Here is a 57,671-nt window from a genome sequence, read left to right on the forward strand (position 1 = left end):
AGCTTTTGAAAATACCCTTGTACAGATGAGTACCTCTATCGTTAATCTTAGTGTAACTAACCCTATTTATGTTGAAGCTAAAGTGGCGCAACGTTATTTTAGCGATCTGTCATTGGGGCAGATGGTTACCATAAATTTAGATGCTTTTCCTGATAAAACTTATCACGCAGAAATTTTACGTTTGGGTTACGAAGTAGACCAAGTAAGTGACACAGTATCGGTTTATGCCAAACTTGATAATCCCCTCCTTAAACTGCGGCCCGGTATGGGCGGAATTGCCAATATAGAGCTAAATGCTTCAGAAACACAAGGCTTGCGTATTCCTGCTATTTCTTTACTTGGAAGTAATGGTAGAAATGCATTTGTGTTTGTAGTTGATAACAATAATGTAGCCCGTTTAAAGGAAGTGAGCATTGTGGGATATGAACAAGGTTTTGTTGGTATCAAGTCAGGCTTAGAAGCTGGAGATAATGTTGTGGTTGTGGGCCAGCAGGCTTTGATAGATGGAGATACAGTGGAGAGTAAAGATGAAACTTAAACTACTTGCTTTATTTTGTCTAACACACTCCTTTACGGCAGCCTCACAGCCATTAGCTGTTGGGAATTTTGAAAACTTGATGGCACATGTATGTGTCGATCCGAATATAGCTGCTGCAGCAAAAATGCAGGTGAGTGTGGCAAAAGATAGGTTAAGTATCAGTGAATATGATGCTTGGATGCCAGAAGTCACACTTGGAGTTGATGTGTATTCTGCTAAGGGACAACCCACTAGTTTCTTTGCTGTTCAAGACGGTGAAGTGCAAGACCCAGCAGAACCTAACTTTTACCAAAAAGGCAAAGCCTGGCAAGGTAAAGTGGATTTTAGCTGGGGCTTATATAATGAAGGAAAGTGGGTAGGTCAAAATGGGTTAACCCACTCAGAAGCTTTTTCAGGATATGAAATTGCTCAATCTCAATTGTCTAGTGCTCGGAGAGAGGCAATTGAATTGATAGGTCAGTATTATTTTAATGTTTTGGTCTATAGTGCGCAACTTGAAGTACTTCGCCCTCTAGTTGAAAAACGAAAGGCCCAACTAGAGAGTTTTGAAGCTACAGTTGCCGCGGGTGTTAATACTAAGGATGACTATTTTACAGCAAAGTCAGCCTATGCCAGTTTACAAGAGCGCTTGATTCAAGCATCTAGACAACTCGACGTAAACTTAAATTTTTTACAATTAATGACCACTAAAAGTCTAGACGTTTTAAGTAGTAAAAATGAGCGTAGCTTGAGTGAGTTAGCGTCTATAGTTGACCGTGAATTAGCCCTTGGTGATATTAATAAACTTGTTCAAAGTCACCCTGATGTAAGTTTATTAACAGCAAAACTTCAGTTAGAAAATCAAAAACTAACTGCACAAAAAGGTAAATTAAAACCTAATCTTAATTTATATGTAAAGCTTCGTACGGCTGATAACTTTGATAATGGTTTAAGGAAAGACTATGGAGAAGTGGGACTAACTTTAGAGTATCCACTTGGTGAGGTAGTCAGTAATTATGGTGAGTCACAAGCTCTACAGAAATCAATCACAGCTTTGAGTATCGAGTTAACCTATCTTAAAAAAGTTAAAATGTTACAGGCCGCAAATATAGCCGGTGATCTTGAAAGCGCTAAAGGTAATATTGCGGTCGCTAGTATTGATTTAGAGCAAAAGGAACACGCCTTACAAAGTAAAACCGAACAGGTGAAGTCTGGAGTGTTAGGGCTAGATGAGCTTGTTAAATCAGAAGATGACAAAATAAACTCTCAAATAAGCTTATTGAATACCTATAACCAAGCTTGGATGAAATATATACAGTCTGTTATTTTTACAGATTCCGCCTGCCAGATGGTAAGTAGGTAAATTAAATGAGTAATAAAAGGGTTGTTCAAAATATCTTACTGGTATTTTCCAGTGAAGGTATTGGGGGGATCCTCAGCTTTGTTATTGTTTTATTGTCGGCTCGCTTGTTAGGTGTTGATAATTTTGGGGTGTTTTCATACATCTTAGCCATAACCAGTGTTTGTCAGTTGGTTGCAGATTTTGGTTTAACCAACTTAATCGTTAGAGAAATCGCAAAAGATAAAAGTAAGTCAGAATACATAATGAGTAATGTCTTGTCTTTGGCTTGGATGTTGTCTTTGTTAATTTTGGCTGTTGTGGTGACGGTTTCTTATTTCACATTAGAAAACCAGGATGAAATATTAGCAGCTTGTATAATGGGGTTAGCTGTGTTGGCTACCTATCACTCTGTGGTTTATTCTTCAGTTTGTAGAGCCTACGAGAGAATGGGTTACAATGCCTTTAGCTTTGTGGTTCATAAAGTTATTTTGCTGGGCTTTATTCTATTTTTTACTTCTTCATTTTCGCCTGTTGAGTCTCAATTATTAGGTATCGCTATTGCCTACTTAATTGCAAACCTGTGTCAATATCTATTCTTTTTTGTAGTGGTTACCCGTCATTTTATAACCTTTAGTTTTGGGCGAGATGTTAAGTTTTGTATACAGCTTCTACGTGATGCTGTGCCAATTGGCGCATCAATGGTCATTAGAAGGCTTACTCTGCAGGTGGACATCTTAATTCTAACTTTTATTGCGCTACCAAGTGCTGTAGGCGTATTTAGTGCCGCGTATAAAGTTGTGCAAGTAGTTGATATGATCCCATTTGCTATTTGCCTACCTTTATTTCCTGCTTTGTCTAGGCTAGCCAGTACAGACCTAAAGCAATTAAATACGTTCTTTGCTAACTCACTCACAGGCTTTTTGATTGTATCAATTCCCATTTCTGGTCTGTTAATTCTCTCAGCTGAAAATCTAGTGATGATGTTTTACGGTGATGATTATAGTAATGCTGGCCCTGTGCTACAAGTTCTAGCATTTAGCATTGTTGGTTTGTTTGTAAATATGCTGCTGAGCTATTTGTTTATTTCACTTAATAAACAACGGTTTTATTTATATTCAGCAGCCGCCTGCTTAGGTATTAATGCGATTGTAGATTTCACTTTAATTCCGTTTTGGGGAGAATTAGGGGCTGCGTGGGGAACCATAGCAGGCGAACTAAGTTATTTTGCTTTATGTGTATTTTTTCTTAAACAGGTCAATATTCAATATGCTTGGGTTCAACATACTTGGAGGCCAATTCTTCTTGCTGTCATGGATGTTTGGGGGTGTAGTTTTATTTTAGAAGAAGGAATAAAGAGCCAAATATTAGTATCAGTCTTATATGTGGCATTTTATATCCTTGGATTATTTGTATTAAGGGTATTAACCCTTTTACAGGTAAAGCAAGTTGTCGGTTCAATTTTGGCTAAACAAGTACAGAAAGATAAACAACAAAAAAGTACAGAGTCGGGGCTAAATTAAGTGAGATTTTTTAATCAAAAACTACTTTTTCTACCAGGTAAATTTCTAGAAAATTTTCCAATGTTAATTGTGGCTTGTTTGCTGATTTTTATGGGGTTAACAGGAACATGGATTAGTTTTCCTTTATCTGGAGAGATGGGCTTAAAGGAGCTTAATGCGAGTGATATTTATAGCCAAACTAAATGGTTGTTATTAGCTCTATTAGGTTTGTACTGTGTTACGACTGTGGCCAAATATAGCCTAGTGCGAGTATTGGTTTCCTTAGGGGTTTTGTGTTTTATCTTGTACCTTGCCTTGCATTATAGCTTTTTTAGTGGCGAAAATATTGCTCAATATACTCAGGAAAGTAAAGCTTTCAGAGATATCCAACATGTTCTTGCTTTAAATGAGACACCAAACGCCGGTCGCTCTGTTGAAACGGCTCTAGCCTTTGATGCTTTTAAGTTTATTGATCGTGTCGGAGTGACGTTGGGGGTCTTAGGATGGGGGGCTAAACTTGCACTTATCGGTTCTTTTATGTTGTTTTTGTTTGCTGTTGTACGCTCAAATAAAGTCATTTATTCATCTCTAATAAGTGCCACTGTATTTGTACTTTTTTTTGTGGGAAGTGGTATCGGTGATGTTTCGTTAGCCTATTTAAAAGTCAATCAAGGCGTACGGGACTTTACTCAAGGTACTGCGGCGGAAGCGATGACACAGCTTAATGAAGCTGCCTTGCTTGATCCTGTGTTGAATTACTCTAATGGTTTTCCTTTGTTAACCTCTTATGCTTATTTTACTACCTATGGGCCTGAGGACAGGAATGCGTATGCATATAGAATTAATCAGGAGTTTGTCGCTGGTGAGTTTTCTTCGGTTTTTGCGCTTAACTCTTATATTAAAAGCTCCTCAGGCAAATCGGCAACTGGTGCAGAATCTAATGATTTAGGTTTACCTCAGAAATTAGCAATAGAGCGTATTGAAAAGCGTTTGGTTTCAAATGCGTATAATCGCGTTGGGCTATTGTATTTATGGCATCAAGAATGGGCACAAGCAGAACAACATTTTTTGATGGCGTCAAGATTAACGAATTCTTTGGTAGCCCAAATAGCCTTGCTTAGTATCTACAATGCAACCAAACAATATGAATCTTGTAATATTTTGTCTGACCAAATCTTAGGAACAATTCATAATCATTCTATGTCAGCTGATATTTGGACCACCAAGGGTGAGTGTTTGAGTGCAAGTGGCTATCCATCTGAAGCTAGAAGTGCGTTTCAGCATTCCATTAAATTAGATGGCGATAAGAATTATCGAGCAGTAAAGGGGCTTAGTGGTACATGAATGGATGTAAATTATGAAAAGCAATATATTTTGGAAGCTATTGTCCCTTGTTTTATTCGGACTGGTCATAGTCGCTTTTAGCTATATCAAATCTGCCGATGAAGCAAACTCAAGGTTTACACTTTCGTGGGGGCATAGCCAATGGATAACCACCCAAGAACCGAGTCCAGTAGGTTATTTTCGTGCTTCAGTTGAGTTAGATAGCAAAGCAACCCGCGCACAATTACAAATCGCAACTACAGATGAATTTTCCTTATACGTTAATGGGTTTTTAGTGGATGAAAAAGTACAAAAGTCGATGTTAGCGACGGGAGTATTTGATGTCAGTACCTTGTTGAATGTTGGGGAAAATATCATAGCGGTGAAGGTTAAGCGTAGCACCTATCCAGCCATTGTTGGCTTAAGATATGAGTTAACAGCTTTGGATGAAATGGGGAGAAAATCTACTTATTTTTCTACGCAGAAAGATAAAGCAAGCCATTTACTGCCGCAGCAGACCAGTAACCTGTATTGGTATTCAAATGGGGTAGATGACGCTGAGTGGTTAAATACTAAATCTTGGCAAGGTTCAGATGATGTATCAATGATAGGTTTTGACCCAAACTTGTTAATGGGTATTGAAGTACCAGAAACCCTCTTAGTCAGCAGTCCACAAAGCTGGAGAGTGTCTACTCAAACTGAGTTCCAATATGAGGCTACGGAGAATGCCCAAGTTTGGTTTACCATTGCGAGTGATTCTCCCTATGAAGTCGCTGTAAATGGAATTAGTTTGGGGGTCTTCCCTGTTAATGACAGAAAATTAAACTTGAAGTCTATTCAAGCCAAGTTAGCTGACGGAACTAATAACCTGAGGATTGATTTTTTAAACAGTGGAAATTCTGTTCATGTTGCCGGTGGAATCATTATTGATTCAGCCAAAGGTACAGATACTATTTATTTAGATAGAAGCTGGTTGTTTACCGAAGTTACTGGCAGCACTACAGATGTTTTTACTGAGTTACACAAAGCTGACCTAAAAAGTAATGTTAAGGTCGCTAAATCTAGCCTTAGCCCTGATTATTTCTTTGTCGTTGATGAATCATTTGTGGCGCCAAAACTTATTCAAAAAGCCCCATGGTTATTTGTACTGAAGTTTGTCGTGGTCGCTTTGTTTCTTTCATTGATTTTTAAAGCTCTTGGGCTTTCGATAAAAGAGCAATTAGACGCCACAGTTCTAGCCAATTTAGTTGCCTTGTTATGTCTATTATGTGCTTGGTTTATGGCACAAGACGTTCGCTTTGACGCTAGGCAGATATTTTCTGATGGTGCTTTTGATCTGGTGTTAGTTATTTGGGCATTGCTTGTGGCAATTTCCATGACGGACCAATGGAGAGTTAAGGGCCAAGACCACACAGCTAAACTAACCACTGCAGTTACACAGTCTTTAAATTTAAATCACCTTATTTATTGGTTGTTAGTTACCTCCGCTATCGTATTAACCTTTGTGATGCGATTTGAAGGGTTGGATTTAAGAGCATTAACAGTTGATGAAGCTACAATCGCAGGCTTTGCTAGAGGTGTGATAGAAAGAGGGTACCCCTATTTGATGGTGGGGGGGATGGAAGTCGAGCTCGCTACCTATGAGCTAGTTCCTTATTTTCTTGCCGCTTCAATAAAGGTGTTTGGTTATGGCGACTTTGCACTGCGTTTCCCTGCGCTAATGTTTAGTACTATGACTTGTGGCGCTATCATTTACTGTGGTACTAAGTGGTTTGGGCGTTTGTCTGGTTTAATTGCAGGTTTACTCTTTGCTGTTTCTCCTTGGGCTATTTATTGGGGCCAGAATTGTTTTCATCCTGCCCAAACGCAGTTTTTTAACCTAATTGCGCTTATTGTGTTTTACCGCTTATTAAAAAGTGATCAAATATCCATAAAACTTGCGGTTCTTTCTGCATGTATGTTTGCTTTCAGTTATTTAAGTTGGGAAGGTGCTGGCTTAGTTCTGCCAATAATGGCTATTGTTGCTATTATTATTCGCTGGCGTCAGTGGCAGTGGTTTATGCAGATGAATCTTTGGATAGCAGCCCTGCTAATTCTATTCGTCATTGCATTCCAAGGCATTAGGCGTATGTTACTTCAGTCGCCTTTTGTGATGGTCGGGTTTGGTAAAAGTGATTTAGCTACCCCAAAACTTACCTTCACGGACTCTTCATACGAACCTTGGTATTACTTACAAAACTTCTTTTTTACTGAATCACATTTTGCCCTCAGTTTATTCTTTATAGTTGGTTTTATTCTTATTTTTTATGATAAAAAACTAAGTTTTGTGGTGTTGTTTGTATTGATGGCGTACCTATCGCTGACTAACTTATTGGGGTATTACAACGCTCACTATTTCTACTTTGTTCTACCCGCATTTTTAATCGCTGTGGCGGCTATTTTTGTGAAATTGTTGATGTTAATTCAAGCCCATACTTCAGCTAAGGGATTAATCTCGTGGCGTATGCAAGGTGCTGTGGTTGGCATGTTGATGGCCTTTGTATTGTTTATACCCACTAGTTCTGGTGTATTACATATGTATCGCTTAATGGCAGGAAGTATTGATGGCCTAAGAGTGGACTATAGAGAAAGTTTATCGGGTATGGATGGGCGAGAGGTATCTAGTGCCCTGCGCAAATATAAGCGTGAAGGCGACCTAGTGTTAACCTCTATTCCTTTGGTAACCGAACATTACATTGAAGAAAAGGGTGACTACTTTGTGCAAACTATTACAGATAGGAAGGTAGTTTACGATACCGTTAAAAAATCTCCCTATTATGTAGACAAATTTGTAGGTAACCCAGTGTTACGAAGTAAACAAGAACTACAAGATGTACTGCAGCGCAACGATAGAGTTTTTTTTGTTGCCGCGCCAGTTAATGGGCTCACTCGGATAATTGATGAGGAAACTTTAGATTACATTAATCAAAATATGCGAGTGTTAGAAGAAAGTTATGATAGTAGGTTGTATATATGGGAACGCTAAGTTTGATTGATTTACTTAACATTAGATTTTATTTGAAGTTAACGCTTTACCTTGTTAGCTCTTTAAAATCTTTATTTGCTCTGGTATTCCTCACTTTTCTTTTATGTGCCTGTGGAGAAGGAAATTCTTACCTAGATACTGAAGAAAATAGGTGCTCAGCCACAGTTAATCCCAATGCTGGTGACATGGACAGTGATGGTATTATTAATCAATGTGATCTAGACAATGATAATGATCTTGTAGACGACGAGTTTGATAACTGTCCTCTAGTTGTAAATAGTGACCAATTAGACTCAAATAGTGATGGCTTAGGAGATGCCTGTGATGCTGATAATGACGGCATTGAGAGTTTATTGGATAACTGCCCATTACTTGAAAATGAGGACCAACTTGATACTAATGGTGATGGCGTAGGCGATGCCTGTGATGCCGACAGCGATGGCATCAGCATTGATGCTGACAATTGCCCGGCTATTGCTAATACAGATCAACTCGACACTAACGGTGATGGCATTGGGGATCTATGTGATACTGATAATGATGGTATCTCAAGTACCGAAGATAACTGCCCACTTTTAACCAATGCAGATCAACTTGACAGCAATGGCGATGGTGTAGGTGATGCCTGTGATTTTGATGGTGACGGCATCAGTATTGATATTGATAACTGCCCAATAATTCCAAATGAAGATCAGATTGATAGTAACCAGGATGGTATCGGTGACGCCTGCGACTTAGATGATGATGGCATAGGTTTTAGTGTTGATAATTGCCCTCTTGTCGCCAATGAAGATCAATTAGATTCTAATAATGACAATGTGGGTGACGCCTGTGACCAAGATGGTGATTCAATAGCCGATAATCAAGATAATTGCACCATTATTCCAAATGTTGATCAAGCTGATGAAAATGAAAACGGTATAGGGGACCTTTGTGATGTGGGGGAAGGTGCTAACAAGTTTGGTTTTTTTGAGCCCTTAAACCTTTCTGACAACCCTGGATTAACCTTTAGACCCAGTATTGCATTTGATGAACGAGGTTATATACATGTTGTCTGGGATGACAATACTGGTATTGAAGGTGCCTTGGAGGTGTATTACAGTGCAGTCAAGGTACAAGGCCTTGAAGCCAGTGACCCCATTAAATTATCTAATACGGAGTCAAATATTATTGGTCTTGCACAAAGGCCACAGGTAGCAATTGCGCCAGATGGTGATGTACATGTTATATGGCAAGATACCAAGTCAAATTTCTCGGATATTTATCACTTATCCTTAACCTTCAATGAAGAGTTAGAAACATTTGAAATTGTACCTTCTACTGACCCTGCAGAGCCTAATCCAGAAAAGAACATCTCAAATACCGAAGAGTCAAGTGTAGAGCCAACTATTGCCATTGATGATGTTGGCAACATTTTTGTTGCTTGGTCCTCAAACACAAAAGTGTCAGTTGTTCGTTCATTAGATGGTGGTGTTACGTTTTCGCCAATCGATGAACAAGTAACTTTTCCTATATCTGTGATTGTAGAGCCGTCATTGTTCGCCAGCGGTAGCGGTGATGTTAGGTTAGCTTGGACCGAGCAATATAACCTACAATTTACCCAGTCTAATGATTTTGCTGAGAGTTTTGCATCGGTTAACACTTTAAATACCTCTGAGTTTTCCATGCAACGTGCTGATGTAGAGGTGTTTGGGGAAAATGTCTACATATCATGGGATGAAGAGTTAGAGGCTGGCGGAAACCCTGAGTTATACTTTTTAGCATCAAATGATAGTGGTGCCACATTTAATGAAAAAGTGAACATTTCTGATAATAGTGGTACGTCTATCTATGGTTCTTTAAAGGTAGGACCAACGGGGGATATTTTTATATCTTGGTCTGATACCACTACCGGTAACTATGAAACAGAATTTAGCTTTTCAGATGATGGCGGTTTAACTTTTTCTGAATCGCTGGTTATCTCGCCTAGTGACAATGGTTCATTAGTTGTGAGTATGGATGTTGATAGTAACAATAATGTTGCCGTCGCTTGGGATGACAACCGCTTTGACTCATTTGATATTTTAATGTCCTATGGCGCAATTGATCTTCCAGTTATTAGTGATTTATCCGATATCCCTGATTTTTACGACCCTAACTCGGAAGCGCCTATTGTTATTAGTGCTGCTTTATCTGATTTGATGTATTGGCAGGTACTTATAACTAATGATGTAGGTAAAGTGTTCCAAAATTCGAGTGCTATCGCAAACAGTGTGAACCTAATATGGGATGGCTCTGATACCGAGGGAAATATAGTTGAGCCAGATACCTATACTTATTCTATATCTGCTGAAAATGGGGACGGTGTAAACGCGGTAAGTCGCTTTGGAAGCATATTAATCAATGATGCAGATTCTGCCGACCGAGACCCTAAAATTGAATCTTTAATTTCTGACAGGGAGGCATTTTCACCTAATTTTGATGGTCGAACCGATACTGCCATTATTAATGCTACGTTTAATCAAACATTAGATTGGAATATGGAAGTTAAAGATCAAGAAGGAACAGTATTAACAAGTGCTTCGGGTACTGGTCCTTCTGGCTATTTAGAATGGGATGGCCTTCAGGAAAATGGAGAACCAATGCCTGAAGAAATATATACTATTACTGCCTCTATCGTTAATGATGATGGACAAACTGATGAAGCAAGTACGGATATCGTTATAGACTTAACCCCGGTTGTGGTTGAAAATCTAACCATTACTCCGGTTTATTTAAGCGATGGTACGCCTGGTAATATTTCATTTTACATTACCGAAAGTGCTGTTGTTACTATCTATATATTTGATGAGTCGGGATTTACGACCGTTAATGAATTAGTACGAACTCAATTAGGTGGGGGGATTGATGGTGTAGCAGGGGCTCAAGAAGTCTCTTATGACTGGAATGGTGAGTCTGGTAACGGCATTATGCAGCCTCCTGGTAAGTATTCATTAAGAATATGGGTGCGAGACTTTGGCGCTAACTTACCGGTTGAGTATCCATTTATTCGAGAAATTGAAATTATAGAATAACGTTCAATTTTGGCTTTTAGGTTACTGCTGTAGACCAAGATTAAACAGAGTTTTAAGTGCTTACGTCCATTGATATATTTAATTTTAAATATATCAATGGGTCTTTAATATTCCCCTTACTTTTTTATGTGAATTTGCCATTAGTAAGTTAATGGCTTTTTGTTATTTTAAGAGATGATTTATATGCGTATTGTGTCTATTTGTTTACTTTTATTGTCAGTGTCTTTGTACTCATTAGCGGCACAGGGATTTGAAGATATAGCCGATTTTACCGGTGAAATGCAGCATCAAGCCGGTTATTTTGATTTTTATTATGATGATAAAACCGACAAAATTTATCTAGAAGTAGACAAACTTGACAAAGACTTCTTATTTCAAAGCAGTTTGCCTCAAGGAATAGGCTCCAACGATATAGGGCTAGATCGTGGCCAGTTGGGTGAGACTCGGCTAGTTAAATTTGAACGCTACGGCAATAAGGTACTCTTAAAGCAGTTGAACACTGAGTATCGAGCGAGCTCAACTAATAAGGCTGAGAAGGCTAGTATAGATGAAGCCTTTGCAGATTCAGTAATTGCAGGCTTTAAAGTTGTTGCATCATCGAACGACACTGTATTAATTGATTACACGGCGTTTTTGTTATCTGATATTCATCAAATATCTCAACGTTTGTCAGCTAGAAAGCAAGGTAGCTATAAGCCGGATGTTAGTCGTAGTGGAGTTTATTTAAAAAAGAGTAAAGCCTTTCCTAAGAATACTGAGTTAGAGGCCCTTGTTACTTTTGGTGGCAGTAAACCCGGTGAGTATGTTCGGCAAGTCACACCTGCTCCTTTAAGTATTTCTGTGCATTTACACCACTCTTTAATTGAATTGCCAGATGACCAATATCAAGCCCGCAGGTTTGTGCCTTTTTCTGGGTTTTGGTCAATGGAGTACCAAGATTACTCAGTGCCAATTGATAAGAGTATGTCTCAGAAGTTTATTCCTAGGCACAGATTATCTAAACAAAATCCAAGTGCTGAAGTAAGTGTACCTATTAAGCCTATTGTCTATTATCTTGACCCGGGTATTCCAGAGCCAGTGATGAGTGCCTTAAAAGATGGTGCTCTGTGGTGGGATCAGGCGTTCGCTGAGATTGGTTATAAAAATGCGTTTCAAGTGAAAGTGTTACCAGAGGGAGCCGACCCCATGGATGTGCGCTATAACGTTATTCAATGGGTGCATAGAGCTACTAGAGGTTGGTCTTATGGCTCATCTGTAATTGACCCCCGTACAGGAGAAATCATTAAAGGTCATGTTACCTTAGGTTCATTGCGAGTAAGGCAAGATTACTTAATCGCCATTGGGTTAACTAGCCCCTTTAGTGAAGACGGAAAATCAGATATGGATGCTGATACCAGTAAACAGAAAGCAATGGCATTAGCCCGTATTCGACAGTTATCAGCCCATGAGGTTGGTCACACTTTAGGAATAGCCCACAACTTTGCTGCAAGTGAATATGGCCGCGCGTCTGTGATGGATTATCCGCACCCCTATGTGACTATTAAAAAAGGAAAAGTGGATTTAGAAGATGCTTATGATGTAAACATAGGTGAATGGGATAAGTACGTTATTGCTTATGGTTACCAACAATTTGCTAACCAGACTGATGAGCGTCAAGGTCTTAAAGCTTTGGTCGCTGGTGCCCGTGATAAAGGCTTTAAATATCAGTCTGACCCAGATGCTCGACCCTCCCATGCAGCAAACCCATCTGGGCACTTATGGGATGGGGGAAGCTCGTCAATTGCCGAACTTAACCGCTTAATTGAAGTACGAAAAATAGCCCTTCAGAATTTTGGAGTAAAAACCATTGAGTCTGGCAGCACCTTGTCTTCTTTAGAAGAAACGCTAGCGCCTATCTATTTACTGCATCGTTATCAAGTTGATGCAGTCGCTAAGCTTATTGGCGGGGTCCATTATGAGTATGAATCTAAAGGTGATTATCCTAAAGCAAAAGGTATTGAAGTGGTCGCTGCCGATGTGCAGAAAGAAGCGATACAGGCAATGTTAGCCACACTAAACAGTGAGTTTCTGAGTATTCCTGAATACATCACCCAACTCATAACCCCTAAGGCTTATGGCGATAGACGTAACAGAGAAAGCTTTAAGGGCCGCACTGGATTAACTTTTGATCCAATTACAGCCGCTGAATCTTCAGCTGCATATAGTCTGGCTTTGTTGCTAAAAGCTGAACGTTTAAATCGAGTTGCAGCACAAAGTGAATTTGCAAAAGGTACACCGGATATAAAGCAGCTGTTTACAATTATCTTTAAACAAACCATAAAAAATGGAACGGATGAGAAACATGTGCAACTTAGTAAACGCATTAATTATTTGGTGCTTGATCAAACTGTAAAAGCCTTATCTCAAGATAACTTAGCACCAGAGGTAAGAGGCGCTATAGAAGCAGAATTAACAGCTTTACATAAATGGCTTAAAAATCATAACCGTAACCCAGATAATGCAGTAATGGCCAGACAACTCGAGCATTATTGGCATTTAGGGGAGTGGAAATCACAGTTTAGTGTTAAACCTTTACCCCCTGGCTCTCCTATTTAAAGATTATGAATAACGTGACTGAATCATTATATTGTGTGAAATGTGGTAGCGCTAGCTTGGCTAAGGATGGCGAAAAGTCTTTCCGCTGCAGCCATTGTGACTTTACGTATTTTCACAATGTGGCTGCGGCCTCAGGGGCTTTTATAGTTTTTAACAATAAAATACTCTTATTGGAGCGAGCGTTAGACCCTGCTAAAGGTAAGTTGGATATTCCCGGTGGTTTTGTTGATTATGGGGAGTCTAATGAACAAGCTCTATGTCGTGAGTTATTTGAGGAATTACAGCTATCTGTAGCAGATTCTGAGATGTCTTATTTATATTCATTTCCTAACCAGTATTTATATAAAGGCGTGGTTTACCATACTGTAGACTGCTTCTTTGAGTTGATACTAGACTCGGAGCCAAGTTTGGTATTACAGCAAAGTGAGATAAGTAATTATTATTGGGTAGACCCGAAAACGTTTAACTTAGATGAGTTAGCTTTTGATTCATGTAAGCGAGCACTAACTAGCTATTTGTGATAATAAAAAAGGAGCATAAAGCTCCTTGATATAAAAAGAATTCTTCTGAAAAACGGTAGTTAGGCTCTATAGCCAAAGAATTTATTTTTGATGATTTCTTCTGCAACTCCATCAGGAAGGTTCTGTTGCCAGTCGTTATTTCCACCAGATATCTGTTTTAATATTTCTCTTGAATAAATATTAAAGAGCTCTGGATCACTACACTCTATGCCATGTAAAAAACCATTTTCTAATAAGTGACGATACAAAAAGCGTAAGTGCTCTGGCACTTTTACGTCGGTAAACTCACTCAAGTTACCATCTTCGTCCATTTCTGGGTATACAAATAAACGAGTATTATCTGGAAATAACTTACCAAACCCTTCCAAAATTCCACCCTCAACACCACGGTAGAAGTCTTCATTAAAGATTTGTTTGAGATTAACCATGCCAACAACAATACCAATTTGTAGTTTAGTAAATTGCCTAAAGTAAGCTCTGAGTGAAAAATACCGAGTATAATCCGATATCATTACGTTATAACCAAGAGAGTTAAGTAACTGTATTCTTTGTACTATGTCCTTCTCTGGCACTTTTGCGTCATTACCGTGAATATCATTTAACGATATTTCAGCAATGGCTATAGTATTTTCAGGGTTTACACCCGGTAGGTTTGCAAATGATTGCTGGCCTTGTTCAATCATATCAACATTAAGTTTGGTGACCGGTCTAAACGAACCACGAATTGTCATGACGTTTTTCTTATAAAGCATTTCTGCAGGTACGGTTACTGTGCCATCTGGCTTAAACATTACAGCACGGGCTTTCCAGCTACGGATAAGGTGAATGTTTTGAGCGCGATTATCTGAATCTTCAAAATATGGGCCCTCGAAGTCAATGGCATCAATTTCTACTCTATTGGGTTTCATGCCATCGGTTAGAGAGTCTATGATTTTTTTAGTATCTTCAAAGTAATGATAGGCGGCATAAATTAAGTTTACACCAATCACGCCTAAAGCTTGTTGTTGGGCTTCTGCGTTATCATCTAACATTCTGACATGTACAATGATGTTTGAAGGCTCAGCGCCGGGGTACATTTGCACTCTAACACCACACCAAGCATGACACTCATTGTTTCTATTGAAACTTTTTGCAGCAACCGTTGCTGCATAAGCAAAGAAACGAGAAGATTTAGAGCGGATGTCGGCAACCCTGTCGATTACCAAATCAAACTCTTGCTCCATCATAGCTTGAACACGAGCTTTACTGACATATCGTCTATTCTCTTGCACGCCATAAATGGCGTCAGAAAATTTCATATCATAGGCTGACATGGTTTTTGCAATGGTACCCGCTGCAGCACCTGCTAAGAAAAATTGTCTGGCAACTTCTTGCCCTGCACCTATCTCTACTATGGTGCCATATTTCTTTTCGTCCAGATTTAAGCGCAGGGCTTTCTGGCTAGTGCTGCGACTACTAACACTAGCCTTCGATGCTAATTTTTTGTCCATGATATCTCCAGTACGAGGCGTAGATGAAATGTTCATCTCTATTGTAGCCTTTTTTACACCTGTGGATAAATCAAAACTTTGCTTTAAAATAACTTAATTCATTGAATCATATAACTAATTCAGTGGTTATTATTAATATTTAACAACTTAGCGGGGTATGGCTTCTTTGAATTCCTAAAATAATACCACTTTGGTCAAATGCAATTTCAACGACATCCCCTGAGTTGAGCTGCATATCAATTTGTTGGAGGTCAGTTAAGGCGGATATAAGCTGCTCAGATAGTTGCATCACTTCAGCATCACAGGTTTTAAGTCGCCAGATATTATCAGTAACGCTCAAAACTGCGCGTTTTTGATGGTGCTGAGCATAGGTTTTCCGTTGATTTAAATAGTCTTTATAATGCTGGGCATAGCGATTATGAATACCTTCAGAGGACAAGTCTTTGACATTACTCAAAGAGTGAATTTCAACGCTTTGATAGGCTATTTGTGGTTTATTAAATTGCACATTTCGAAACATCATAATACTAATTAATAGCAGAGTACTTGCCGCCACAGCCACATAACTTATTCGGTTAAAAATTGCAGTGGTTGTTTTGTGGCTTGTTTGTTTCTCTAAAAGCTTACGTTTGATAGACACTGGTGCGAGATGTGCTGCTTTACGTTTACTGTAAAGCTTTGCAAGTGCTTCTTCAGACGGTTCGTTATCTTTAGTCATGATCTGTCTCTGCATATTTTTCAAGTTGTTTGCTAAGGTGCTGTTTGGCGTATCTAAGTCTGCTTTTGACCGTTTCAATTCCGCAATGGGTAATATTCGCTATGTCTTGTAAGCTAAATCCTTCTTGTTGCAAACAGAAGGCTTCTCGCTGTTCAAAGGATAGTGACAATAGTGTCTGCTCAAAAACACTGTGTATATCTGATTGCTGGTGCTTTGTATCTAAGGCCTTCGCGTTATCATGTATTGAATTAATATCACCCGTCATGGGTTTCCCTTGTCTTAATTCATCAATCAGCAGGTTACGAGCTAAGGTAAATAACCAAGCTTTAAATTGCCCTGAATCTCGAAAAAGGTGTTTTTTTTCCATAACCTTAAGCCAGGTTTTTTGGCATATATCTTGGGCTAAAATAGGTTCAGAGAGTGTTAGTACAAAATGGTACAAGTCGTCGCCACAGGCTGTATACAGCTTAGTTAGTAGGGCTTTGTTGCCAGACTCGGCATAACGGAGCATAACGCTCTCGTTACTATGCCTATCAACTAAAAAAGATTTTAAGGTTAACGCAAAGCTCATAGACGCTCCTTAATGTATTGTAAATGGCCGCACCATACAAAGCGGCGGCCTATATTAGATAGTGCCATTTAACTACCTAATTTAAAGTCTAACATAACTACCATACCATCTTGTGGTTGTGGGGTTCCTTGTACTATGTTGGGTTTGTATTTCCACTTTGCCAACGCCCGTCTTGCAGCTTGTTCGAATACTCTTTTGGGTTCGGCATCAACTATTTTAATGTTATTCACTGCTCCTTGAGTATTAATGGAAAAGCTGAGTTTTACCCAACCTTCTTTTCCATCTCGGGCAGCCGTAGCTGGGTATTTAGGCTCAACTCTGACAATAGGCCTAGCCACACCGTCATCCATGCCCAAGTTTGGTGTAATATTTGTGTTCATAGTGGGCCCTTCAAATGCGCTCAAATACAACCCTGGATTAAGGTTTTGTTGTGGTAAGGTCTCTACTATTTTGGGGATCGACTCAGGCTTTGGTTTAACTTTTGGCTTGGGTAACACTTTTGGTTTGTTGATCAAAGGTTCTTCATCAAAGTTATAGTTTAAGTTAATAGGTGTACTCTCGGTCTCGGGGGCGCGGGTAATTTCGTCATTGGATATCAGCATATCCATGAGCACAAAGGTGCTAAAGGTGATAACTGCAGCAATAGTCATAGCGCCAATGAGTTTATGAATATTTATACTGGGAGCTGAAAGTTGCGGTGTTAAAAGTGTTTGCATTGTGTTTCTCCGTTGGTTTCATTGAAGTAACGAAACACCAACGGAAAAGGGGTTAACTAATTTTCAAAAAATTCACAGCCCTAATGAAAAGGGCTGTGCAGTTTTAATTAAAACTGGTATTGAACACCTAAATAAGGTGCTTGGCCTTTGGTGTTATATTCGGCTAAGTCTTTATAGTCTTCGCCAAACAGGTTTTCAACCCTTGCAAAAACAGTGAGCTTGGGTGTCACTGAATAGCGGGCGCTTAAATCAACTATTTGATAATCATCCATTGGCACTCTAACTGATTGAAATATTGCACTATCGTAAACAGAATCAGTAAAGTCTTTTACTAAACGTACATTGGCAGATACCGTTAATTTTTCAATTTGGTAATCAAGGCCGATATTAACTAAGTGTTTTGGACGACGAATACGTTGCTCTCCTGTGGTGTCTTCTGTGTCGTTATAGCTGTAGTTACCGCTAAATCGTAATGATTCACTTAAAGTTAGGTTAGCAATTAACTCAAGGCCTTCAGAATACACATCGCCTATTTCTTGTATGTATCCCGAGAAACTAGCTAAATCAAACTCAATACTGTCAGTGATTTTTTGGTCAAAATACACGGCTTCAAAGTGTGAGCCATTTTGTAAGTTGTATTCAATAGCTACCTCGTAGCCTTTGGTATTCTCTTCTTTTAGGTCACTATCAGTAGCGGGGGCATAAGCCCAGGCACTGTTGTTATAATCAATTTCAGAAAGGCTTGGCGCACGAAACCCAGTACCATAAGCACTGCGGAGTGTAAGTTCGTCATTACCAACAGCCCAAATATAGGCTCCGCTTAACCTCACACTGGTATGCTCACCAAAGTCTTCGTTGTCGTCGTGGCGGACACCAGCTGTAACATAGAGGTTTTCAATGAACTGACCTTGGTATTCTAGGTAGTAACCTTTGCTAATGCGACTAAGGTCAGAAGAACTAATCACTTCTTTTTCCCAGTCTAGACCATAAACTACTCCGTGATCTTCAGTAAAGTCTGTGTTGCCTAGGTATTCAAAGCGCTCCACATTACCCTTAGTAAAGAAAGCTGAAATACCGTCGGTAAAATTCTCTCGCTCAACTATGGTCTTTGCATAAGCTAACTCGTGGCCACTGTTATCAGTTTCATAATTAGCTGTTACTCTTAGGTTACTTTGGGTAAATTCATTTTCACAGTCGTTAGTACCTAGAGCAGAAAAGCAGTTGTCATACTCGCCATCTCCAGAGGTGTTTCGCAGAACTACGCCAAACTTTAACTCTTCATTTACCTGCCACCCAAGCCGTGAATGTATCGTGGTGTTTTCATAACCATCTTGATCGAGGGAGGTATCGTCGATTCGTGAGTTGAACCCATCGGTTTGGTAGTTAGAAGCCGATAGGTAATAATCTAGGCTTTCAATAGAGCCTCCAACATCTGCTGCTAAATTGGTAGTACCATAACGGCCTAGTTCTCCACTAATATTACCGGACAAGTCTTCACTGCCTGCGCCACTTAGAATATTAATGACTCCGCCTGCATCTGCACCGTAGGCTAATCCTTGAGAGCCTCTTAAAATTTCTACCCGTTGAATATTGCTACTTTGTAAGTGGGCGAGCTGTGGGCCAACTTGGGTACCTGTGGGATCAGATATATCTACACCATCAACGCGAACTAGGGTGCGGTAACCTTCTTCACCACGAATACGTAATGCTGAAGTTGTACCTTCGCCCCCTGTGTTAGTGACGCCTATTGACGCTTGCACTTTTAACACATCGGCAAGGTTACTGTAGCCACGTAGTTCAATGTCTTCTTTAGTGACAACCGAAACAGAAGTGGCAATTTCTCTAAGTGGCATAGCAACACGACTAGACACCACAACCATTTTCTCTATGTCTTGTTCTTCGTTATTTTGCTGTATATTTTCTTGTGCAAATAATGGGCTGGCAATTAGTGCTGCGCTGACCGATAACGCGAGTGATGTAAGTTTCATAAAATCCTCAATCTTATCTTTAAAAAACGATTGAGAGGGGAGGGTAAAGAATTGCTTGGTTTGTGATGGTAAACAAACGTCATTTTTAGGTAAGCAAATAACAACACCTAAAAATATGTGCATTCTAATGAAGCCCGCCGCTCCATACGTACAGTTAGCTATTTACTTAGGCCGGTGTCGGGCTTTAATGCGAATTTGCATATTACCGTTGCGGGGGCAGCAGTGGAGTCTCACCACACTTCCCGTTTACCCTATCCAGGTTGATTTAAATCAACCGATAGGCACCTAGAACAGCGGCGTGCAAGATACGTTTTGTGATAGATAAAGTCAACGAGGTTTTCTCTATGAAAAAAGAATACGTAATGACTATTTAATCAAGATTTCGGTGCAGTATATATGTCTTAACTACTCTTTGGGAAATAACCAGATTCTTGCAAACTTTAAATAAGGTTAAACTATAACGTTTGATGAATAACGGAATACGATTATCTTTTGTTATTCATGTCTTATTGAGTAAAGTAAAACTGCCTTGCATTGTCTATTTGTTCACACATGATTTTTACTTCGTCTAACATACGTGTAGTGAGTCTGTGGGTTTTGTCAGGGTTAGGGTGAAATATAAACTTGTTCTTAACAGCTGGAATATGTGGCCACTGTTGCCAATTTAAACTGTCAGGTGTGTTGGTACTGTATGGCGTGGGTTGTATCACCACCTGGGGTAAGCTGGTGAGTACTTGTTCTAAGCCAATAATGGGATAGTCGTCTACTGCGTTTGCAAATGGGTTATTGCCACCACATAACTCAACTTGCTGTTGTAGCAGGGCATTTTTCGCTACGGTGCGTAGTGGTCTCGCCCACATTTCATAAAAGACTTTGACTGTGGGTTTGCTACTGTAAATATCTTTAAGGTTATTTAATTTTGATAAGTATTCTGAAGCTAAGGCTGCTGCTGCGGTTTCCCTTCCGGTGAGTTCACCTAACATAATAATTTCAGAGGCTATATCTGCCAATTGAGTAGGGGCTGAATATACTACTTTGAGTTTGTATTTTTCTAAGCGCTCTAAGTCATCAGCTGGGTTACCAGTTTTCCAGGCGATGATGACATCGGGATTAAGCTGTAATATTTTCTCGATTTGCAATCGCGCATAGTTACCCACACGCAATATATTTTTCGCTGCCGCTGGGAAGTCCGCATGGGCTGAAGTACCAATAATTTGCTCGCCAGCGCCTATGGCATAAAGTGATTCAACTAGATGTGGGGCTAAGGCGATTATGCTCCTGTGTTGTTTTTGTTCCTGGGTTAAAGTCTTCGCTTCACTTTCTGTACGCTGAATGTCAGCAAAAATTGGCAAGCTTAGTGTGAATGCATAAAGTATCAATAACCCTCGAAGTGTTTTCACCAGTCAATTCCTTTTTGTGCCTTTATGCCATTATCAAAGGCATGTTTAACTGGGCGAACTTCACTAACAGTATCTGCTAATTCGATAATGGCACGGTGGCAAGCACGTCCAGTGATCAGCACATGTTGTGTTTTTGGCCTAGCAGTTAACGCTGCGAGAACGTCATCCAAATCTATGTATTTGTAGGTGACCATATAAGTAATTTCATCAAGTAAAATAACATCTACGTTTGGGTCCTGAAGTAAGGTTTTGCTGTGTTTCCACGCACTTTGAGCGGCTTTGATATCGCTTTCTTTATCTTGGGTTTCCCATGTAAACCCAGTTCCCATAACATGGAATTCAACGCCGTTTTTTTCTAACAGGTTACGTTCGCCACATTCCCAGCCACCCTTAACATATTGTACTACCTTGGCATTTAAGCCATGGCCTACCGCGCGAGTAATAGTGCCAAACCCTGATGTAGATTTACCTTTGCCATTCCCTGTTAATACCAGTAGCAAGCCTTTGTCTTCTTGGGCTGCTGCAATCCGTTGGTCTACTTTCTCTTTTTGTTCTTGCATGCGTTTTTTATGGCGTGCTTTGTCCTGCTCGTTACTCATGTTGGTTACTCTTATTCATTTGTGATGCAATAATTGGGGTGATTTTAGACCAATCTAAATGGGCTTCGCAGGCATCAGCTAAGCGCTCTAATTGGTGCTCTTGTTGTTGTGAGTAATTCAGTAATTCATCTGTTTTTGCGCCGGCCCAACCAATTATGTGCTGTAAAGCTTGGGGCGAGTCGAACATACCGTGTAAATAACTACCTGCAACTTGGTTATCAGCACTAATACACCCATCTAGCTCACCGTTATTTAAGGTACAAAATGGTTTGGTATCAAGCTCTCTAATACTTTCCCCCACATGAATTTGATAACCTTCTATAATCACCTCTTGATGTAAGTTATTTAGTAATAAATAGCCTGTGCTATGGGTTAATTGTTTTTCAGCTTGTAGTTCGGTATTAATATTCAAGTAACCTAAACCTGCAGATATGCCAGCTTTGCCTTCTATACCTAGTGGGTCCTGTATGCTTTTACCGAGCATTTGATAGCCGCCGCAAATTCCCAAAACCTTACCGCCATAGCGCAGGTGCGTGGCAATTTCGCGATCCCAGCCATGGTGTTTCAGCAATGCTAAGTCGTCTCTGACATGTTTACTGCCCGGTAATATAATCAGATCACACCCTGGTATGCTTTTTCCTTGGGGCACAAAGGTTAGTTCAAGCTGAGGGTGGGCTCTGAGCATATCAAAATCTGTATGGTTACTTATGCGAGAAAACACAGGCACGGCAATCCGTAAACGTACATCGTTTTTGTCGATATTCTGACTAGCTTGTATGGCGTCTTCTTCGGCTAGGTGTAGGTCCATCAAATAAGGTAACACGCCTAATACCGGTTTATTTGTGCGCTCTTCTATCCAATCTAAGCCGCTTTGTAATAGTGCAATATCGCCCCGAAATTTATTGATAACAAAACCCACTACGCGGTTTTGTTCACTAGCTGATAATAATTCTAAGGTACCCACTAAGAGCGCAAACACGCCACCTTTATCTATATCGGCAACGATAATTACCGGGCAATCTGCCGCTTCAGCAAAGCCCATGTTGGCGATGTCGCCTTCTCTTAAATTGATTTCGGCAGGGCTACCGGCCCCTTCAACCATGACTACTTGATATTGATTGATTAACCGCTTGTAGGACTCAAGTACAGCTTGCATCGCCACTTTTTTATAATCGTGATAAGCCTGGGCCTGCATATTACTAATAGCTTTACCGTGAATAATGACCTGAGCGCCAGTATCACTGCTAGGTTTAAGTAGAATTGGGTTCATGTCTACATTAGGTATAACACCAGCGGCTTGTGCTTGCAGGGCTTGGGCGCGACCTATTTCGCCGCCATCTGGTGTAACTGCGCTATTAAGTGCCATGGTTTGTGGCTTAAATGGCGTAACATTATAATTAAGTCGTTTTAAGCAACGGCAAAATCCTGTAACTAATAGACTTTTACCCGCATCGCTAGTGGTACCTTGGATCATCAAGGTGGCTGTTCCCTCTAGGCTGACGGGTAAAGTGTTAGCATTAGGCAAAGTCTTCATGTCCTAAGTCTGCTGGCAAGCCTATAAAGTCAACTCGTGGAAGAGCACTAGCGTTAGTTGGAATGGTAATTCTGGTCAAACTGCCATACCCAATTTGTAATTGGCTGTACCATTGTCCATCTTGCCAATCTACAGGTAATACATGTCCTAAAACTTGCCTGATTACGCCCCCATGGCAAACTAGCAAATTACGTTGGTTTTGATAACTTTCTAACAAAGATTCCCAAGCACTTATCACTCTGGTATGAAACCCTTCAAGTGATTCACCTTTAGGTGGAGAGTGTCGTTCTGAGCTTTGCCAAAACGACGTCATTAGTGGCCAGTGTTGTGACTGGTCGTCAAATCGAATCCCATCCCACTCGCCAAAGTCACATTCTTGAAAGTCTGGATTGAATTGAACAATTAACTCATGGGTTCGTGCTATTTCTTCGGCAAAATCACTGCAGCGCCTTAATGGTGAGCTAATGATGTTGTCAAGATACAGTAAATTTCTACATTGCTGATGCATTTGCTGACGGCCATTGGCACTCAACTGAACATCTGTTCTGCCGTTTAATGCTTCAGGTCCATCTACTTCACCGTGGCGCAATAAATATACCTGTGTTGGCTGCTCAGACTTGTTTTGTTTGGTCATCACTCGTCCTTTTTATTTTCTCTACAACAGCGAACATTAATAAGCCTAGCGTTATGTAGATTAGGAGTACTAATGTCGTCGGTACAAATAAAAGCTGTTGTTGCTTGATTCATTATTAATGTGCTTATAGTTAGTGATTAAGTGTTTCTTTGGCGCATTGCCAATAGAAAAAAGATACTGCCGATGGCCGAGGTGATTATACCAATTGGGATTTCTTGGTCGGGCAGGGCGATGCGGGCGATTACATCAACCCATACTAAAAATGCACCGCCTAACAATACACAGCCAATAATCAGAGTACGGCTTGTAACACCTAGCCAATTGCGAATGATATGGGGGATCATCAAACCTACAAAACCGATGCCACCGCAATAGGCTACGATACATGCGGTTAATGCTGCGCAAGTCGCTAAGGATAAAATACGTAACCTGCCCACATGTACCCCTAGGGTTTTGGCATTTTCGTCACCAATTAATAAGGCATCCATATGGCGGCCATATAATAATAATAAAGATACGCTTACGATGAGTACGGGTAATATCACCCAGGCATACCAAGTTTCAATTCGTGCAAGGCTACCCATTAGCCAAAATATTACTTTGTTGGCGGCAAATGGCTCTGCCATAAATAAAATGAAATGACTAAGGGCACTTAGCATAAATGAAACGGCTATACCTGCTAGTAACATGTGTTCTGTTTTACTACCAAAGGTTCGGGTGACTAAAAGCTGTACTAAAATTACCGAAAATAAGGCCCCTAAAAATGCAGCAAAAGGTAAAGCTAAGGAAAAGCTGATCCCAGGAAGTAACGATAATAACCCCAAGTTTTCTGCGAAGTTACTGTCAAATAATAAAGTCGCAATACTTGCGCCTAACCCCGCACCTGACACCACACCAAATAGGTAAGGATCGGCAAGCCCGTTACGGGTAACGTTTTGCAATGTTGCGCCAGCAACTGCTAATCCAGCCCCAACTAAAAAACCTACTAATACCCGCGGCGCCCGAATTTCCCAAAAAATCATCTCGTTTACCTCTGAGCTACAACTATCAACAAGGCATGACAATAACTCTCGGTTACTAAAGTCAGCAGCTCCAAAAAATAGCCCTACAATTACAGAGGTAATGGCAAAAAAACATAACAACCAGAATTTCTTGTTCATAATTAACAGTCACCTTTTGTTAGGTGGTGACCTGTTTGAGATGGAGGATAAAAATTGACATGAAAACTTTTATTACTGGCACCTTCAGTAACGGCGCAGGGTAATCGAAATACTTCTGATAATTGCTTTGTGGTAAATACGGCCTCTGGCGTGCCTTTGGCTATGAGCTTACCTTGGTTTAGTAGGCATATATTATCGCAATAATGAGCTGCTAAATTGACATCATGCAAGCTCATTATAACAGTGACCTTGAGACTACGAGCTAATGAGGTTAGGAGTTGTAAAACTTGATGTTGGTAGTACACATCAAGATGGTTTACCGGTTCATCTAATACTATTAAATCTGCCCTTTGCACTAAAGCCCGAGCGATTAAGCCCCGCTGCTGCTCACCACCCGATAGTGAACTAAAGGTTTGTTGAGCTTTTTCGGTCAGTCCTACTTTTTCTAAAGCTTGTGCAATACGCAATGTGTCATCTGGGGTCGCTCTGCTGATCAAAGAAGAGTGAGGTAGTAATCCCATACGCACAATTTGTTGCAAGTTCAGTGAAAATACTGAGTCGTTGATTTGGTTGACCACAGCTATTTGCTGCGCACGCTGCATTTCGCTATATTCTTTAAGGTCTTTTTGTTTCCAGAATACGCTACCTTGGCAAAATACTTGGCCTGATAGTATTTTTAATAAGCTTGTTTTACCCGCACCATTTGGCCCGACCACACCTAAAACCTCACCTCTGTGAACACTTAGATCAATATCAGATAAGATGACTTTTGTAGCAATCTTATAATTGATGTGCTTTGCAATAAGGTTTGGTTTTTCTGGCATTTGCTAGTTCTTACTAATGTTTCGGGCTCATTAAAATCATGTGTTAATCAAACGACCAAGGTGAAAAATAGCGAGCAGGAAAGCATATCGAGAAACAGCAGAGCGGTTACAAGAGTATGTTGTCCGTGTATTCCCGCACGAATATCAAATTGGCCAAAATTGATTAGGCCAAGATTACAATTAAGGATGAGGCTGATATCTGACTCACGTACTTTTACATCTATTTATATAGACTAAGAACGTATACAGTTGCGGGTACAGTGCCGGCTTCTCACCAACTTCCCATTTAATTTGTATGCTTGTAACTAGAATCGTACACCACACAAAACCTTATCTTTAGGCGGCGAAATATAGCAAGTAAGTCGATGATATTCGAGGGTTAATTGGTAGAGATCATTAAAGGAGCCACCTTCCTCTATAGAATTCAGCATTCGTAATAAGTTAATTTTTGGCTATTGGCTAAAGAGTGTTGGTAACCTTACTTTTGGTTTTTTTATAAAAAACTGTATTGGCATCAGTGGCAGTATAAGTGCAAATTGATATATACGAACTGCTATTTTTAATAGGTGAAGTTACTATTGATAATCTTGGTGTGTAAAAAACGAAGTGGTTTCCCTATATCTATTGAGACTTACCCCTCTGTATATAGAATTTCATAGAAAGCACTTATAACAATACTTTAGGGATAAAGTGAACCTTAAATTTGGAATTGTTGGTTAACAAGCTTTACTATTAAATGTACTATAAGATTTGGTATCTCACGCTTTTAAAAGCTATTTATATGTTTAGGAACATAATAAAGTTATTGCAGAATGGTCGTATGGCTTATTACAAAGTTTCTGCACACTCACATTAATTACAAGCATCCAAGTTGTTGCCAAAGAGCGAACAGTTCTATTTTTAAGGAGTTCTAATGAAGTTTATCCCATTAATGTCAATCCTCTTAGTATTATCTGCGTGTGGGGGGGGATCAGGAGGCGTAACAGAGATAATTGATTCCGATAATGATGGTGTTGCAGATAATAGCGATGCTTTTCCGAATGACCCCTCTGAAACTAGCGATAGTGATGGGGATGGTGTTGGTGATAACTCTGATGCTTTTCCCAATGACGCAACAGAAACTCTGGATAATGATGATGATGGAGTCGGTAACAATGCTGACGTTTTTCCTGATGATGCGACAGAGTCTATAGATAGTGATGGGGATGGTGTTGGTGATAACTCTGATGCTTTTCCCAATGACGCAACAGAAATTCTGGATAATGATGATGATGGAGTCGGAAACAATGCTGACGCTTTTCCTGATGATGCGACAGAGTCTATAGATAGCGATGGGGATGGAGTTGGAGATAATGCTGATGCTTTTCCTGATGATGCGACAGAGTCTATAGATAGCGATGGTGATGGAGTGGGAGACAATTCTGACGCTTTTCCAAGTAATGCCTCAGAAACTGCTGATAACGATGGAGACGGGATAGGAGATAATATTGATCCTGATGACAATGCGCCTTTTGGAGAGGATACTTCAGCATACAATAAACCTACAGAATACAATGTATTCGCTACAAGCATCGCTGATCTTGAAACAAAAATAGCCTTGGCTTCTGCTGACGATATTATAGCTTTAGCGAACGGAACCTATACAAATGTTGAGCTGACTATAGACACCAATGATGTGACAGTAATCGCTGAAACTAGTGGTTTGGTTTTTATTGAAGGGAATTCAACAATCGAACTAACAGCAGATAATATTACCTTTGAAGGATTTACTTTCCAAAATGGTCGTCCGGCCAATAACCGCGGAGCTATTATAATTAGCGGTGACTATAACAGGGTTACTAATTGTAAAATTGACAGTTTTAATGACTCAAATCCCGATGCCGATTACAAATGGGTGTCTTTTGAAAGTGACGCTATGTTTGGTCAAGTGGACCATTGTACTTTTACGGGTAAAAAAACTGAAGGTGCTCTTATGGTTGTGTGGAGAGATAGTACAAATCCCCAATACCATCACATCTATAGAAATATATTTTCCGACTTTCAATACGTAGAAGAAGAGGATATTGATAATGATAATGATGGATGGGAGGCTATTCGAGTTGGTACAAGCACTTATTCGCAATCTTCATCTTACACAATAGTAGAATCGAATTATTTCTATGAATGTAACGGTGAAATTGAAATTATTGCTAACAAATCAGGAAATAATACCTTTAGAAAAAATACCTTTGAATCTAGCTCTGGTATGTTGGTCCTTCGTTTGGGGAAAAGTAGTGTTGTTGATAGTAACTATTTTAAAGTGAATGAAGCATTCGGAGGTGGAGGTATTCGAGTTACTGATAAAGGGCATATAATTACAAATAATTATATTGAGGGAGCTAATTCAACTAGTAATGCAAGGGGGGGAATTTGTCTAAGCTCTAGCCAAACTGACCCTGGACTTGGTGGTTACTGGGAGGTTAGCGACGTGACTGTGAGCAACAATACTATTATTAATTCTATTCAGAGTTTTAATTATGGTTCTAATGGGCGAGAAAACCCTCCAGAGTCCGCTGATTTGAGTAATAATTTAGTTCGAAACAATATCAATAATGATGGTAACTTTGATTTTATAAGACTTACTGAAAACAGCATCGGAGATAAGTTGGATATTGTTAACCCTGTTTATTCAAATAACTACTTTTACGGGGCAGATGAATTAGGACTGACCTCTAAGCCCGATGGTATTAACTTGAGTGAGCTAGCCTTAAGTCAAAGTGATGATGGCCAATATTTTGTCACCGATGATACATTGAATGTTGGAGCCACTGTGTTAGAAAAGTTAGACTTCAATAGCGATATTGGATGTGACTTTTAAACTAAATTACGTTTTTTGGGGCGCATTAAGCAGGCTAATTCTGAATTTAGCCTGCTAGTTTTGAATCACAATTAGGTTTAAGACCGACCCGATATTATATTCTACACAAGCATTACTTTTGAAGTAATCTGTGGCACATTTTATCTTAATTAAATATTAGCCCTTTCATTTTAAAATTATATTTTCTAAGGCCTGATAATCATTTCGAATCATAAAAATCTTAGCAGGCCTTTATTTCTTTAAAGTTGATTTACACTAAATCAATTAATTTGTCTGAAACTACTGGTAATAGCCATTCCAATCGCTCGTTGAACCTCGGTGTGTAATCTATTGGCACTTTCGCCACTTAAAGATGTACAGGATATCTTTTCCGCACAAGTTAATTTAGAAACACGACTGCCGGTACCAATTTTAGGTGAGGTGTATTTTTTAATATTTCTAACTGTTCATCAAAAAATTGCTGCAAATCTTGAGGGTTAACAACTATACGTTCAATATCATCATCATTACCTGGCGGAAGTGGTTGATTCAACTGTGTCAGGCGTTCCATAGCAGAGTCTATTTTAAATGCAACCTTGTTATAAAGTGGTATTGCTTTAGCCTATTGGTCTTTCCCAAACACTTGTGTGTCGTACATTTGTGCTAGTAAATACGTTGCCTTGGGTTGATTGTATTTAGAGGCTACTTTAAACCACTCTTTGGCTTTCTCATTATCTTGCTCTACGATTTTTCCATCCTTATAAATCTCACCAAGCAAATATGCTGCTTCGTACGCTTTATTCTTAACGGCTCTTTCTAAGTATCTAATTCCTTTGCTAGCATCATCTTTATCGCCAGACGTATATATCAAACCAATTTTATATTGCGCACTTCCTTGGTCCCACTTAGCTGCTTTTTTGTACATTTTTAGCGCTTTAGATTCACTTTTTTCGGTTCCATAACCAACAATATACAAGTTACCTAATGTTTTCATTGCACTTGGGTGGCCTTTTTTGGCATATTTCTTAAAATCTTTAAACATTTTGACACTGTATTCATCACTGCAAGACTTAAAATCAAAAGCATTTGATAATGCTGAAAAAGTAGTAAATACAGCAACTATTAACAATATCCTTATATTGAATTTTTAAGCTAGGTGCTAAGTTACACATATTTTGGGGAAAATAAGTAACGGCTAGGGTTACAAAATGTATTTATTTAAATCTAATTGTAAAAGTAAAAGGTACTAGATGAGTATTAAATTGAACATCAGTTATCTGTAGGCATTTGAACTTTACAGTCCCCCTAGATGGACTTGTGTTATAAAACAACTATATGTAACCAACCGTTATGAGTGAGCTTAACCAATGCATCTTTTGAATATTGAAGCTTTTTTAGTAGCGATTACTCTACTAACAATAACCCCTGGTATAGATACTGTGCTGGTTATTAAAAACTCTAGTCGCTCTGGTGGCGTGGATGGAGTGGTAACCAGTTTTGGCATTTGTATGGGGTTGTTTGTCCATGCAACACTTTCAGCTTTGGGTATTTCAGCGATATTGCTGCAATCTGTAGAACTCTTTACAGTGATTAAGTGGTTGGGTGCAGCTTATCTTATTTGGCTAGGACTTGGCGGACTAAAATTGGCGTTCAAAGGACAACATGGTATTGCAATGAATGATGTTGCAAGTCGCTCAGTTAAAGTGAGCCGCTCATTAAGAGAGGGCTTTTTATCTAATGTACTAAATCCTAAAACGGCGGTTTTTTATTTAGCATTTTTACCGCAATTTATTAATCCTGATTACTCCCCATTTTTACAGGCTATGACTATGGCTGGTATACATTTTGTTATAGCCATGGCTTGGCAATCTTGCTTAGCAGGAACGGTTAGCTCAGCAAAGCGCTTTTTTGCTAGTAGTACAGCATTGCGGTGGATGGACGGCGTAACCGGGAGCGTTTTGATTTTTTTAGGCTCAAAATTAATTTTGAACGATCAATATAAATAAAAATTTATAAACTTTAGGTGACTATCTTAAAGCTGGGTATTCCTCATCTCTTATGTTTTCCGAGTTTCTCTATACCATAAAAGAAAACGGGAAAGCGCCTATACACCTTCCCGTTCGGGATTGAGTTAAGTAAAGACCAATAAACTTAACTCGAGAGCAAATACACATTAATCTAAATGATAACTATTATCAACATTGTTTTAGAAACTTTTTGATATTTTTATTTCCCCATTGACAAAATCCATTTTTAGCGCATCATTGCAAATGATAATTATTTTTATTTGCGTTTGTTGGCAATGTCTATCAAACAATGAAAGCAGAATCGCTAGCTAGTGTAAGGCATAGGTATTGGTAAGTGCTTCATTATAATTCTGCCCGGTAAGCGCTACTGAATTTAGTAATTGAATTTATTTCGTTATCAAATTAGGAGAATGAAATGTTACAAACAGATCAAATGACTATTTGGAAAGCGCAAATATGCGCTGGCAATGAATGTTTTGAAAGGTGTCAGACTTTATCTGCATTGGCACACTATAACAAAGCTATAAAGCATGCAGAGGATTTACTAAATAACTGGATTGATCATAGAGCTGCAGTAGCATCAGTAGTGATTAGTTATCACAATTTAGCAGATTTATATTTAAGAGAAAATAAGGCTATTTTAGCTGAGCATGAGTTAGAGAAGGTTCACAAAAAAATATCCACTTGCTTAAGTGAAGCTGCTCCTAATTCCTATCGAGCCAACGCTCTAATTTGGGGGGTAAGTCAAACTTACATTGCGTTGATAAATCATCAAAAAAATCATCCAGAGCATGTCATGACAGAGCCACCTTTAATACCTAATTTATTTGAAAAAAACTTTAAAAACAGCCTTAACTAGGAGGAAAAGTAATGCGTAAAATACCAACATTTCTGTATACCGGAATATTGAGCCTTTTGAGTTCAGCTGCGTTTGCACATCAAGGGCATGATCATAGCCATTGGAGTAGCAGTGCACTACATATGTTGTTCTATGGATCTCTTGTCGCAGTGGTTGCTTCTGTCACTTTTTTTGTGGTGAAACAATTTAGAAACAAAGACAGCAGAAAAAGAGAGGAAATATAATGCTTCATTCACTTACCACAAAGATAGATCGCATCTTAAATTTTGAGCAAGCGTCAGCACATTGTGATATTCCTTGTAAAATATATGATCCTAGCGGGGCACAAGTTGCAGCTTTAAGCGTAATACGTTTTATAGATTTAATTAACGAGTTACACAATAAAGATAACTTAAGCCTTGCTGATCATGCACAACTCGCACGTTTAGTCCGAGAGAAAGAAATACATGCTAAGAAAGTAAAAGACGAAATTGTCGTCATTTGGGGAGATTATTTCAAACAGCCTCAATTTGAAGCTTTTCCTGACGCTAGCGAGCTAGTCCATAATATTCTCTTAACCGGCTCATTGTGTAAACAGCATATTAGTCGAGATAAAGCCGTTGTTTTGTTGAACTTAGTGAACGATTTTGCAGAAATGTTTTGGGCCACTAAAGGGATTGATATTTACATTGCAACTTGCCCATATCCGCCAAGTGAATCGGTTGTCTATCCTAAATTAGCTTAATGTTTAAAGTAAAAATTCACAGAGTGGTAGGGCACAGTATGTACCCTACCTTAATAAATAATGATTATGTTATTTGTGGAGTATGGCCAGGCTTTGCAGCAATAATTGGGTGTTTGGTTGTGGTGTCTCATCCGCAATTACACACAATCGTCAAACGTGTTGAGAATATAGACTGCTCAGGCCGATTAAGACTTTCTGGTGATTCTGATTCAAGTATTAGTTCTGACGATATCGGCTGGGTTGAAAAGAAGTACATAGTTGGACGGGTGATATTTTGTATCTCAGCCTAGATATTTTATTCGCTGACATATTTAGTTGAAGATAAAAAGAAAGTAGAAACATGATGGCAAAGGCAGTCCCGTTAGTTTACTGGCGTTTTCTTACATTTCTATGATGACTTTGGTCAATATAGTTATAAAGTGAAGAGTGTTTCGTTTGTTTTTTGCCAGAATGGGTTAAAAGTACTTTATATAAGCAATACAGTAAGCCAATTAAAGCTATAAATGCTAAATCGAATAACAAGTAATGTAGCCATTCACTTTGTAATGAATGAGTTACTTTTGCTTCTGTTGCAAAAGAATATGTACTTTGGGCACATAATCCAAGCACACACACAAGTTTGTTTATCTTATTCATCTTGCGATCCTACTAGCCTTACACTTCACGCTACTTAATTTTAAGCAAACCAGAATTAGCTTGTTCTATTTTAAGATACGCCAAAATCACATAAATGCAAATGATAATTGTTATTATTTACTTGTGTTTGGTAGTAATGTATCTTTTAGGCACTCATACAAGATTTGAAGGAAGAGCAATGACAATTAACTTTCTTTGTCCTACACACAGGGATTGGGTTTATTTTCATCCTCAAGAAGCATTAACTTATATAGAAGAAGCACAGCAGCAAGGGGAGATGTTGCTAGAAAAACAAGATTGGCAAGAAGCAACAGCCTTTCTTGGGTGTGCATTCGAAACCACCACGATACTCATGGAGCTTCAAGGAGTAGGGAGGTCTTATATGCTTTCTAGGTTAACGTCACTGGCAATTTTGCTTGCTAATAGTTTCAATAAACTCAGAGTGCCCGATAACGGAATGGCAATATTAAATCTGGCCAAGACGCTGCTTCAATCAGCGGCAGACTTGTCTTTGGGTAATAAAGGTAAATTGGCTTACATACAGCAATGCCTTTTTGCCATTACTACAAGTCAAGAGCAAAACAAGGGTAATCTAGCATATCAGCAGATTGAGCCATTTAGACATATTCATTAATAAGTCAATATTACGATATATAAATAGTTATCATTAAGGTTTTTATTGCTGTGTGATAGCATGCGCCTTGAGTAAACCGATCTAACATGCGTTGTATTAACGCCCTTACACCTAGTGGATATTTAAAATGGGCAGAGCTCATATTTTAATTGTTGAAGATGACCAAGTATTAAATGATCAGTTAGCTGAATTATTACGAAGTAAAGGTTTTTTGATTAATCAATGCCATGATGGTCAACAGGGGTTGTTGTCTGCGGTTAAACACAAGTTTGATTTGATTCTATTGGATGTACTTCTGCCTTCGTTAAATGGGTTTTCAGTTTTGAATACTCTGCGAAAGACTAATCAAACGCCTGTTATGATGTTGACAGCATGTGGTGCTGAGCAAGAGAGAATTGAAGGCTACAGTAAAGGTGCGGATGACTATTTACCTAAGCCTTTTAACTTAATGGAGTTAATGTTGCGAATTGATGTGTTATTGCGTCGCACGGGAGTGTCTAGCGAACAACCCTTTACAAAAAATAGCATCAAAGTTAATGATTTAACATTAAACAAAACTGGGCAACAAATTAGCTATAAAGAGCAAAACATCGTCTTAACTCCAATTCAATTTCGTTTGCTGTTCACTCTGGTTGAAAACCGATCTGATGTGTTGAGCAAAGCTTACCTTTATCAAACTGTACTTGAGCGCTCCTATAGCCAATATGATCGGACCTTAGATATGCACTTAAGTCGTGTCAGAAAAAAGCTCATTCAAGCAGGTATGCCAGCTGATTGTCTTGCTACAGTTCATGGTAAAGGGTACGTATTTAAGTGAAGAACCGTTTACTCATTAAACTGTGTTGTATAATTGGTGCGGGTACTGTCTTGTTGTTTTGGATGATAGATATCCTTAGCAGTCAAGCAGAACAAAGCATGAGTTCTATTGCTGATGAACATAAACAAGAGCTAAGAGACTTTGCTAAACAAGCTGAGTATATTTATTTAAAGCAAGGTGAGACGGCCCTTGAAGTCTGGTTAGACGACCTCAGAGAACAAGAGAAAACTTGGATAGCCGTTGCTTATTCAGACATTAAACCGCTTGCGAACTCTGATTTTACCTACAGGTATGAGCAAGGCATATGGTTAGGTCGAAGTATCGATTGGATGATCCACTTATATTTTGAATATAACCCCATAATGGATATTCCCTTTTCGGATAAAAATACACACTTTTTAATCCAGTTACCACAACGCATGCGTCCCGGTAAATATTATACTTATGCTGACTCAGCCATACAGTTTGCTTTGCCTTTGGTGCTTCTATCTCTTTTATCACTTGTTTTATATCAGCATTTGATGTCGCCATTACGTCGATTAGAAAATGCTACAAAACAATTCAGTGAAGGTAATTTTGATGTTCGTATCAATGCGTCACTAGATTCAAGAGATGACGAACTAACCGCTTTAGCAGACACCTTTGATCATATGGCTGATCGCACTAGTAAATTAATCGCTAGCCAAAGACAGATGCTGTCTGATTTATCCCATGAGTTACGCACGCCTTTAACCAGAATGGATATGGCTGTGGATTTCTTAGAGCTGCAGCTCGATCCCAAAAAAGCGGCTGACAGACTCAGGTATGAAGCTATTAATATGCGGGAGTTGGTAGAAGATGCATTGACTCTTGCTTACTTAGACACAGAGCGGCCAAAGCTTAACAATGAAACCTTTGATTTAGCTGAGCTTATTAATGTGATTTGCGAAGACTCACGCTTTGAGTATCCCAAGCATACTCTTATTACACATTTGCCAGACCAGGCTTTGATTAAAAACAGTAGTCAAAGAGCACTTGGGCAGGCCATTGAGAATGTAATCCGCAATGCTCTGCATTATACGCCAACCGATAAAAATGTGATGGTGTCTCTGTCTAAAACTGACACTTTGTACTCTTTGGTTATTCAAGATGAAGGGCAGGGGGTTCCTGAAGAGTTACTTGAAGACATTTTTAAACCATTTTTTCGAGTGGATAAAGCACGCACTTTATCGGATGCTCAAAGTGAACTTAAGATTGGGCAAAAACGCAGTGGCTTTGGTTTAGGGTTATCGCTAGCGCTGCGTCAAGTTGAAGCCGTGAAAGGAACTATAAAAGCCAGTAACTATTATTCGGCTGATGCGCAAAAACTAGGATTATTGATAACGATTGAACTACCTTGTGTTAGTGCAGAATCATAAAGTTGCTCAGTACAGAGGTTGATTTCTCTGTAGCTGAGAGGTTGGTTTGAATGCTAGTCAATAATATGGATTAAATCCCACCGTGGGTGAGTTTTTCAGGATCGAGCAACTTCGTTAACTCTTGTTTATCCATGCCCGTTGCTTCGCTGGCTACATCAATAATGGCCCGATTTTGAGCATAGGCGAGTTTGGCTATTTTTGCGGCTTCTTCGTAGCCAATTACAGCGTTTAAGGCTGTCACTAAAATAGGATTGGGAGTCAGCGCTTCTTGGAGTTTTTCTTCTTTTACCACAAAGGTTGCAATGGTTTTATCTGCTAGTAACACACTTACATTACTCAATAATTCTATACTGTTGAGTAAATTGTGTGCAATTACAGGTAACATAACATTCAATTCAAAATTACCTGATTGGCCAGCAATACTAATGGTGGTGTCGTTACCAATAACTTGTGCGCCAACCATAGCCGCAGCTTCTGGAATAACGGGGTTAACTTTACCTGGCATGATTGATGAACCCGGTTGCAATGCTTCTAATTCAATTTCACCCAGGCCTGCTAATGGGCCTGAATTCATCCACCGTAAATCGTTAGCGATTTTAATGATAGACACCGCTGTGGTTTTTAATTGTCCAGATAAGGACACTGCAATATCTTGGCTGCCAATATGGCTAAAAAAATTCTTTGCCGGTGTGAATTGTAGGCCTGTTAATTGGCTCAACTCTTGACTAAATTCGTCTGCAAAATTGGGATGGGCATTAATCCCCGTACCCACTGCTGTTCCGCCTTGGGCTAGGCTATGTAAATCGTATTGCAAAGACTGAATGTGGACAATGTTCTGATCGATTTGTGAGGCCCAACTCAATAGGCTTTGACTAAACCTAACAGGCATGGCGTCCATTAAATGAGTGCGGCCTGTTTTAACAAAGTGATTAACCGAATTAGCTTTTTGTTTAATCACTTCTGATAAATGTGTTAATGCCGGAATGAGTTTGGTGTGTATTTCTATCGCTGCACTAACATGGATGCAGGTAGGGATAACGTCATTGCTACTTTGTCCATAATTGATATGGTCATTTGGACCCACTGTATCGTCATACAAGCGACTTGCTAGGTTAGCTAACACTTCATTTGCGTTCATATTTGAGCTAGTGCCAGACCCAGTCTGAAACACATCGACTGGAAAATGGCTCATTAGCGCTTTATCAGCTAGCAAGTCTTTCGCTACTTGATTAATGGCAGCCCCCATTTTGTGAGGGATACTTCCTAAGGTTACGTTAGCAGAAGCCGCAGCTGATTTAATGGTTATCAAAGCCCGTATAAATGACTCTGGCATAGGCTGATGACTAACTGGAAAGTTATTAATAGCTCGTTGAGTTTGCGCACCATAAAGTGCATCTTTAGCAACGGCCAATTCGCCCATGCTATCGCGTTCAATACGAGTTGATGTCATTGATGTTTCCTCTTTTGATAATCTTGGCATATCTTACAAATATAATTTTTATGTAAAAAACCTTAATGGAACAAATAATCTCCCATTATTCGAAGTTCTTTGAAAAGGCGGGCTAATTCAGATTTTTCTATAACCGAACGAGTAATCCGCTGTAATGAAAACAAGGGTTGATGTATATGGTCATAACACTGTATGCGCCAGTGTAAAGGAAGGTATTCATCAGCGGCGGTATCTAAGAGTAGAGCAAAGTGTGATAGTAAAAGAGCTCTTTTTTGGTTAACTAAAAGTCCATTGTCCACACGTAAATATTTTTTTAATAGTATTGGGTTATCTGGCTCTAATCCAAACCTAATCTTATCTTCTAGTTTGATGTCTTCATTAGATACTTTGTTTTCATTTAAATAGGTCTCTATTTGAGTTGAATTTGGAACAAATTTATAACCCATCTAGCCAATCCCCTCTCTCGTTTTGTAAACAGTCTATAATAAATAGCTTGGCATGCAAATGAAAATGATTTTTATTTGTGTTTGGTTGTTATCTATTCAGCATAAATGGCTATGAGTGATTAGCTCAAATGTAACAATTGTAAAAGTAGTACCTTTTCTTTATTGGTTGAATGAGAATACTTCTCAATAGCATTTTATTGTGGTTTTATTCTAATTGGAGCTTTTTTTGAAAAATTTAACACTTAACTTAACACTGATAAGTGCAGCTTGTGCGCTTACTAGCGGTCTGACTTTTGCTGCAACCCAAGAGCCTGAGAGTACCGATACCGTTGAGAAAATCTCAGTTGTGGGTGCTGCCTCCAACTTAGTGATCACCGCTGAAGACTTAGAGCAATTTCAGGCAAATGACTTAGCCGATATCTTCCGCACAACCCCTTCAGTTGCAGTAGGTGGCTCTGTAGGTGTAGCACAAAAAATATATATTCGTGGATTAGAAGACTCTTACCTTAATGTTACGGTAGATGGTGCACAACAAACATCAACTTTATTCCACCACGTTGGTCGGGTGACCTTAGATCCTGATTTGTTGAAGCAAATTGATGTACAAGCAGGAGCTGGAGAGGCAACGAGTGGTCCTGGCGCTATTGGTGGTTCAATTAGCTTTAAGACGAAAGACGCTCAAGATTTGTTAAGGGATGACGAGCAATTTGGTGGACGCGTAAAAGCCAATTACTTTAGCAATAACGGCACACGCTTAAGTGGAAGTGTTTACGGTAAAGTAAGTGATGATTGGGGGCTATTAGGTTATTACAGCACGATAAATCGTGACAATATGGAAAACGGTGATGGCGAGGAAATTCTTGGCTCAGCTGCAGACCAAGATTTATTATTTTTAAAAGGTAGCGGTACAATTGGTGAGCATCACTATTTGTCTTTTAGTGTTGAGCAGCGTGATGAAGAAGGTGAATTTTCGGCTCGTCCGAACTGGATGGTAGCAGAAGGTGCTGCTCTTTATGCAAGTGAAGCAGAGCGTGAAACCTATGTGGCAAACTATGCTTTTGATTACGATAATGCAGTGTACCTTGAAGCAACAGTCTATCAAACAAACTCGTCTTTTAGTGGTGGCCGTTTTGCTTGGTTAGCAGATATAGACACCTTTGGCTTAGACATACGCAACACCACTGAACTAGCTAATCATAAATTTGTTTACGGGGTCGACTATCGTAGCGATGAAGTGGAAAGCGGCTCTGTTGGTGGCCCTGTTGAAAATAGAGAAGAAGGCACTGTACTTGGAGTTTATGGCCAAGGTCATAGTGATCTCACGTCTGATTTATTAGTAAGTTATGGTGTTCGTTTAGATAAATACACTTTCGATCAAAGTATCTTACTTGAAGAGTATTATGGAGACTTAGTAACGGCTGAAGCGGTATCACTCGATGATAATGAAGTTAGTTTTAACCTAGGGGCTTTATATACCTTAAACGACAAATGGGCTTTAGGTCTAGGCTATGCGCAAGCTGCCAGAGGTAAAGAGATTGGAGACGGTTTCACTATAGACGGAGTGCTTTGGAAAGGTCTACCTGTAGTAAATCAAGATTTAGTCCCTGAAACAGTAGCGAATATTGAAGCGTCTATTGAGTATAGCGATGACAATTTAAATGCTAAATTGACTGTATTTAACTCTACCATAGATGATGTTATTTCAGCTGACTTTAATGGTGATGCCATTTATACCAACATTGGTGAGCTTGATACCGCCGGTTTTGAATTTGACTTAGCATACCAAGTTGGCGATATCGACTTATTCCTTGGTTATTCATCGGTATCTACCGAACTTGCGCCTAGAGATGACCTATATAGTAATGCTAGTTATTCATCTATTGATATCAATGGCTATGAATTTGATGGTTTAGGCAATAGCCGCGGCAATACTTGGTTACTGGGTGCTGATTATAATGTGACTGATGACTTAAGCATTGGTGCAAGTATTAATCATGTAAATTCACTCAGTATCGACACCTTGCATGGAGCACTGGAAGCGGGTTGGACAGATGCGATTTATCGTTTAACCAAACCTGCTTATACAACGGTTGACGCTTATCTAGATTTTCAAGTGGCGTCTAATTTTAAAGTGAATCTAGTCGTTACTAACTTGCTAAACGAACAATACATAGATCACTCTAGTGTTGCTGACTATAGCGAAGTATTTGGTTCGGTAGTGGGGCCAGATGAAGCGGGTCGAGATATTAGAGTATCTGTTACCTTTGATTTTTAGTGATAATTTAACAATCTGTAAAGATTGTTAAATCTTAAAACGCTCTAGTCTCGCTTGCGATGCTGGAGCGTTTTGGTAAATGTGCCAACAGCTTTTAGTACTTTTGAAAGTGATAGGTTTTGTTAGTTTCAAAGCCTTATAAAAGCTTTTATTAACACAAAGGAAGCAAAGACTTTCTATTTATAAAAAACATAGGGTACGCATGTTACGTAAAACTATATTTTGGGCTCACTTAGTGGTGGGCGTATCAGTTGGGGTCGTAGTGTTTATTATGTCGGCTACGGGTGTGCTGCTGACCTACGAAAAGCAGATTAAAGATTGGGATGAAGCTCGCCATATTTCTGTGCCTTTGGATAATCAGCAAAGGTACACCACAGACCAAGTATTAAACACATTGCAAACGATGCACCCAGAAGAGACCCATTTTTACATACGTTGGGTAAATGAAATAGGTAGACCCATCCCCGCATGGGCTGGCCCTCAGCGTTATTTAATTTCTCCTTACTCGGGAGGCATCATACAGACTGGTCAAAGTTGGGTCGGTGAGGCATTTCATGTCATCACTGATTTGCATCGATGGCTTGCTTTACATGGCGAAGAGAAAGCCATTGGCAAAGAAATTACGGCTTACAGTAATGTGTTATTTTTGTTTTTGATTATTTCAGGTGTGTATTTATGGTTGCCTAGAAAGTGGCGTTGGTCGGCTATAAAGTCTCATTTATTGTTTAAAACGAATCCTAAAAATCGCCATGCTAAGTATTTCAACTGGCATCATGTATTTGGTTTTTGGGCGTTAGTGCCCCTTTTGGTTGTGGTAAGTACTGCAACTATTTTTCACTTTGATTGGGTTAACCAAACTTTATATGGTTTCTATAATGAGGAACCAGCAAAACGTCCACAGAGAGATACATTACCTGAATTAATAGCAGGGGCGTTTTCCTATGAAGCTTTATTTCAAGAAGCAAAACAGTATGCAGCTGCCAATATTGCCGATAGTGACAATCGAGAATGGTACTCAATGTGGCTAGAGTTTGGTCGTGTTGAAGGACAGCTGCGCTTTTATATCGACCCCAGTATTGGTAATAACCCTGAAAATGCTTACGCATTATTTCTTGACGTAAATACCGGTGAGGTGTCGAGGGTGCAAAAGTATTCCGATTGGACTCCGGGGGGGCGGGCTTGGACTGTGGGGCGTTATCTTCATACTGGTGAATACTATGGGCTGATTGGACAAACTATTGCAGGCTTAGCTTCGCTAGCAGCATGTTTTTTAGTTTATAGCGGGTTTTTACTCTCATGGAGACGTTTAGTTTCACCCTATTTAAGTCGTAGGGCTGAACCTAGTAAGCCTTAAAATATCATTCGAACACCTTAATTTAGAACAAAATAGTAGGTTGCTTATTAATTTTTACTTAATACTCACTTAGTTAATTAGTCGCGTTTTATTGCCTTAGGCCTACTTTGAAGCTGGGGCTTTCTGTATAAAATACCTAACGATTCAGCAGCATATAGATAAAAATATCTGTATCTGGTTATTAAATGGTTTATTTTTGAGCTAATGCTCAACCGTGGGGTTAATGACTATTGCAAACGATATTAATTATCATTACTATTCTGAAAAATTATAGACTTAATTATTCAGGACACAATAATGCATTTCAAATACAAAGCTTCATGGCACGTATCTTTAGCTGTTTCACTCGCCTTGACCTCAATTTCAGGGTATTCAAATGCCCAAGAAACTAAGGTGAAAGAGTTAGATAATTCAGAGCTCGAACAAATCACTGTGTATGGCAAGCATAATCAATTGATTATGGAATCAGGTACTGCTACTAAGTCGAATATGAGTTTAATGCAGACGCCAGCAGCAGTAGTTGTTGTTGATAAGTTGTTATTCACCGAACAAGCAGGTGCGACACTTCAAGAGTCATTACGTAACGTCAGTGGTTTAAGTCAAGCTGGTAATAACTATGGCGTGGGAGATAACTTATCTATTCGTGGTTTAGGGGTGAACTACGCCTATGATGGAATGTATGGTGGTGCTGATTTAGAAAATAGCTATAACCCTACACGTACTATGACTAATGTTGAAAGTGTTGAAGTATTAAAAGGCCCTGCAACAGGTCTATATGGTATGGGAAATGCTGGTGGAGTAATTAACTTAATTGAGAAAAAACCACAACAAGAAGAGGCTTACGAAGTACGTGCCACGTTAGGGCAATGGAATAATTATGGTGTGATGCTTGATGCAACAGGCGGTATAACTGACGATACTGCTTTTCGTATCGTGGCAAATTATGAAACCACAGACGGATACCGTGATGTTAGTCAAGAGCGTGCTGAGCTATATGCATCATTGAGCCATGATTTTTCTGATGACAATAAAGTGTTGGTTTCAGCAGCCTATATAGATGATGCCATTCAGGTTGATTCGATTGGACATCCAGTGCGGTTAATTGACTTGAGTTTATTTGATGCTGAACCGGGCAGTATTACTGCTGATGACTTTGTAAATGGTGACGCTGATGCAGGTGGTTTACAACTTACGGAAGAGCAAATACAAACCTTAGTCGATACATTAACAGCTACCGATGGTTGGCAGCCCTATGATTTGGGAGATACAAGCTTAATCTCGCCTATTTCTACCCCTAATGATGGTGAAGAGTTGCGCATTAAGGCACGTCAGGATCTTGACCTTGCTGATGACTGGTTTTTGATGCACCAGTTACAATTTAGAAGTTACTCAACTGATTACATACGTCAAACCGCGGCTTATAACTATATTTACCATGATCGTAATGGGGTTATAAACCTCGATCCAAGAGCGCCTTTAGTTGAAGACGATGTGTTGTATCCGTTTGCAGCTCGTCGCCAAGAGTATCGAAACATTACCGCGCAAGAAGATACTTGGCAGTACTTTGCTGATTTGAGAAATAATTGGAGTTCAGGTGCTTTACGAGGTGAGCATTTAATGAGCTTTAATTACGAGTATCGTGACATGGAGTATCAGCAACTGTCTATTTGGGATGCTGACGATACGAGAAGTGACCCTGTACCCTACATCTATGATATTCGTGAGCCAAATTGGCCTACAGGTACTTTCGATGACTATGTTACAGATTACACTACAGCTGGATCGCTTCGCAGTAAATATGATAAGACTGCCTCGGCTTGGGGCGTGAGCTTTCAAGAAGTCGTATATTTTAGCGAAGCTTTAACTGCCAGAGCGGGTGGGGCATATAGCGGCGTGTCACAAACTTATACTAATCAAACAACGGATAGCAACCCTGAATATGATACAGATGATAATGGTTTTACTTATAACTTAGGATTGAATTATCAATTTTCAGATCAATTAGCTACCTTTATTAATCATTCAAAAGGTAGAACGGCTTACAGTATTTTAGGCAGCTTAAGTGCCGATGATAATCGTCCTGATGCTGAATCGGTTTCTTGGGATTTGGGGGCTCGATTTACCGCATTTGATGAAGAGCTGTTAGGATCTATTGTATTTTTTGACACGGCTCGAACAAACTTACGTTATAGCAACCCTTTGTTTGAAGATGACCCTGAAGATGCCGCATATAACATTGATGTACCTGAGTACTATTACGATGAACAAGATAGAACTCAAGGTGTTGAGCTAGACTTAAATATGATGTTGAACGAGCAATGGTCATTGAACTTTAATGCTACCTATCAAGATGCTATTACAGAACCTGGTGATCATGCTGCAAGTCAAGCAGAAGAGCAAACTAAAGGTATCCCTGAAACATTTGCAAGTTTGTGGACAAGTTATAGTTATGAATTCGATGGCTTGATTAACCCTGTTAAGTTCAGCTTAGGTATGACTTATGAGGATGAACGCTCTATTTCGGCTTCTGCATTTGGAATTGATTATGCAATTGTTGAGGCATATACGGTTTGGGATGCGGCAGTAACTTATCAGGGAGATAGCTGGGATTTACAGCTTAATATTGATAATTTAACGAATGAAAGTTACTACAGTAAAGCGATGTATTTAGGTGGCCTACCAGGCGAAACTAGAAATGCGAAGTTAACTGCCACTTACCATTTTTAAGTAAGGGCTTTTACCTAAATATGAAACATAAGTTAGATGTTTTGTTTCGTTTGATAGCCGCCATTTTGGGCGGCTATCTTGTTTCTATTGGATTTAGCATAGCCTTTGTTCCAGTTTTAGTTTGGTTGAATTTATGTAGCCAAGCTGAAGCTGTTATGGTGGCCACTATGCTGAGTTATATCGTTTATTTCACTGTAATAATTGTGAGTTTTTGTCGACGTTCACCATGGTTACTCTGGCGAGATATGTCATTAAGCCTGTGTTTATTGGCTGCCACTTATTGGGGGATGGGGGCTTTATGAAACCAGATTTTAGAAAAAACATGGTTTGGCTACATACCTACTCAGGTCTAGTGATGGGGTGGTTGCTGTTTACCATCTTTTTGACTGGTACTTTAGCTTACTTTAACCCCGAGATAACCCAGTGGATGAAGCCAGAATTACAGAAGGTTTCTAACACTGCCAACATGCTTGACCGTTCACTAGATGAACTGCACGCTAGAGGTGAAGGTGCATCTGGTTGGTCTATTTACTTGCCTAACAACCGAACTGAGCATTGGTACATACAGTGGGGAGAGGGCAGGCGAAATCGAACGACTTTAAGCTTAGGCCCTGAAGTGAAACAAGTTATAGAGCCAAGAGAGTCTGCTGGTGGCAACTTCTTCAGAGTTTTTCATTACACCCTGCAACTACGTGGTTATGGTGGGCGTTATTATTCTGGCATAGCGGCTATGTTTATGCTGGTTGCTGTATTCAGTGGTATTTTTACCCATAGGCGATTTTTTAGAGACTTTTTTACATTACGTATCTCTAAACTTCAAAAAGCGCTAACTGATTTTCATGGGCTTATTGGAATAGTGACTATGCCGTTTTGTATCATGATCTGTGCAACTGGGATTATGGTGTATGTCATTATGTATATGCCTTTTAGCTCTGAGCACTACGTTGGCACTGAGCGACAATTAAGTAGTGTTTTAAGCCCAGGGCTGGATAAGTTAACCCCCAAAGCACCCAATAGTTCGCCAATTGCCGACTTCTCAGAAGTAGAGAAAAAAATTGAGATGGCTTGGGGGGAAAAGCAAATTCGTCGAGTAACTTTCGAGCAACCCTTTACTGAAGCTGGCAGAATTATTGTTGATCGCATAAAAGATAGTACCTTATCTAGACAGTCAGACCGTTTAGTGTTTTCGGCCCATACCGGTGAGCCCCTCAAAGGCTATCTCCCAGCAAGTACAGCAGCAGAAGTCAGGAGAGTGTTTTTTGGGTTACATGAAGCTCATTTTGCAGATACGAGGCTACGTTGGGTATTATTCTTGTTGGGATTGTTGTCTAGTGCTTTGATCGCTTCTGGGTTAACTATTTGGTTAGTGAAACGACTCAATAAGGTTAGAAAGCGTCACCTGAGTCACTTTCTTGTGGAGCGCTTAAATATAGCAGTTATAGCTGGTCTACCTTTGGCAATAATGGCATTTTTCCTGAGCAATAGATTGTTACCAGTAATGTTAGAGAATAGAGCTGAAATTGAAGTGCAGGTGTTCTTATGGACTTGGTTATTATGCTTTCTACATGGTTTTTTACGGCCAGCTAGAAATGCTTGGGTTGAACAATTGTGGGCAACTGCATTATGTTGTTTTTTGTTACCTATGATTGACCTTATGCAAGATAGCCAAAGGCTACTTGAGGCGTTCAATCAATTGAACTTACCCTACTTAATATTCACAGCTTCTATACTCATAGTAGGAGCGTGCTTCATGAAAACGGCTGTGTGGTTAACAGGTAAACCTATGACTAATAAGCCTTATAAAGGTAGTGATAAAAGCTCATGTTGATAAGTATATTTTTACAAGCTCTGGCATTGGCTTGTTTATCTTTAGCTATGGATAAGCACTATAAAGCTGTTGTTCATGGGGCGCTAGCAACTAGGAGGAAAGTTGCTTTGCGAATATTAGGCTGGATATCCCTGCTTCTCTCTTTTGGATTACTTGTTGCCCAGCAACCGTTGTTAGGGATAGCGGTTGTGGATTGGTTGGCCTGGTTATCATGTAATATACTATTAGTTGCCCTGCTACTTTGTTGGAAAGCGTCAAGAGATAGCGTTACACATTGATAAGCTTTTAATGGTCTTGCAACTCCCAACTTGTTAGAAACTCTTCGCCTTTCCAGTTTTGTATCGTTAGCCACAACTTGTGTTCTGGCTTAAATGATTTTGGTGCGATAGCGTGCACCTCTTGACCATGTTGAGAGCCATGCAATATGCCATGGCCTTCAGCTTGTAACTCGTCCAAAGGCAGCGGTTCATCGCCTATATTTAAATAAGCTTGGCGAATATCTTTAACTTGTCCTTTGTTAAACATCAGAAAAAAGTCTTTAGTATAGACACCATCATGAAGGTAGGGAGGATCCAAGTTGTAAGGCATTGGTGAAATTTCAAACCCTCCAACTTGTTTCGCTTCCCACATATCTGGAAATACAGGGTTTAATGACTGATAAAAGAAGTAGCAAGATAGCAGTAATACTAAGCCGCTAATATTAAACTTATTGCGATTCCACCAATTATCTTTAACCCGTGCCATCTTAACTTTCCTGCTTATTGAGTGTGTAGCTTGAAGCGTTGTCAGACGTTTCATCATTTTTAAGTTTTTTAACTGCCTGAATAGTTCTATTGCCCCACATTAAGAAGCCCGTAATTGACATTCCAGTTAAAAACACTCCAAACACAAACCAGATTATTTTGGTCCATATGCCACCTATGGTTCCGTAATGCAGAGGGTTGGCGATGTGTGATAGGGTTTGTAAGATATTCATTTTATTGGGATCTCTGACCTGCATAATCTCGCCATTCCATGGATTGACAACTACCCCATAGGAGTATTGATCAAAGAAAATAAAATCGCCTTCTCCGTACAGTTTGTAAGTATCACGGTAATGCTCTGGTGGTAAAATATAAGTACTTTTAAAATCTGGATATTTAACGCTGGCTATGTGTAAAGCATCGGCAAGTGAAACAGGCCTTTGAGAAACCTCACCATAGATTGAAACATTCGGAATATCTGAAACAATAGGTGCATGAGGGTCTATTTCAACGTCGTTATGCCATAAAATCGCTTGCACTAAATACCATATTCCGGTTACGGCCATTAGTAGTATAAACCAAATAGACCATACACCAGCAAGGCGATGTAAATCGGCTAAGGCTGTTTTTTTACCTTGGTTTAGGCGTAGTTTAGGCTGGGTGAATGCGCGCCAAAAATTTTTGTACACCATTAACCCTGTTATCAATGCCCCTAACATGGTGATTGCCATGGCAGAGACCATGTAGTATCCAATGCTATAGTTGTTCTTCCAAGGGAATAATAGCCAAGCATGTAACGTGCGCATAAAGCCTATAAAAGTCACACCTTGATTAATTTGTTGAATGTCTCCAGTGTATTGGTTCACATAGGCCAGAGCATAAGGTTTGTCGCTGTCGGTAAAAATTGCCACATTCACTAGGTAAGATTCGTAGTTCATTACTGTACTAACTTTAGCACTAGGGTAGGTGTTTTCGACTATGGCAGTTATTTCTGCCATCGTTTTGCTAGGAAGGTTATTAGGGTTGTCTGCTCTTGCTGCTGAATTAGTAAGCCAAGTTAATTCGTGACTAACCACTGCTATCGTGCCTGTTAAGCATACCGCACAAAACAGGATCCATATAGGAAGCGACATCCAACCATGAAGTTGAAACCAGAGACGATTACTGATCTTTGCCATTTTTTCCTCAAACTGATTGGTAGCTAACTTGCACTTGGTGCGAATTCTAATGACTGAATCGTTTTATACAATAAAAACGTTGAAAATGAGCGTAAGGCTTTTTTGCTATGGCCTATGTACGAGTAAATTGGCCATAGCAATACATAAAAGCGCTTAAGGTTAAAACTTGTAGCTTAAACTTACAGAGCCGTTTCTTGGGGCGCCGTAGTAACTAGGCTGAGCTAGACTAATAATATACTTTTCATCAGTAATATTATTGATATTCGCTTGCAGTGACAACTGCTCTGAAATATCCCAACGAGCAAATATATTAGCTAGCAAATAAGACTTCTGCTCAAGAGCATAAGTGTTATTTTTTATTTTTGACTGCCATTTTCCGCCTAAGCCAAATGTGAATTCTGGCATATTAGGGATGGTATAACTTAATGAATAGTTGACGACATTCTCAGGCACCCACTCTGTGGTTTCTGCTCCGAATTCATCTTCAACATTAACATTAGTATATCCAACAACCGCTGTTAAGTTATCCGTGATGTGCCCAACAAGCTCCATCTCAATGCCTTTTGACTCTACATCAAATCCTGCGTAATAAACGTTTCCAGCAGCATTTAACCCTTCTTGCTGTATAGGTAAGTTATTTTGCTCCGCTGCGAATATCGCAAACGTGGCTAATAAACGATCATCTAGCCATTGTGTTTTTATGCCAGCTTCGTAATTAATGCCTTTAGTTGGATCAATAAACTTGCTGTCATAATCATATTGCTCTTGTGGTTGATATACATCTGAATAACTAGCATAAACATTAATATCTTCAGTAATCGCATAAGTCGCGCCAATATAAGGGCTAACTTCACTTTCATCGTTATTGATTTCACCAGAGGAGTTAGTCCCTTCTCGAGTGAAATTAATCGCATTAAAGCCTGCAACAACAAACAAATCATTGGTGATGTTTAACTTAGTTGAACCAAAATAGCGGGTAATAGTCATGTCTATATCTGAATAGAGCGTTTTATCACCCCATACAGGTTCAGCAATCGCGTCCGCAGCGTAAGGAAAAGCGGGGGTAGGGTCACCATAACCTGAAGCCGCATAGCGAAGATATGACAAGGTCTCACTTTTTGCATGGCTTGCGCCTAAATTCAGCTCATGGGTTTTACCAAATAATGAATATTCACCTTTTGCAGTGATATCGAATATTTTTGAGTTAAAGTCAGACTCGTAATTTCCAGGCCATCCGTACAGTCCTAAGTTAGTGTCTTTATCAATCGCGCCGTAAACATAAAACAGCTCTGATGGATCTTTAGATGTACTTTGGTTATAGGTGGCTTTTACTTGCCAATCATTAGCAAAAATATAGGTATATTCAACAAAAGCGTTGGTACTTTCTGTATCCCAGAAAGTCCATTCTTGGGCAGTACTAGCACTCGTGTCCCACTCGGCTTGAGTACCGTCAGTGTTATTAAATACTAATCCGCCCCACATAGTGCCATCAGTATTACTGTTTTGATAAGATACACCAGCTGCTAGTGTTGAATTGTCGGTTAACTGCCCATCAATTACACCGTAAAAGTAAGTTCGATCGCTAGATAACACATCTAAGTGAGATTCTTTATCTTCGGAAACCGCGACTACTCGTGCAGCCCAGCTACCACTTTCGGTTAATAAAAATGAATAATCAGCCTGTAAACGCTTTAGGTCGTATGAACCTAATGTCACTCCTACTTCACCTTGATTCTCATTGGTTGGGCGCTTGCGTACATAGTTAATTGTTCCTGCCGCATTACCAACACCTGTCAATAAACCATTGGCGCCACGAATAACTTCTATCTCTTCATAACCGTAGGATTCTAGAGGGCCAGTGACAATTCCCCATCCATTGGGCATGCCTACACCGTCAACTTGCGTATTTTTAATATCAAAACCACGAGCCGTATAGTTTGTACGGGTGGTCTCATATTCTTCAACGGTAACGCCGGTTGCGAGTTTTAACGCATCATTAATGTTATTAGCAGCAAAGTTTTTGATTAATTCAGAAGTAACAATACTAATTGACTGAGGAGTTTCACTAAGCTCCATGGTTAAGCCGGTAGCTCCTTTACTTGCTCGGGTTTGACGCACCCCAACAATTTGTATCGTTTCTGTTTGCTCTTCATTGTTTTCAACGTTTGCAACCTGCTCTGCATCTTGTGCGAAGGCTGTTTGTAATCCCATAGCTAAAAGTAATGGAGAGAGTGTAAAAGTATGTTTAATTTTCATGGTTGCCTCTAGTAGCTATAATTTTTGCGGCGAGTATACATTATTAAATTACTAATGATAATAGTTATCATTAGTAATTTGTTTTTGTGATATTTATTAGTATCTTGAGAGTTTTAAAAGGTAGAGTTAAAAACTTCACACTTAACAGGGGGGCTGATTTGCCGGATAAATAACACTTTTAGGCTAAGAGTTAATGTTGTTCCTTGGGGCAACCATTTTTGCATTCACCGTACAAATACAGGCTGTGGTGTGTGAGTGTCATATTATTATTCGCTGCAACCTCCTTTTGGCATTGCTCGATAATATTATCTTCAAACTCAATTACCCTGCCACATTTTAGACATACTAGATGGTCGTGATGATGCTTGCCGCTTAATTCAAAAACAGATTTTCCCCCTTCAAAGTGATGCCTATCTATAATACCGGCATCATCAAACTGGTTCAGCACTCTGTATACGGTGGCAAGGCCAATTTCTTCACCGTCTTCTAATAAACTTTTATAAATATCTTCTGCACTGACGTGCTGATCTCCAATATTTTTGAGGATGTTTAAAATGGTGACCCTTGGGTGAGTTACTTTCAGGCCGACTTTTTTTAGTTCTTTATTTTTATCCATAGCGATATCTCGAAATTGCTTGTTGTTACAACTTTATCAGCCTAATTAAATGACCCTAATCGACAGTTTACATTTAAGTAATTACATATTGCAAATGGTAATGGTTTTTATTTGTATCTATTTGGAGTGAATCTACAGCTAAGAAATGTTAATAATTTCAATTTGAGTGATGGCATAAAAAAGGGACCTAAGTCCCATTTTTAAAAGCTATAAATGAATGCTTATTTCGCTTTTTTAAGCTGCTTTTTAAGTTTTACTAGTTTACTTTTTTGCTTTGCGATTTTTGCTTTACTAACTTTGATTTGTTTTTTAAGTGTTTTTGCTTTAGCCAAGGGGCATCTCCAAAATAAATGATATTCAATGACAGCAGGTTAAACAAACTAGGTCTGTTTTTATTCTCTGCAATAAAACTGCGAATAAAGCGACGTACTTCTAGAGTTGCGCTAGGGGTTGTTCGTTTAAACGAACAATTAGTTGGCTGTTATTTTTCTAGACTATTTATTTTGTATCTAAATACCCAAAAACTAACAGGTGACCAAACTAATATTCACGGTTGCAGTTAATATAACAGATACCCAATAGATAGCAATTGTATATGCAAATGCTATCTATTTTGCGTGGGTTAAAAGTTTGCTCTTTATCAGTGTTTTTGTGTTTAATTGGTGTCACTAAATAGCTTGCCAATAAAACCTGCATTTTAATAGAAAGGGCCTGTTAAAAATAGACAGTGCTGGTTTGAAGGTAAGTACATCAACACAAGTAGAGTAATTAACTAACAGTACTTACCCATTTCTCAATTCCAAGGGCTTCCATAATAAATTCTACAGATAGAGCGGCAAGTATCATTCCCATCAAGCGTGTTAGAAGTGACGCGCCGCCAATGCCAATGACTCTTATTATCGCACCAGAAAATAGTAACAAAACCAATGTAATCCCCAGTATTGCTAACATATTAAGGGTGGTAATCAGTTGCTGTTCAAAGGTATAAACATGATTATCAGTGATTAGAATAACAGCGAGTATTGCCCCAGGAGAGGCGGTTGCTGGGATCGCTAGTGGAAATACAGATATGTCATGCTGAGGTTCAGCGCCTGTTTGTGGTGAGTCCTTTGAGAAAATCATCATTAACCCAAACAAGAACAGTATTATGCCTCCAGAAACTTGAAATGAAAGCAGGCTGATACCCATTGCGCCTAATAATAACTGACCCAGCAAAATGGACCCCACTAGGATTAAGGCAGCGTAAAAAATTGTTTTAAACGCTGTTTTTCGGCGGGCTTGGGGAGTAAGTGTGGCCGTTAAACCCGCAAAAAGAGCCATTGTGCCTATGGGATCTATGGTGGCCCATATTATTAAAAAGTCATGTAATATTTTATCTATCATTAGCCCTCTACTTCATTGTATGAAAGGTTTGATGTTAGAAGGGTACCAAGAAATATCAGGTTAAGTAACTTCTCTTTTTAGGTCACGGCTACACTTTGTATTATTTGATTAGTTAAATAATATTTTAAAACGCCAAAGCGAAAGGAGTGATAGCTAACTTCTGTAAGAGACGCTTTTAAGATCCACATGCTCACCTAATGGTGTGCATGTTTATTTGTAATAGGTTGAGATGTGAAGTTATGAAGCACTATGTTTTCTCTAGATAAATCTATAAAAATCGAGCCTACAACGTTTTGGTCATCTGCTACCCAGTTTTCATGTTGATGGCTATTTAATGATATTGCCACTTGGTTTACGCCGGTTTTTAACCAGCTCGCAGGTATATGGATATCGCTTCCGTATAGCCTTTGGCGTTTAATCCCATTAACAAATACATGGGCATGGCCTTGCAAAACTCCGTTTGAAGATAAAGCCGTCTTAGTGGCTAAATCTGGTGCATTTAATACATAGTTAGCCACTTCAACGTGAACATTCACTCCGTCCATGGTATCCCTAAAAACCGTTAACTCAATTTTAGGTACTGGGGTGTCTTTTCCTATCTCTCGAGATTTATGTTCATGAATTTCTAGGCTCGAAGCAATAACGTTAGTTTGTAACGTTATTGCTAATACTATAAATAGAAACTTAATGAGTTTAAGGTTGTTCATCAGTCATTCCTAAGGGGGAGGTCCCATGTCTGAGCCATTATCCGTACTACAGCTTGCCACTGAGTTGTCTTCAAGTTCACCTGCAAAGCGAGTACCGATTATATAGGGAAATGCTGCTTTGTAGGAGTCGCCGTCTTCTACAATCGTGATGTGGTAGTGGTAACCTCGGGTTTCATCGTAGTGGCCGTTATACTGGTCCAAATACACACCGCCTTGTGCGGTTAAGGTTTCATCCCAGTAGTGATCTTCAAAGTAGTAACCGTTAAATGCGGTTAACGTATTACTAGATAATGTGGTAACTGACTCGTCAAAAGCAGGACCTGAGCTAACCTCTTCTGTACCAAAGGATATATCGTATTGGTCGACCAAAGCGCAGCTTCGTTCGCCATCATCACAACCTGTTGCAGAATCTGCAGAATAGTCTCTTACTACCCAAGCACTTACCGCTAAAACGCCATCACTCTCCCATGGACCATAAATGGGATAGCCATCGGCAGCAAATCCGTAAATAGGTGAATGTTGGTCTCCATTATCGCCCACTAAGTCGGCCAAGCAGCTAGTATATTGATGTGCATGGTAATCGCCATTTGCCGCATGACCACCACAAATGTCAATATCGTAAAATTCAGCCACTGGCGCTAACGTTTGCCATGCGCCTTCGGAGTTATAGCTCATGCCATCTCCCCAATTGTAAATAGATGAGCCGTTTACGAACAATCCCACTTTTGATAAGCCATTTTCACATACTTCTGTAGTAGGGGTTGGCTCTACAGGAAGGTAGACCGTGCGTTCTGATTCTGTAGGACAGTCTGGGCCAGGAGGCCAATAACCATAACCTGCGTTAGTGGTACAGTTTGAGTTACTTACGTAACCTACATCTTCTCCAAATTGAATGATATCACCCACCGAAGCGGTGGTTTCACCTGTCACTAAATCAGTGCTAGCTTTAGGACGGTTATTAATGGCATCTACAATATCTTGCGTAATAGTCGTGTCGTACTTAGGGATACCTTGGCTATTCACCACTGTATACTCTTTATTGTTAACGGTTTCAGTTGCAACCGATTGCACATCAACTAGTACGCCTATGCCAGTAGTAGAGTCTAATATGTGGTTAGAAACTTCATCTGTTTCGTTAATAATCCATACCGATTCATCACTTGTGCTTAATTCCGTTGTAACAGTAATAGACACTGAATCTGATGCGATATCATTCACTCCGTCATCAACAGAAACTGTAAAGGTAAATACTTCATCATCGGTTACTGTAGGTGCAGTAAAGCTGACTGAAGCCGCGCTACTGTCACTTAAGCTTAAGGTAGAGTCACCAGAGGTTTGACTCCATGACAAGGTATATTCAGTGTCACTATTTAATACTGTGGCGGTTAAGGTAACAGTATCACCAGACTCAACGGTTTGATCTGCTCCTGCACTGACTGAAATAACCGCATCTGTTTCAACGGCATTTACAGTAATGCTAACACTGTCGGTAACTGGGTCATTGGTCCCATCGCCTACAGATACTTCAAACACTAAAGTTTGCTCTGTATCCGTGCTTGGTGCGGTAAAAGTGACTGTGGCAGACGATAAGTCGTCTAACGACACAGTAGATGTCCCTGAGGTTTGTGACCAAGCAATACTGTAATCGCTATCGTCATCAGTAACCGCTACAGATAAAGAAACGGTATCACCAGCATCTACCGTTTGATCGACCCCAGCATTTACCGTTGGAGCTGTATTGGTAACGGTTGTATCGTCATTATCATCACTTGATGAGCTAGAGCCACATGCAGCTAATGCTAAGCATAATGTCAATGCACCCGCAAACTTACGTAAATTTGAAACGCTTAAAGTCATTATTGTTATAACCTTCGATAAAATTTTTATTCATTATAAGTAACGATTTAAAGAATAACTGTGCAAAAAAATGACAATGTGAATAGGGTGAAAGAGTCAACAAACGGATCATGTGTAACGGTGAGGAGATTAAAACTTGACGTTGCTACAAAACTAAAAGGGCTGAAGTCTATAATTAGCTACTCAATCTTGGATTCAATTAATCACCTTTATTTTTATTTCTTATGATTTCTCTGTAACTAAAATAGGTAAAAAATGGAGATAAAATATAAAGAACAAGTAAAGAATCGAAGGCAACTAAAGCATAAACAGGTACAGCTTGACCTACTGAACCACAAAAATCCCACTTAAAAATTGAGATGCATTCGTAAACCGATGTAGACCATACATATGCAGTGCCACCAAGTACAACACTAAGCAATAACAAGCTATGTAGCATTTTTAAATACAACTTTTTGGAAGGTTTTACTTTCAAGGTTTCTTCGTCATGGTTACAAATGTTTATTCAAGCGGACTCGTAGTTCTAAAAGTGGCTGTCTTGGTAAATATGGAGCATAAGATAGCCGTTGTTAGCTAATTCTGACACCTTCCTTTAATATTCTAGACAGTCACTTTCTCGGCATTTGGAAATAATAAGCACGCACGATTAAACACTTGAACAGTGTGTTTTTTCGAGAGAGTGATATCAATAGCATTTGAGCTCTGATGAAATACCGTAATAATGTTGTTTGCTTTTTGAATACACGCCACTTTTTGTTTATTTATTCTCTTACCCTGTGACGGCCAAAGTCTTGCCAAGGGCGTATGAAGAATTAGAACCTCATCTCCAACTTCTTGTAAGACATGCTCTGGATTATTTAGGTGTGGAGAACTAAACATTAAATAAGTGGCTAGTGTTGTAAGTAGTGCAAATAAATACAAAAATTCCATCTGGTTCCTATTTCCTTAGTTTGTTAATGCCTAATATAACTGAAAAATATTAGCGCTTTCCAGTTTATGTTTTGGTTAGCTAAATATTAAGTTAAAAGGGACTGCAATTGTAAGCAAGCACAACCCTGTACACCAAAGATCAAGAAATATTGCCAATAGCCACTCCAAAGATAACTCTGCTACTTGACCTGATTTCAGAATTATATTTTTTGAAATAGCCTTTCTTGGTGGCCCCCGAAACCACAACCAAGCTATAAAAAAACTGCAACACCAAAAAACAATGAGTCCAGAAATCATGATAACTAATGTCAGTAGTTTTGAATGGGTACTGAAGTACTCTGAGAGTAATCCACCACTTAGCCCCACAAGCAAAGAGATAATCGCGACCTTAAAAATAGCTACTTTATTAGAAGCAATACATTCACTTTTTCTATACCAAAATGCTGGGGTCATAATTCATTCAGCTAAATTTGCTACCTATTTAAAGTGGTGGTTTTTGTAAGTTGTAGCTTTGGGTGTTGTGGGGGCTGGAGGTTAGATACCTCCGGCTACCCGATTATGCATTAATACGTAAGACACTCTCAATAATTTTCACTACATCACCGTTTTTATCTATTGTCACAGGAAAACTGCTAACATTCAGAATCTTACTTTCGATATCAATTGTTAATTTTCCACTCTCAACAGAGCATTTAAATATATTGGCACGCTCGCCAAGAATGGTTCTAGCTAAGATATTTATATCTTGAGTGGTTGTCTTATCATTTGTGCTTAATCTTGCTGGTGCTGCGATGGACAGAAGTATATCTCTAAGTGATTCCGCCTCATCAATGCGTTTACCTTCTGATGCATGCTCAATGCAACGAACTAAATCATTTAGGTTTTCTTTAATTTCTGTCGCTGAAAGCTGATCTAAGTAATCAATTTCATCTACAGCCGCAGTGGGCTTTCCTTCTGACGTATAAATATCAGAGGCTTGATAATATGATTCAATTGCGCCCTTTCTTAATATAAAACACCCAGAATCTTCTAGTAATCGTAATACAACTTTGAGACGGTCTTTCATGGAAGACCACTTCTCTGAATTAGCTAAATCATTCAACACTGAGTTATCTAAACTCAATAGAGTACAAAAAACAGCTCTTCTTCTGACTTTATCATCAACGGATTCTTCAGCGTTAACATAGTACGGGTGTGCTTCAGATTGCTTAGATATATCCTCCCAATGGTCATTCACCAATGAGCAAAAATCACTGAATGTTGAAGATGCAAGCTTTATAGCCGATGGCGCACCCAACTTTGAAGCATTTGCATCGGCAATAGATGAGTTAGCTAAAAAGCATTGAGCCAAGTCCATGTCATCTGTAAATGCATCTGCATCAGCAAGAACTACAGGGTCTTTACCAATAAGTTTCATGAATTTAGTTACAACTGGCATTTGACCTTTGCCGATTACTGGCAGTAATTGAGAGCCTGCTGCTTCAAGATGAAGTTCAAGTTTATTCGAAATGAAAGATGCGATCATAACATCACTTGGCCCCTCGACTAAGAGAGGTCTTCGGCAAAACAATGAAAGTTTATGCTCTTGCCCAAGGCGAGCAATCAAAGCCTGAAGTTTTTTGTTTTTCAACTGTCCATTATCAGGAGCAAGTTGGACAGGAGGTTTATCTAGGTCGTGACAAAATATAAGCGATGTCAAATCACTTGGCTTGGAAATGCGGAGCATTTCTGTCGAATGCGTAGCCATAACAATTAATTTTTTATATCCACCTTCAGAAGGATGTCCTGCTGCATTAGTGATTTCATTTAATAAAAATGACTGAAGTTGTGGATGGAGCGAGACTTCAGGCTCATCTATCAATATAGCACCAACATCATCGTCATATAAAGCTGCGAGAATACCGACAAGGTGAAGTAATCCTGAAGCTTCTCGACCAGACGAGTAAGGTTTGGAAGTTGTATCTAAACGTGCAAATACGACCTTTAAGGCTCCAGCATCCCATTCAATAATCAAATCTCGTTTAAAGAGTTTTCTTAAACGCTCTTGTACCTTGATTAATATATCTGCACGCTCAGAGAGTGTCTGAAAATCGCCATTTAGTGTTTCTGTTTGATGTCGTCTTTTTGTGTCCCGCTTTGACCCAAAACTTGCATTTTCATAATTTGGATTGCTTCCGCGCTGACCATCAAAATCTGAGCGAAATTGTTCAAGAAGTCCCATTCTTCCAGCTGACAAAAAGCGAACCTTTTTCCCGCCTGATACGGAAGTTAGAGCTTGTTTTAAACCTCTCAAAAGGTGTGTTTTACCACCACCATTGGGGCCAATGAGAACAGTCAACCCTCCTTGAAGTTCAATATCCCTTGTAAAATCTCCATTATGACTATTTATATTTGCTTTAATGCTTATTGGAAAATTCAAAATCATTCCTTTGAGTTAAGATGCACAAAATTCTGAAATGACACCTTATGCATAACAATTTAG

49 protein-coding genes and 2 riboswitches are annotated in these 57,671 nt (G+C 39.4%); of the genes, 23 read left to right on the forward strand and 26 right to left on the reverse strand.

Features of this window, described 5'->3' with window-relative positions:
• From ABJE44_RS18240 to ABJE44_RS18275, 8 genes are all read left to right on the forward strand, one after another.
• A partial coding sequence (locus tag ABJE44_RS18240; RefSeq protein ID WP_348120862.1) for an efflux RND transporter periplasmic adaptor subunit occupies positions 1–538 on the forward strand: 538 nt, incomplete at its 5' end.
• A complete protein-coding gene (locus ABJE44_RS18245) occupies positions 528–1,880 on the forward strand; it encodes a TolC family protein (protein ID WP_348112959.1) in 1,353 nt (450 codons plus the stop codon). The genes ABJE44_RS18240 and ABJE44_RS18245, both read left to right, overlap by 11 nt.
• Before the next feature lie 5 nt (positions 1,881–1,885).
• Positions 1,886–3,379, forward strand: coding sequence for a flippase (locus tag ABJE44_RS18250; RefSeq protein WP_348112958.1), 1,494 nt, complete (start codon positions 1,886–1,888; stop codon positions 3,377–3,379).
• Complete coding sequence (locus ABJE44_RS18255) at positions 3,380–4,702, forward strand: hypothetical protein (RefSeq protein ID WP_348112957.1); 1,323 nt, start codon at positions 3,380–3,382, stop codon at positions 4,700–4,702.
• Positions 4,703–4,715: 13 nt separating this feature from the next.
• A complete protein-coding gene (locus tag ABJE44_RS18260) occupies positions 4,716–7,706 on the forward strand; it encodes a glycosyltransferase family 39 protein (RefSeq protein ID WP_348112956.1) in 2,991 nt (996 codons plus the stop codon).
• Positions 7,694–10,759 (forward strand): thrombospondin type 3 repeat-containing protein, encoded by a 3,066-nt coding sequence (locus ABJE44_RS18265; RefSeq protein WP_348112955.1) that lies wholly within the window; start codon positions 7,694–7,696, stop codon positions 10,757–10,759. Before ABJE44_RS18260 ends, ABJE44_RS18265 begins: the two co-directional genes overlap by 13 nt.
• Before the next feature lie 183 nt (positions 10,760–10,942).
• On the forward strand, positions 10,943–13,354 hold the full coding sequence (locus ABJE44_RS18270) for a zinc-dependent metalloprotease (RefSeq protein WP_348112954.1): 2,412 nt from the start codon (positions 10,943–10,945) through the stop codon (positions 13,352–13,354).
• A gap of 5 nt (positions 13,355–13,359) precedes the next feature.
• The gene (locus ABJE44_RS18275) at positions 13,360–13,875 is read left to right on the forward strand and encodes an NUDIX domain-containing protein (protein ID WP_348112953.1); all 516 of its coding nucleotides are present in this window, start codon (positions 13,360–13,362) and stop codon (positions 13,873–13,875) included.
• 59 nt (positions 13,876–13,934) lie between these two features.
• On the opposite strand, the gene ABJE44_RS18280 is transcribed toward ABJE44_RS18275, so the two are convergent.
• The 11 genes from ABJE44_RS18280 to ABJE44_RS18330 form a co-directional block, all read right to left on the reverse strand.
• Positions 13,935–15,365, reverse strand: a complete 1,431-nt coding sequence (locus ABJE44_RS18280; protein WP_348113323.1) for a TonB-dependent receptor — start codon at positions 15,363–15,365, stop codon at positions 13,935–13,937.
• A 139-nt stretch (positions 15,366–15,504) separates the two neighbouring features.
• Positions 15,505–16,083, reverse strand: coding sequence for a hypothetical protein (locus tag ABJE44_RS18285; protein WP_348112952.1), 579 nt, complete (start codon positions 16,081–16,083; stop codon positions 15,505–15,507).
• Positions 16,076–16,654, reverse strand: a complete 579-nt coding sequence (locus tag ABJE44_RS18290; RefSeq protein ID WP_348112951.1) for a sigma-70 family RNA polymerase sigma factor — start codon at positions 16,652–16,654, stop codon at positions 16,076–16,078. The genes ABJE44_RS18285 and ABJE44_RS18290 overlap by 8 nt, the downstream gene beginning before the upstream one ends.
• A 68-nt stretch (positions 16,655–16,722) precedes the next feature.
• On the reverse strand, positions 16,723–17,370 hold the full coding sequence (locus ABJE44_RS18295) for an energy transducer TonB (protein WP_348112950.1): 648 nt from the start codon (positions 17,368–17,370) through the stop codon (positions 16,723–16,725).
• Positions 17,371–17,477: 107 nt separating this feature from the next.
• Positions 17,478–19,358, reverse strand: coding sequence for a TonB-dependent receptor (locus ABJE44_RS18300; protein WP_348112949.1), 1,881 nt, complete (start codon positions 19,356–19,358; stop codon positions 17,478–17,480).
• A gap of 151 nt (positions 19,359–19,509) precedes the next feature.
• Positions 19,510–19,662, reverse strand: a riboswitch (cobalamin riboswitch).
• Between the two features lie 202 nt (positions 19,663–19,864).
• A complete protein-coding gene (locus ABJE44_RS18305; protein ID WP_348113322.1) occupies positions 19,865–20,692 on the reverse strand; it encodes a cobalamin-binding protein in 828 nt (275 codons plus the stop codon).
• A gap of 62 nt (positions 20,693–20,754) precedes the next feature.
• Positions 20,755–21,357, reverse strand: a complete 603-nt coding sequence (cobO, locus tag ABJE44_RS18310) for a cob(I)yrinic acid a,c-diamide adenosyltransferase (RefSeq protein ID WP_348112948.1) — start codon at positions 21,355–21,357, stop codon at positions 20,755–20,757.
• Positions 21,350–22,891: a cobyric acid synthase gene (locus tag ABJE44_RS18315; protein WP_348120865.1), complete on the reverse strand. Its 1,542-nt coding sequence runs from the start codon at positions 22,889–22,891 to the stop codon at positions 21,350–21,352. The genes cobO and ABJE44_RS18315 overlap by 8 nt, the downstream gene beginning before the upstream one ends.
• Entirely contained in the window at positions 22,875–23,525 is a 651-nt protein-coding gene (cobC, locus tag ABJE44_RS18320; protein ID WP_348112946.1) for an alpha-ribazole phosphatase family protein, read from the reverse strand. The genes ABJE44_RS18315 and cobC overlap by 17 nt, the downstream gene beginning before the upstream one ends.
• 137 nt (positions 23,526–23,662) lie before the next feature.
• The gene (locus tag ABJE44_RS18325; protein WP_348112945.1) at positions 23,663–24,685 is read right to left on the reverse strand and encodes an iron ABC transporter permease; all 1,023 of its coding nucleotides are present in this window, start codon (positions 24,683–24,685) and stop codon (positions 23,663–23,665) included.
• Between the two features lie 2 nt (positions 24,686–24,687).
• Entirely contained in the window at positions 24,688–25,509 is an 822-nt protein-coding gene (locus ABJE44_RS18330; RefSeq protein ID WP_348112944.1) for an ABC transporter ATP-binding protein, read from the reverse strand.
• A gap of 172 nt (positions 25,510–25,681) precedes the next feature.
• Positions 25,682–25,847, reverse strand: a riboswitch (cobalamin riboswitch).
• A gap of 575 nt (positions 25,848–26,422) precedes the next feature.
• Here ABJE44_RS18330 and ABJE44_RS18335 point away from each other — a divergent pair.
• Positions 26,423–28,366, forward strand: a complete 1,944-nt coding sequence (locus ABJE44_RS18335; RefSeq protein WP_348112943.1) for a chondroitinase-B domain-containing protein — start codon at positions 26,423–26,425, stop codon at positions 28,364–28,366.
• Between the two features lie 379 nt (positions 28,367–28,745).
• On the opposite strand, the gene ABJE44_RS18340 is transcribed toward ABJE44_RS18335, so the two are convergent.
• The gene (locus ABJE44_RS18340) at positions 28,746–28,916 is read right to left on the reverse strand and encodes a hypothetical protein (RefSeq protein WP_348112942.1); all 171 of its coding nucleotides are present in this window, start codon (positions 28,914–28,916) and stop codon (positions 28,746–28,748) included.
• A 51-nt stretch (positions 28,917–28,967) separates the two neighbouring features.
• Entirely contained in the window at positions 28,968–29,387 is a 420-nt protein-coding gene (locus tag ABJE44_RS18345) for a tetratricopeptide repeat protein (protein WP_348112941.1), read from the reverse strand.
• A 325-nt stretch (positions 29,388–29,712) separates the two neighbouring features.
• Here ABJE44_RS18345 and ABJE44_RS18350 point away from each other — a divergent pair, with 325 nt between their 5' ends.
• The 5 genes from ABJE44_RS18350 to ABJE44_RS18370 all read left to right on the forward strand — a co-directional run bounded on the left by ABJE44_RS18350 (position 29,713) and on the right by ABJE44_RS18370 (position 32,245).
• Positions 29,713–30,351, forward strand: a complete 639-nt coding sequence (locus ABJE44_RS18350; protein ID WP_348112940.1) for a LysE family translocator — start codon at positions 29,713–29,715, stop codon at positions 30,349–30,351.
• Positions 30,352–30,787: 436 nt separating this feature from the next.
• Entirely contained in the window at positions 30,788–31,231 is a 444-nt protein-coding gene (locus ABJE44_RS18355; RefSeq protein ID WP_348112939.1) for a hypothetical protein, read from the forward strand.
• An 11-nt stretch (positions 31,232–31,242) separates the two neighbouring features.
• Complete coding sequence (locus ABJE44_RS18360) at positions 31,243–31,455, forward strand: hypothetical protein (protein ID WP_348112937.1); 213 nt, start codon at positions 31,243–31,245, stop codon at positions 31,453–31,455.
• The gene (gene sodN, locus ABJE44_RS18365; RefSeq protein WP_348112936.1) at positions 31,455–31,955 is read left to right on the forward strand and encodes a superoxide dismutase, Ni; all 501 of its coding nucleotides are present in this window, start codon (positions 31,455–31,457) and stop codon (positions 31,953–31,955) included. The genes ABJE44_RS18360 and sodN overlap by 1 nt, the downstream gene beginning before the upstream one ends.
• Positions 31,955–32,245, forward strand: coding sequence for a S24 family peptidase (locus ABJE44_RS18370; RefSeq protein ID WP_348112935.1), 291 nt, complete (start codon positions 31,955–31,957; stop codon positions 32,243–32,245). Before sodN ends, ABJE44_RS18370 begins: the two co-directional genes overlap by 1 nt.
• 76 nt (positions 32,246–32,321) lie before the next feature.
• On the opposite strand, the gene ABJE44_RS18375 is transcribed toward ABJE44_RS18370, so the two are convergent.
• Positions 32,322–32,591 carry a hypothetical protein gene (locus ABJE44_RS18375; RefSeq protein WP_348112934.1) on the reverse strand — a complete coding sequence of 90 codons (270 nt, stop codon included), beginning with the start codon at positions 32,589–32,591 and terminating at the stop codon, positions 32,322–32,324.
• Between the two features lie 178 nt (positions 32,592–32,769).
• Here ABJE44_RS18375 and ABJE44_RS18380 point away from each other — a divergent pair, with 178 nt between their 5' ends.
• The 3 genes from ABJE44_RS18380 to ABJE44_RS18390 all read left to right on the forward strand — a co-directional run bounded on the left by ABJE44_RS18380 (position 32,770) and on the right by ABJE44_RS18390 (position 35,439).
• A complete protein-coding gene (locus ABJE44_RS18380; RefSeq protein WP_348112933.1) occupies positions 32,770–33,225 on the forward strand; it encodes a hypothetical protein in 456 nt (151 codons plus the stop codon).
• A 127-nt stretch (positions 33,226–33,352) separates the two neighbouring features.
• Positions 33,353–34,042, forward strand: a complete 690-nt coding sequence (locus ABJE44_RS18385) for a response regulator transcription factor (protein WP_348112932.1) — start codon at positions 33,353–33,355, stop codon at positions 34,040–34,042.
• Entirely contained in the window at positions 34,039–35,439 is a 1,401-nt protein-coding gene (locus ABJE44_RS18390) for a histidine kinase sensor domain-containing protein (protein WP_348112931.1), read from the forward strand. The genes ABJE44_RS18385 and ABJE44_RS18390 overlap by 4 nt, the downstream gene beginning before the upstream one ends.
• Before the next feature lie 70 nt (positions 35,440–35,509).
• Here the strand turns inward: ABJE44_RS18390 and ABJE44_RS18395 are convergent, their stop codons facing one another.
• Positions 35,510–36,889, reverse strand: a complete 1,380-nt coding sequence (locus tag ABJE44_RS18395) for a class II fumarate hydratase (RefSeq protein WP_348112930.1) — start codon at positions 36,887–36,889, stop codon at positions 35,510–35,512.
• Positions 36,890–36,951: 62 nt separating this feature from the next.
• Entirely contained in the window at positions 36,952–37,335 is a 384-nt protein-coding gene (locus ABJE44_RS18400; RefSeq protein ID WP_348112929.1) for a hypothetical protein, read from the reverse strand.
• Positions 37,336–37,561: 226 nt separating this feature from the next.
• Between ABJE44_RS18400 and ABJE44_RS18405 the strand changes: the two genes are divergently transcribed.
• The 6 genes from ABJE44_RS18405 to ABJE44_RS18430 all read left to right on the forward strand — a co-directional run bounded on the left by ABJE44_RS18405 (position 37,562) and on the right by ABJE44_RS18430 (position 45,797).
• Entirely contained in the window at positions 37,562–39,610 is a 2,049-nt protein-coding gene (locus tag ABJE44_RS18405; protein ID WP_348112928.1) for a TonB-dependent receptor, read from the forward strand.
• A gap of 202 nt (positions 39,611–39,812) precedes the next feature.
• Complete coding sequence (locus ABJE44_RS18410) at positions 39,813–40,964, forward strand: PepSY-associated TM helix domain-containing protein (protein WP_348112927.1); 1,152 nt, start codon at positions 39,813–39,815, stop codon at positions 40,962–40,964.
• 297 nt (positions 40,965–41,261) lie between these two features.
• Positions 41,262–43,691: a TonB-dependent receptor gene (locus ABJE44_RS18415; RefSeq protein ID WP_348112926.1), complete on the forward strand. Its 2,430-nt coding sequence runs from the start codon at positions 41,262–41,264 to the stop codon at positions 43,689–43,691.
• 20 nt (positions 43,692–43,711) lie between these two features.
• Positions 43,712–43,993, forward strand: coding sequence for a hypothetical protein (locus tag ABJE44_RS18420; RefSeq protein WP_348112925.1), 282 nt, complete (start codon positions 43,712–43,714; stop codon positions 43,991–43,993).
• Entirely contained in the window at positions 43,990–45,519 is a 1,530-nt protein-coding gene (locus ABJE44_RS18425; RefSeq protein ID WP_348112924.1) for a PepSY-associated TM helix domain-containing protein, read from the forward strand. Before ABJE44_RS18420 ends, ABJE44_RS18425 begins: the two co-directional genes overlap by 4 nt.
• 47 nt (positions 45,520–45,566) lie before the next feature.
• The gene (locus tag ABJE44_RS18430) at positions 45,567–45,797 is read left to right on the forward strand and encodes a DUF3325 domain-containing protein (protein ID WP_348120870.1); all 231 of its coding nucleotides are present in this window, start codon (positions 45,567–45,569) and stop codon (positions 45,795–45,797) included.
• 7 nt (positions 45,798–45,804) lie between these two features.
• On the opposite strand, the gene ABJE44_RS18435 is transcribed toward ABJE44_RS18430, so the two are convergent.
• The 10 genes from ABJE44_RS18435 to ABJE44_RS18480 all read right to left on the reverse strand — a co-directional run bounded on the left by ABJE44_RS18435 (position 45,805) and on the right by ABJE44_RS18480 (position 57,608).
• Positions 45,805–46,263: a hypothetical protein gene (locus ABJE44_RS18435; RefSeq protein WP_348112922.1), complete on the reverse strand. Its 459-nt coding sequence runs from the start codon at positions 46,261–46,263 to the stop codon at positions 45,805–45,807.
• 1 nt (position 46,264) lies between these two features.
• Entirely contained in the window at positions 46,265–47,440 is a 1,176-nt protein-coding gene (locus tag ABJE44_RS18440) for a PepSY-associated TM helix domain-containing protein (protein ID WP_348112921.1), read from the reverse strand.
• Positions 47,441–47,599: 159 nt separating this feature from the next.
• A complete protein-coding gene (locus ABJE44_RS18445; protein ID WP_348112920.1) occupies positions 47,600–49,696 on the reverse strand; it encodes a TonB-dependent siderophore receptor in 2,097 nt (698 codons plus the stop codon).
• Between the two features lie 190 nt (positions 49,697–49,886).
• Positions 49,887–50,312 carry a ferric iron uptake transcriptional regulator gene (fur, locus tag ABJE44_RS18450; protein WP_133468512.1) on the reverse strand — a complete coding sequence of 142 codons (426 nt, stop codon included), beginning with the start codon at positions 50,310–50,312 and terminating at the stop codon, positions 49,887–49,889.
• 768 nt (positions 50,313–51,080) lie between these two features.
• Positions 51,081–51,695, reverse strand: a complete 615-nt coding sequence (locus ABJE44_RS18455) for a MarC family protein (RefSeq protein ID WP_348112919.1) — start codon at positions 51,693–51,695, stop codon at positions 51,081–51,083.
• Between the two features lie 194 nt (positions 51,696–51,889).
• Positions 51,890–52,402 (reverse strand): hypothetical protein, encoded by a 513-nt coding sequence (locus tag ABJE44_RS18460; RefSeq protein ID WP_348112918.1) that lies wholly within the window; start codon positions 52,400–52,402, stop codon positions 51,890–51,892.
• Between the two features lie 9 nt (positions 52,403–52,411).
• Positions 52,412–54,259, reverse strand: coding sequence for a YHYH protein (locus ABJE44_RS18465; RefSeq protein WP_348112917.1), 1,848 nt, complete (start codon positions 54,257–54,259; stop codon positions 52,412–52,414).
• A 199-nt stretch (positions 54,260–54,458) separates the two neighbouring features.
• On the reverse strand, positions 54,459–54,734 hold the full coding sequence (locus tag ABJE44_RS18470) for a hypothetical protein (protein WP_348112916.1): 276 nt from the start codon (positions 54,732–54,734) through the stop codon (positions 54,459–54,461).
• Positions 54,735–54,859: 125 nt separating this feature from the next.
• Positions 54,860–55,189 (reverse strand): hypothetical protein, encoded by a 330-nt coding sequence (locus tag ABJE44_RS18475; RefSeq protein WP_348112915.1) that lies wholly within the window; start codon positions 55,187–55,189, stop codon positions 54,860–54,862.
• 556 nt (positions 55,190–55,745) lie between these two features.
• The gene (locus tag ABJE44_RS18480; RefSeq protein WP_348112914.1) at positions 55,746–57,608 is read right to left on the reverse strand and encodes an AAA family ATPase; all 1,863 of its coding nucleotides are present in this window, start codon (positions 57,606–57,608) and stop codon (positions 55,746–55,748) included.
• Positions 57,609–57,671 lie beyond the last annotated feature (63 nt).

Origin of the sequence: Paraglaciecola sp. (assembly GCF_039942875.1) — a bacterium.
In the GTDB taxonomy this organism is placed as follows: Bacteria; Pseudomonadota; Gammaproteobacteria; order Enterobacterales; family Alteromonadaceae; genus Paraglaciecola.

What these genes read in the sequence shown, in the direction of transcription:
- ABJE44_RS18245 (WP_348112959.1), top strand. Translation starts at nt 528, where the DNA reads ATGAAACTTAAACTACTTGCTTTATTTTGTCTAACACACTCCTTTACG.
- ABJE44_RS18250 (WP_348112958.1), top strand. Translation starts at nt 1,886, where the DNA reads ATGAGTAATAAAAGGGTTGTTCAAAATATCTTACTGGTATTTTCCAGT.
- ABJE44_RS18260 (WP_348112956.1), top strand. Translation starts at nt 4,716, where the DNA reads ATGAAAAGCAATATATTTTGGAAGCTATTGTCCCTTGTTTTATTCGGA.
- ABJE44_RS18265 (WP_348112955.1), top strand. Translation starts at nt 7,694, where the DNA reads ATGGGAACGCTAAGTTTGATTGATTTACTTAACATTAGATTTTATTTG.
- ABJE44_RS18270 (WP_348112954.1), top strand. Translation starts at nt 10,943, where the DNA reads ATGCGTATTGTGTCTATTTGTTTACTTTTATTGTCAGTGTCTTTGTAC.
- ABJE44_RS18275 (WP_348112953.1), top strand. Translation starts at nt 13,360, where the DNA reads ATGAATAACGTGACTGAATCATTATATTGTGTGAAATGTGGTAGCGCT.
- ABJE44_RS18280 (WP_348113323.1), bottom strand. Translation starts at nt 15,365, where the DNA reads ATGGACAAAAAATTAGCATCGAAGGCTAGTGTTAGTAGTCGCAGCACT.
- ABJE44_RS18285 (WP_348112952.1), bottom strand. Translation starts at nt 16,083, where the DNA reads ATGACTAAAGATAACGAACCGTCTGAAGAAGCACTTGCAAAGCTTTAC.
- ABJE44_RS18290 (WP_348112951.1), bottom strand. Translation starts at nt 16,654, where the DNA reads ATGAGCTTTGCGTTAACCTTAAAATCTTTTTTAGTTGATAGGCATAGT.
- ABJE44_RS18295 (WP_348112950.1), bottom strand. Translation starts at nt 17,370, where the DNA reads ATGCAAACACTTTTAACACCGCAACTTTCAGCTCCCAGTATAAATATT.
- ABJE44_RS18300 (WP_348112949.1), bottom strand. Translation starts at nt 19,358, where the DNA reads ATGAAACTTACATCACTCGCGTTATCGGTCAGCGCAGCACTAATTGCC.
- cobO (WP_348112948.1), bottom strand. Translation starts at nt 21,357, where the DNA reads ATGAGTAACGAGCAGGACAAAGCACGCCATAAAAAACGCATGCAAGAA.
- ABJE44_RS18315 (WP_348120865.1), bottom strand. Translation starts at nt 22,891, where the DNA reads ATGAAGACTTTGCCTAATGCTAACACTTTACCCGTCAGCCTAGAGGGA.
- cobC (WP_348112946.1), bottom strand. Translation starts at nt 23,525, where the DNA reads ATGACCAAACAAAACAAGTCTGAGCAGCCAACACAGGTATATTTATTG.
- ABJE44_RS18325 (WP_348112945.1), bottom strand. Translation starts at nt 24,685, where the DNA reads ATGAACAAGAAATTCTGGTTGTTATGTTTTTTTGCCATTACCTCTGTA.
- ABJE44_RS18330 (WP_348112944.1), bottom strand. Translation starts at nt 25,509, where the DNA reads ATGCCAGAAAAACCAAACCTTATTGCAAAGCACATCAATTATAAGATT.
- ABJE44_RS18335 (WP_348112943.1), top strand. Translation starts at nt 26,423, where the DNA reads ATGAAGTTTATCCCATTAATGTCAATCCTCTTAGTATTATCTGCGTGT.
- ABJE44_RS18340 (WP_348112942.1), bottom strand. Translation starts at nt 28,916, where the DNA reads ATGGAACGCCTGACACAGTTGAATCAACCACTTCCGCCAGGTAATGAT.
- ABJE44_RS18345 (WP_348112941.1), bottom strand. Translation starts at nt 29,387, where the DNA reads ATGTTTAAAGATTTTAAGAAATATGCCAAAAAAGGCCACCCAAGTGCA.
- ABJE44_RS18350 (WP_348112940.1), top strand. Translation starts at nt 29,713, where the DNA reads ATGCATCTTTTGAATATTGAAGCTTTTTTAGTAGCGATTACTCTACTA.
- ABJE44_RS18355 (WP_348112939.1), top strand. Translation starts at nt 30,788, where the DNA reads ATGTTACAAACAGATCAAATGACTATTTGGAAAGCGCAAATATGCGCT.
- ABJE44_RS18360 (WP_348112937.1), top strand. Translation starts at nt 31,243, where the DNA reads ATGCGTAAAATACCAACATTTCTGTATACCGGAATATTGAGCCTTTTG.
- sodN (WP_348112936.1), top strand. Translation starts at nt 31,455, where the DNA reads ATGCTTCATTCACTTACCACAAAGATAGATCGCATCTTAAATTTTGAG.
- ABJE44_RS18370 (WP_348112935.1), top strand. Translation starts at nt 31,955, where the DNA reads ATGTTTAAAGTAAAAATTCACAGAGTGGTAGGGCACAGTATGTACCCT.
- ABJE44_RS18375 (WP_348112934.1), bottom strand. Translation starts at nt 32,591, where the DNA reads ATGAATAAGATAAACAAACTTGTGTGTGTGCTTGGATTATGTGCCCAA.
- ABJE44_RS18380 (WP_348112933.1), top strand. Translation starts at nt 32,770, where the DNA reads ATGACAATTAACTTTCTTTGTCCTACACACAGGGATTGGGTTTATTTT.
- ABJE44_RS18385 (WP_348112932.1), top strand. Translation starts at nt 33,353, where the DNA reads ATGGGCAGAGCTCATATTTTAATTGTTGAAGATGACCAAGTATTAAAT.
- ABJE44_RS18395 (WP_348112930.1), bottom strand. Translation starts at nt 36,889, where the DNA reads ATGACATCAACTCGTATTGAACGCGATAGCATGGGCGAATTGGCCGTT.
- ABJE44_RS18400 (WP_348112929.1), bottom strand. Translation starts at nt 37,335, where the DNA reads ATGGGTTATAAATTTGTTCCAAATTCAACTCAAATAGAGACCTATTTA.
- ABJE44_RS18410 (WP_348112927.1), top strand. Translation starts at nt 39,813, where the DNA reads ATGTTACGTAAAACTATATTTTGGGCTCACTTAGTGGTGGGCGTATCA.
- ABJE44_RS18415 (WP_348112926.1), top strand. Translation starts at nt 41,262, where the DNA reads ATGCATTTCAAATACAAAGCTTCATGGCACGTATCTTTAGCTGTTTCA.
- ABJE44_RS18420 (WP_348112925.1), top strand. Translation starts at nt 43,712, where the DNA reads ATGAAACATAAGTTAGATGTTTTGTTTCGTTTGATAGCCGCCATTTTG.
- ABJE44_RS18425 (WP_348112924.1), top strand. Translation starts at nt 43,990, where the DNA reads ATGAAACCAGATTTTAGAAAAAACATGGTTTGGCTACATACCTACTCA.
- ABJE44_RS18430 (WP_348120870.1), top strand. Translation starts at nt 45,567, where the DNA reads ATGGATAAGCACTATAAAGCTGTTGTTCATGGGGCGCTAGCAACTAGG.
- ABJE44_RS18435 (WP_348112922.1), bottom strand. Translation starts at nt 46,263, where the DNA reads ATGGCACGGGTTAAAGATAATTGGTGGAATCGCAATAAGTTTAATATT.
- ABJE44_RS18440 (WP_348112921.1), bottom strand. Translation starts at nt 47,440, where the DNA reads ATGGCAAAGATCAGTAATCGTCTCTGGTTTCAACTTCATGGTTGGATG.
- ABJE44_RS18445 (WP_348112920.1), bottom strand. Translation starts at nt 49,696, where the DNA reads ATGAAAATTAAACATACTTTTACACTCTCTCCATTACTTTTAGCTATG.
- fur (WP_133468512.1), bottom strand. Translation starts at nt 50,312, where the DNA reads ATGGATAAAAATAAAGAACTAAAAAAAGTCGGCCTGAAAGTAACTCAC.
- ABJE44_RS18455 (WP_348112919.1), bottom strand. Translation starts at nt 51,695, where the DNA reads ATGATAGATAAAATATTACATGACTTTTTAATAATATGGGCCACCATA.
- ABJE44_RS18460 (WP_348112918.1), bottom strand. Translation starts at nt 52,402, where the DNA reads ATGAACAACCTTAAACTCATTAAGTTTCTATTTATAGTATTAGCAATA.
- ABJE44_RS18465 (WP_348112917.1), bottom strand. Translation starts at nt 54,259, where the DNA reads ATGACTTTAAGCGTTTCAAATTTACGTAAGTTTGCGGGTGCATTGACA.
- ABJE44_RS18475 (WP_348112915.1), bottom strand. Translation starts at nt 55,189, where the DNA reads ATGGAATTTTTGTATTTATTTGCACTACTTACAACACTAGCCACTTAT.